Genomic DNA, 57,671 nt, shown 5'->3' with positions numbered 1-57,671 from the left:
GAGAAGCCGATCAAGGGCGAAGTCGTCGCCGTCGGCGAGGGCAAGGCGTTCGACAACGGCAACGTGCGCGCGCCGAAGGTGAAGGTCGGCGACAAGGTGCTGTTCGGCAAGTACAGCGGCACCGAAGTGAAGCTCGACGGCACCGAATACCTGGTGGTGAAGGAAGACGACATCTTCGCCGTCCTCGGCTGAAAGCCGTGATTCGTGATTCGGGATGGGTGATTCGAAAGAGCGCCACGCGCTGACGAATCCCTGCCGCATCACGAAGCCCACGGTTGTCGCTCTCACGAATCACAAATCACGAATCACGAATCCCGGAGTTAAGAACAATGGCAGCCAAGGAAATCCGTTTCGGTGAGGACGCGCGCGTCAAGATGGTGCGCGGCGTCAACATCCTCGCCAATGCCGTCAAGGCAACGCTCGGTCCGAAGGGCCGCAACGTCGTGCTCGAGAAGAGCTTCGGCGCCCCGACCATCACCAAGGACGGCGTGTCCGTCGCCAAGGAAATCGAGCTTGCCGACAAGTTCGAGAACATGGGCGCGCAGATGGTGAAGGAAGTCGCTTCCAAGACCTCCGACAACGCCGGTGACGGCACCACCACCGCGACCGTCCTGGCGCAGGCGCTGATCCGCGAAGGCATGAAGGCCGTCGCCGCCGGCATGAACCCGATGGACCTCAAGCGCGGCATCGACAAGGCCGTGACCGAGGCCGTTGGCGAGTTGAAGAAGATCAGCAAGCCGTCGTCGACCTCGAAGGAAATCGCCCAGGTCGGCGCGATCTCGGCCAACAGCGACACCAACATCGGCGACCTCATCGCGCAGGCGATGGACAAGGTCGGCAAGGAAGGCGTGATCACCGTCGAAGACGGTTCGGGCCTGGAGAACGAACTCGACGTCGTCGAGGGCATGCAGTTCGACCGCGGCTACCTGTCGCCGTACTTCATCAACAACCAGCAGTCGATGCAGGCCGAACTGGACGATCCGTTCATCCTGCTGCACGACAAGAAGATCTCCAACGTGCGTGACCTGCTGCCGGTGCTGGAAGGCGTCGCCAAGGCCGGCAAGCCGCTGCTGATCATCGCCGAGGAAGTCGAAGGCGAGGCGCTGGCCACGCTGGTGGTCAACACCATCCGCGGCATCGTGAAGGTCTGCGCCGTGAAGGCCCCGGGCTTCGGCGACCGTCGCAAGGCGATGCTGGAAGACATGGCCATCCTGACCGGCGGCACCGTGATCTCCGAAGAGGTCGGCCTGCAGCTGGACAAGGCGACCATCAAGGACCTCGGCCGCGCGAAGAAGGTGCAGGTCTCCAAGGAGAACACCACCATCATCGACGGCGCGGGCGAAGGCTCGGGCATCGAAGGCCGCATCAAGCAGATCAAGGCGCAGATCGAGGAAACCTCCTCCGACTACGACCGCGAGAAGCTGCAGGAGCGCGTGGCCAAGCTGGCCGGCGGCGTGGCGGTGATCAAGGTCGGTGCCTCGACCGAGATCGAGATGAAGGAAAAGAAGGCGCGCGTTGAAGACGCGCTGCACGCCACCCGCGCTGCCGTGGAAGAAGGCATCGTCCCGGGCGGCGGCGTCGCCCTGCTGCGTGCGAAGGCGGCGATTGCCGGCCTGAAGGGCGCCAACGAAGACCAGAACCACGGCATCCAGATCGCCCTGCGCGCGATGGAAGCGCCGCTGCGCGAGATCGTGACCAACGCCGGCGAAGAGCCGTCGGTCATCCTCAACAAGGTCATCGAAGGCAAGGGCGCGTTCGGCTACAACGCCGCCAACGGCGAGTACGTCGACATGCTCGAAGCCGGCATCCTGGATCCGACCAAGGTCACCCGCACCGCGCTGCAGAACGCGGCGTCGATCGCCGGTCTGATGATCACGACCGAAGCGATGGTCGCCGAGCTGCCGAAGAAGGACGAGCCGGCGATGCCGGGCGGCGGCGGCATGGGCGGCATGGGCGGCATGGACTTCTAAGTCCCGCTTCCTTACGTCACTGGCAGTACGAAGAACCCCGCAGCGATGCGGGGTTCTTTTTTGCGCGCTCGCCGCCATCACCGCCGCGTCCGCGTGACCGGGAAGCGGCACCCCGATAAGCTCGCCCGCATGCCGACCTCATTGATCATCGTCGACGACTTCCTCAGCACGCGCGATGCGCAGTCGCTGCGCGAGGTCGGACTGCAACTCACCTATCCCGAACAGCAGGGCGCGTTTCCCGGGCGCAACTCGCTCGAACGCATCGACATGCAGGGACTCGACCGCACCGTGTCGTCGATCGTCGGCGAACGCGTGAAGCCGATCTCGCCGTTGCAGTCGCACGCGAAGTTCCGCATGACACTGGCCGCCGACAAGGGCCGCGCGAAGGTGCACATCGACCAGGCGTACTGGTCCGGGATCCTCTACCTCAGCCGGCCCGAAGACTGTCGCGGCGGCACGGAATTCTTCCGCCACCGGCCGACCAACAGCGAGCGCGCGCCGTGGAGCCAGGAAGAGGCGCAGTCGATGGGCTACGACTCGCTGGAGCACATGCACCGCGAGATCATCGAGAAGGACACCAACGACGACGCGAAGTGGGAGCACACGATGACCGCGCCCATGCGGTTCAACCGGCTCGTGCTGCTGCGCCCGTGGCTGTGGCACACGGCCGGGCCGGCGTTCGGCGACCGCATGGAAAACGGCCGGCTGGTGTACCTGATGTTCTTCGCGGCGGCCTGAAAACGCGGCCGCGTCGGCAGCCTCCAAACCTGAACAGGGGACGCGATACAAGTCGTTTGTGCCGCTATTTGAACCGCTGAGTTCTATTTTGCAGTGCAGCGTGCAATGCATGTAACGCTTCCTTCACGATCAACGCGCATCCCGACGTGGGGGAGGGAGCAGGCCCGCAACCGGTTCGACCGGGGCGGGCTTTTTATTTGCCCGTCTTCCACGCACGGGCACGCCTCTTGCCGCCGCGCGCTGACGAGGTCGCGAAGGCGCATGACAGAATCGCCGCGATGAGTCCGTCCGCGTCCGCTTCGCCCCCCGACCGATTCCACCCGCTGCTCGCCCGCGTGCTTGCGCGCCTGCGCGCCGCACTGCCCGATCAGGCCGAGCCGCTGTCGCGACCCGACGCGATCGCGCGCCTGGAGCGCGTGGCCATCGCCAGCGACTTCGCGATCGATACGCTTGCGCGCCAACCCGAATTGCTCGAACGCCTGCTGCGCGACGACGGCGAGGAGCCGATCGACGAGCCCGTGCTCGACGCGAACAATCGCGCCGACTGGCCCGCGCTGCTGCGGCGCTATCGTGCGGCCGGTTCCACGCGGCTGATCTGGCGCGACGTGCTCGGGCTCGACGACGTCGATGCGACGCTAGCCGGCAGCACGCACCTGGCCGAACGCTGCCTGCAGATCGCACTGGACGCGCTGGAAGGCGAGTTCGCCCAGCGCCATGGCGTGGTGCGCGATCGCGACGGCAACGTGCAGCGGCTGGTCGTGTTCGGCCTCGGCAAGCTCGGCGGCGGCGAGCTCAACTTCAGTTCCGACGTGGATCTGGTCTACACGTACGAACACGACGGCGAGTCCGATGGCGCGCGCCCGCTGGATGCCGAGCACTACTTCGCGCGCCTGGGCCAGCAGCTGGCGAAGCTGCTCGACGAGCCGACGGTCGACGGTTTCTGCCATCGCGTCGACCTGCGGCTTCGTCCGTACGGGAACGCCGGACGCGTGGCGTGGTCGTTCAACGCGATGGAGCAGTACTTCCAGCGCGAAGGCCGCGACTGGGAGCGTTACGCCTGGCAGAAGGCCCGGCCCGTTGCGGGCGATGCGGAGGCGGGCGAGCGCTTCCTCGACAGCCTGCGTCCGTTCGTCTATCGCCGTTACCTCGACTTCGGCGCGCTCGATGGCCTGCGCGGCATGAAGGCCGCGATCACCGCCGAAGTCGCGCGCAAGGAACTGGCCGACGACATCAAGCGCGGGCCCGGCGGCATTCGCGAGATCGAATTCCTCGTGCAGGCGCTGCAGCTGATCTACGGCGGTCGCGAACCCGAGCTGCGCGACCGCCGGCTGCTGCCGTCCCTGCGCGCGCTCGTGCAGGCGCGGCAGATGGGCGCGGACGCCGGCGACATGCTCGCCGACGCCTACCGCTTCCTGCGTCGGCTCGAAAACCGCCTGCAGATGCTGCGTGACGCGCAGACGCACGCGCTGCCGGAGCGCGACGACGATCGCGACCGCATCGCGTTCGCGCTGGGCTACGACGGCTGGCCGGCATTGCGCGAGGCGCTCGATGTCCAGCGTGCGCGCGTGGCCAACGAATTCGATGCGTTGCTCGCGCCGCGGCGCCGTCGCAATGCGCCCGACGCGTTGACGACTTACTGGCGCGCGCTGCCCGACGGCGGCGAAAGCGAAGCGCTGGCCGACGCCGGTTTCATCGAAGCCGGCAACGCGGACGGCGCGCTGCGCGATTTCGCGCGCAGTCCCGGCGTGCGCGGTTTGTCCGACAGCGCGCGTGGCCGACTCGATCGCGTGATGCCGTCGCTGCTGCAGGCCGCGGCGGCCTCGAGCGAGCCGATGCTCGCGTTGCGTCGCCTGCTCGCGCTGCTGCACAACGTGCTGCGTCGAAGCGCGTACCTGGCGCTGCTCGACGAACAGCCGGTCGCGCTCGCGCGCCTGGTCGAAGTCGTCACGCACAGCGCATTGCTCGCCGAACGGCTGGCCTCGTACCCGCTGCTGCTCGACGAACTGCTCGATGCGCGCGTGGCCGGCCCGCTTCCGGGTCGCGACGAACTGCACGCCGCCTGCGCCGACGTCGCGCCGGATGCCGACGATGACGCCGAAGCCGTGTTGCAGGCGTTGAACGAAGTGCGGCAGGCGCTGAGTTTCCGCATTGCGATGGCGGTGCGCGACGGGCGCCTGTCCGCGGTCGATGGCGCGCGGCAACTCGCGTGGCTCGCCGACGGCGTGGTGATCCGCGTGCTGCGCCTGGCCGAGCACGAAGTCGCCAGCGCACACGGCCGCGTTCCCGGCGCGCGCTTCGCGGTGATCGGCTACGGCAGCCTGGGCGGCGAGGAACTGGGTTTTGGTTCCGACCTCGACCTGGTCTTCATCTACGACGCGCCCGGTGGCGAACACGCGCATTCCGACGGCGCGCGGCCTCTCGAAGTCACGCGCTGGTTCGCGCGCGTCGCGCAGAAGGTCGTCGCCCTGCTGGGCGCGGTGACGGGCGCGGGGCGCCTGTACGACGTCGATGTGCGCCTTCGTCCGGACGGCGCGAAAGGCCTGCTCGTTTCGAGCCTAGCCAGCTATCGCGACTACCAGCGCGAACGCGCGTGGACGTGGGAACACCAGGCGCTGGTGCGCGCGCGGTTCGTCGCCGGCGATGAATCACTCGGCGCCGACGTCGAGGACGTCCGCCGCCAGACGCTATCGCGCGCGCGTGACGTGCAACGCGTGTGCGAAGACGTGGTCTCGATGCGACGACGCATGCGCGCCGAACTCGATCGCACCGACGCGGCCGCGTTCGACCTGAAGCAGGGCGAGGGCGGGCTGGTCGATCTTGAATTCCTGTTGCAGTACGCGGTGCTCGCGCACTCGGCGACGCACGCGCAATGGCTGTCGTCGCGCAACACGCGCGCGCTGATCGAAGCGACCGGCGATGCCGGCTGGCTCGACGAAAGCGAAGTCGCCGCGTTGACGCAGGCCCACGCGACGCTCGTCGACGCGGGCCTCGCATGCACGCTGGACCGCCGTCCTCGGCGATTGCCGATCAACGATGCGATCGCCGCCGCGCGCGAGGCCATCTCAGGCGCGGCGAAGCGCCATGGGCTGGTGTTCGATCAGGACGCGAACCGCTGACGCACTTCGTTGGCCACGCGCGAGGTCTCGCGTAGCGGCGTGACCGCGTGGGCGCCGACGCCCTCGCCGAACGGGCGCACACGGCCGGCGTGCAGCAGCGCATCCACGAAGCGCCGCGGCCTGCCTTTCACCTGGTCGTCCCCGGCGACGAACACCGGCGCCCACGTCGCGCAGGCCTCGGACAGCATGTTCACCGAGTCGGCGGTGCAGACGACGCGGTCCGCCCACGCGAGCAGTCCTGCGTAGGGATTCGGGCCGTCCGCGCCGTCGGTCCAGATCAGGCCGGGAATTCCGCGCAGGCGGTCGCGCAATGCGGCGCCGACGTGCGGCGGCGTCCGTCGCGACGTGGTGGCCAGGACGCTGCCGCCTTCCTCGCGCGCGGTGCGTTCGACGTCGCGCAGCAGCGTGTCGTACATCGCATCGTCGAAATGCGCGTGCGCGCTCGCGCCGCCGACCAGCAGCGCGGTGCGTGGGCCGGGCAGGGCGCCGAGGTCGGGGAATGCATGCCGGCCAGCGGCCAGCCACAGGTCGTCGACCGGGTTCAGGCTGCCGGTCATCGTAATGACGTTGTCGCCCCGCAGGCCATCGTGTTCCGGCGCGATCACGAGGTCCCAATGCCGCGTGTCGATGCGGGGATCGAGGATCTGCACGGTGCGTGCGCCGCGCGATCGCAGCAGGCGCGTCGCCAGGCCCGATTGCCGCCCGCAGCCGATGGCGAGCGACGGCGGCGTGCGCGCGGCGAGCTTGAACGTCGGGCCGAACGCATTTGCGCAGCCCAGCATCGTGCGCGGCGCGAACCAGCGCCACGGCGTGCGCGGCGCCAGCGTCCAGGCGCGAAAGGGCTCGCCGAGTGCGGTCGCGAGCGCCTGCGCCTGGCGCACGTTGCCGGCGTGGCCGTCGGTGAGGGTCCAGGTCGAGGGCCCGCGTGAAGGTGCGGAATCGGGTCTCGTTCGTTGCACGTTTGTGAGTAATCCGTTCCGGATCAGTCGGCTGTTGCGAACGTGCCAGACTCTACACTCTCGAACCTGCGCCGCGGCGAATGTCGCGGCTATCCACGGAGCACACGATGTCGCACACCACCTCGCCGCTGCCTGCGTCCGCACTGGACCAGCTCTTCCGCACCGCCCGCACGCACAACGAGCTCACGGGCGAGGTGAGCGACGAGACGCTGCGCGAACTCTACGACCTGGCCAAGTGGGGCCCGACCAGCGCCAACATGTCGCCGCTGCGCCTGGTCTTCGTGAAGTCGCCCGAAGCAAAGGCCAAGCTCGGCCCGGCGCTGGACGAAGGCAATTACGCCAAGACCTTGGCCGCGCCGGTCACCGCGATCGTCGCCTACGACCTTGCCTTCTACGAGAAGCTGCCGTACCTGTTCCCGCACACCGATGCGCGCGGCTGGTTCGACGGCAAGCCCGAGCCCGACCTCACGACCATCGCGCTGCGCAACGGCAGCCTGCAGGGCGCCTATGTGCTGATGGCCGCGCGCGCGCTCGGGCTCGATACGGGCCCGATGTCCGGCTTCAACAACGCGCTGGTCGACGAAACCTTCTTCGCCGGCACCAAGATCAAGTCCAATTTCCTGATCAACCTTGGCCATGGCGACACGGCCAAGCTGTTCCCCCGTTCGCCGCGACTGTCCTTCGACGAGGCGGCGCGGATCCTGTAACGCCGTCATTCCTGTTCGCCCTGCCACCCTCACGGAGCCTCACGCATGTTCAAGCGCATCGCCCTCACCGCGGCGCTGGTCGCCGCCAGCACCGCCGCCTTCGCCGCACCCGTTACCTACAAGATCGACCCGAACCACACCGACGTGGTCGCAAGCTGGAGCCACTTCGGCTTCTCCAACCCGATCGCGCATTTCGGTCAGGTCGACGGCAGCATCACCTACGATCCGAAGAACGTCGGCACCTCGAAGGTCGAGGTGACCATCCCGCTGGCGGGCCTGGACTCGCACGTGGAGAAGTTCGACGAGCACCTGCGCAGCGCCGATTTCTTCGACGCGGAGAAGTACCCGAACATCACCTTCAAGAGCACGAAGGTCGAAGCCGCGGGCGAGAAGAAGCTGCGCGTGTTCGGCGACCTCACCATCAAGGGCGTGACCAAGCCGGTCGTGCTCGACACCACGATCAACAAGATCGGCGAGCAGCCGATGGCCAAGCGCGCCGCGGCCGGCTTCGATGCGACCACGACGATCAAGCGCAGCGACTTCGGCGTGGACAAGTACGCCCCGAACGTCAGCGACAACGTCACCATCCGCATCACGACCGAAGCGGTCGTGCCGGCGGCGAAGTAAGCGGCCGTGGCTTCAGCCCCTCTCCTGCGGGAGAGGGGTCACGGCACGCGCGCTGCCCGCACGCGCTCGGGCGAGCGCAGGCCCACGCGGAACGGGCAAAATGTCGCCAGCCTTCGCTGGAATGACCAAGTAGAACGATGATCGTCCACCGTCCCGCCGACTCCCGCGGCCACTCCACGGCCGAAGGCCGCGACAGCCACCACGCGTTTTCGTTCGGCTCCCACTACGCCCCGGCGTGGATGGGCTTGGGCGCGCTGCGCGTGCTCAACGACGATCGACTCGCGCCCGGCGCCGGTTTCGACACGGCGCGTCACGCGAACATGGAGCTGCTGGCGCTCGTCGTCTCCGGCGAACTCGCCCATGAGGACGCCATCGGCGGCAGCGGCGTCCTGCGCACGGGCGAGCTGCAATGGCTCAGCGCGGGCCACGGCGTCCAGCACGCCGAACGCAATGCGTCCTCGTCGGAACCCCTCCGCCTGCTGCAGCTGTGGATCCAGCCTTCGCGCCTGAACCACGAGCCGGCGTACGCGCGTCGCGCGGCGGCACCGGCCGATGCGCGCGGATGGACGCTACTCGCATCGGGCGATGGCGCCGACGGAAGCCTGGCGATCCGGCAGGATGCGCGGCTTCTGCAACTGCGACTCGAGCCGGGCAAAGCGGCGGACTTCGTGCCCGATGGTTCGCGGCTCTACTGGTTGCAGGTCGTCTCCGGCGCGGCAACGGCCAACGGCGGGATCGCGCTCCGGCCCGGCGACGCGCTCGCGCTTCGCGACGAGTCCGGCACGCTGCGGTTCCAGGGCGCCGGCGACGAGCCCGCGCTGCTCGTGCTGCTGGATCTGCCGGAATAGCCGGAAATCCCGGCCTTCGCGCCGGTCTTCGCGTCGGGGCTGGTAAACTTGCGGCCCCGCGTCGCCACAGCCGTTCCGACCCATGACCGCAGCCAACGCCCATCCGACCCAGGCCAACGCCGAGCAGCGCTACGTCGTGCACCGCGCCGACCTGCCGCTGAGCTGCCCGCTGCCCTCGATGGCGCTGTGGAACTCGCATCCGCGCGTGTACCTGCCCATCGAAGCCGAAAACGGCGAGGTGCAGTGCCCGTACTGCGGTTCGCACTTCGTCCTCCAGGACTGACCTCCACGCAACGCCGGTGCCGCGAAACTCCGCCGCGGAGCCGCGCATGCGCCGGCTGACCGTCGTCCAGTTGTTGCCGGCCCTGGAATCGGGCGGCGTCGAACGTTCCACCCTCGAGATCGCGCAGGCGCTGGTCGATGCCGGCCATCGCGCGATCGTCGTCTCCAAAGGCGGCCGGCTGGTGCCGCGTTTGCAGGCGCTCGGCGCCGAGCACGTCGCGCTCGACATCGGGCGCAAGTCGCCGCTGACCTTCCGACACGTTTTCGCCCTGCGCGCGCTGTTCGAACGCGAACGCGTCGACCTCGTGCATGCACGCTCGCGCCTGCCGGCGTGGGTCGGCGAATTCGCGTTGCGCAGCCTGCCGGCCTCGAAGCGTCCGCACTGGGTCACGACCGTGCACGGGCTCAATTCGCCGTCGCGCTACAGCGCGGTGATGACCCATGGCGAGCGCGTGATCTGCGTGTCCGACACCGTGCGCGCGTTCGTGCTGCGTCATTACCCCGAGGTCGATGCCTCGAAGCTGCGCGTGATCCCGCGTGGCATCGACCCGCGCACGTTCCCGCGTGCGCCCAGTCCCGACGCCGAAGCGCGCGCGTGGGCCGCGGCGTCGCATCCCGCACTCGGCGGCGACGGCCCGCTGCTGCTGCTGCCGGGGCGCGGCACGCGGTTGAAGGGACACGCCGACGCGCTCGCGCTGCTCTCTCGGCTTCGCGCCGACGGACTCGACGCGCGCCTGTGGTTGCCCGGCGCGCGCGAAGCCGGACGCGAGGCGTACATCGCCGAACTCGAAGGCGAAGCGGCGACGCGCGGCATCGCGGACGCCGTCGCCTTCACCGAACCGACCGACGCGATCGCGCGCGCGTATGCCGCGAGCGACGTCGTACTGCAGCTTTCGCGCAAGCCCGAGGCATTCGGCCGCACGGTGCTCGAAGCCTGGTCGGTGGGGCGTCCCGTGCTCGGTTGGGCGCATGGTGGCGTGGGCGAACTGCTGGCGACGTGGCAGCCGAAGGGCGCGGTGGCGCCGTTCGACCTCGACGCGCTGCATCGCAGCGGCTACGAACTTCTTACGCACCCGGTCTCGCCGCCGGCTACGATTCCGCTTTCACTTCACGCGATGCAGGAGGCCACGCTTGACGTCTACGCCGAGCTCATCGATGCACCCCGCTGACGCCGCGCCGCCCGCGCCGCGCGTCCGCGGCTGGCGCTGGGCGCCGGCGTGGATCCTCGCGTACGTCGCGCTGTGGCCGGCGCCGGGCTATGCGGAAGGCATCCTGGTGCTGGGCGCGCTGGCGGCGATCGTGCACCTGGCGTTGTCGCGCTTCCGCGGCGGCGACAAGCTGCTGAGCAATCCCGCGTGGGCGCTGACCAGCGTGCTGTTCTTCGCGTACTGGACGCCGGAGCTGGTGTCGGCGATCGACGCCATCGACCCCGCCCGCGCGCTGCGCGAAGCGGCGGTGGACCTTCGCTACCTGCCGTTCCTGTGGCTGGTCGCGTCGGCGGTGGCCGATCCGCGCGGCCGGCGGATCACCTTCGGCGGACTGGCGATCATCGTCGGCATCTGGACGCTCGATGCGCTCGCGCAGGCGGCGACCGGCGCGAGCCCGCTTTTCTCCGGCATCGACGGCATCAAGCACGCCATCAGCGGCCACGGCATGTGCACGCCGCAGGAAGTGGCCGGTGTCGATCGCCTCAGCGGCGTGCTCGGTCCGTGCAATCTCAAGCTGGGCCCGGTACTGGCGAGCCTATCGCCGTTCCTGCTGTTCGCGTGCGGGCGCCGCATGGGGACGACCGGCTGGCTGCTCGCCGCGGCGGCCATCGGCATCGTGCTGGTGCTGGCCGGTTCGCGCGCCTCGTGGATCACCTACGCCGTCGCGCTCGTGCTGTCCGGCTGGCGCCTGGTCGGGTGGAAGAAGCTGATCGGCGTGTTCGCCGTGGGCGCCATCGCGATCTCCGTGCTCAGCATGACCGTCCCGCAGGTGCGCGAACGACTGGCACGCACCACGCACGCGGTGTCGGCGGACGTCGAAGGCGTGGACAGCGCGCTGTCCGGTCGCGCACGCATCTGGAGCGCCGCGCTGTGCATGGCGCGCGAGCATCCGATCAACGGCATTGGCGCGCGCGGTTTCCGCGAAGCGTTCCCGGCCTGCGACCCCGCACCGGGCGAACGGGCGGCGTGGGGCACGGGCCCGGCGCTGCACGCGCACCAGATCTTCCTGGAAGTGCTCAGCGAAACCGGCGCCTTCGGCGTGCTGCTGTGGTTGGCCGGCCTTGCGATGGCGTGGCGCGCGTGGCGTTTCGCCGACGAGGCGGCCCGCGAACGCGCGCGCCCGGCGATGTGGGCGCTGGCGGTGACGGTGTTCCCGATCAACACGCACCTGGCGTTCTATTCGACGTTCTGGGGCGGGCTCACCCTGCTGCTCGCCGCGCTCTACGCGGGAAGCCTGCTCGCGCGCGAGTGACGCTCAGCGTTTGCCGTACGGGGACGTCATCCCCGGCGGCCGGCGCTTGAAGCGACGGTGGATCCACAGGTACTGCGTCGGCGCCTCGCGCACCATCGCTTCGATCGCCGCGTTGACGCGGGTGGAATCGGCGGCCGCATCGTTCGACGGGAAATCCGCCAGCGGCGCGCCGACGCGAAGCACGTAATGGGCGCCTTCGCGACGATGGAAGAACGGCACCACCGCGCAGCCACTGAGCCGCGCGAACTGGTGCGTCGCGGTGATCGTCGCCGCCGGCACGCCGAAGAACGGCGCGAACACGGTGTCCTTGCCGCGCATGTCCTGGTCCGGCGCGTACCACAGGAAACCGCCCTGCTTGAGATGGCGGATCGCCGGACGGATCTCGTCGTTGGTGAACATCGCCTTGGCGTAGCGCAGGCGGCCACGCTTCACGGCCCACTCCATCACCGGGCTGCGATGCCGGCGGTACATGCCGGTGAGCGGCAGGTGGTCGCACATCAGGCGCCCGCACATTTCCAGCGTCATGAAGTGGCCCGACACCATCAGCACGCCGCGACCCTGCGCGCGGATGTCGTCCAGCAGTTCGAGGCCTTCGATGCGCACCGTGCGGCGCATCGGCGTGGCCGAACCCCACCACGCACGCGCGAATTCGAAGAAGCCGATGCCCAGGTCGCGGAAACTGTCGCGCAGCAGGCGTTCGCGCTGGTCGGGCGACATTTCGGGAAAGCACAGGCCCAGGTTGATCCGCGCCGCCCGGCGTCGCGCCGTACCGACACGGAACGCGAGCGCGCCGATGACGCGGCCCAGCCCACGCTGCACGGACCACGGCAGGCGTGCGCCCAGGCACATGACGCCGAGGGCGAACCACATCGGCCAATGGCGTGGACCGAACGGCGGAGACGGCGGGGACGTGGGGGATTCGACTGCCCTGGGCATGCGGCGATTCTACGGGGACGGTGCCGGCATGCAGTAGACGCGATGGACATGGCGCGCATCGGGCGATACGCGAGGCGATGTTCTTCGCCCGCTCGTCACCGGCTTCGTTATCCTTATGCCGATGCCGACGGACCCCATCGAGCGCCTCCTGCGCGGCCTGTATTCGGTCGCCCTGTATCTGTTGGCGCCCATCACGGTCTACCACCTGATCTGGCGCGGCCTGCGCCAGCCCGCGTATTTCCTGCGTTGGCAGGAGCGTTACGCGCATTACGGCGATGCAGCGCCGATGCGCACGCTGTGGGTGCATGCGGTCTCGGTGGGCGAGGTCAACGCCGCCGTGCCGCTGGTCAATGCGTTGCGCCGCGCGCGGCCCGACCTGCGCCTGCTGGTCACCACGATCACCCCGACCGGTTCCGAACGCGTGCACGCGCTGTGGGGCGACGCGGTCGAACACGTGTACCTGCCGTACGACCTCCCCGGCGCGGTCGGGCGCTTCCTCGCGCATTACCGTCCTTACGCGGCGCTGATCATGGAAACCGAACTGTGGCCCAGCCTGTTGTTCGGCTGCCGCGACGCGGGCATTCCGGTGGTCATCCTCAACGCGCGCCTGTCGGAGCGATCGCTGCGCGGCTACCGCGTGCTCGCGCCGCTGGTCGCGCGTGCGCTGCGCACGGTGCGCACGGTCGCGGCCCAGTCGCATGCGGACGGCGAACGCTTCGTGCGGCTGGGCGCGCGCCCGGAGCAGGTCGCCGAAGTGGGCAACCTGAAGTTCGACGTCGCCGTGCCGGAAGACCTGGCCGGTTTCGCCGCGCGATGCCGCACGCAGTGCGGCGAGCGTCCGGTGTGGATCGCCGCCAGCACGCACGAGGACGAGGAGATGGCGGTCATCGCCATCCACCGCCAGCTGCGCGCCCGGTTCCCCGACCTGCTGATGCTGTGGGCGCCGCGCCATCCCGAACGCTTCCGCACCGTCGCCGACACCGCGCGCGCCGCCGGCTGGACCGTGTCCACGCGCTCGCGCCAGCAGTGGCCGCAGGCGGACGACGCGGTGTTCGTGATCGACACGCTCGGCGAGTTGATGAGCTTCTACGCCTGCGCCGATGTCGCCTTCGTCGGCGGCAGCCTGCAGGCGATCGGCGGCCACAACCTGCTCGAACCCGCGGCGACCGGCACCGCCATCGTCACCGGGCCGCACCTGCACAACTTCGTCGAGATCGCGCAGCGCCTGGAAGACGCCGGTGCGTTGTGCGTGGCGACGGACGCCGAGCACGTCGAACGCGCGCTCGCCGAACTGCTGGGCGACCCGCAACGCCGCGAGCGGATGACCGCGGCCGGTCGCGCGCTGGTCGAAACCGGACGCGGCGCGCTCGCACGCACGCTCGAGTTGCTGCAACCGCTCCTGCCGCCTGCGGCCTGATACGCGGATTCCTCCGATGGTGCGGCGCCCGCGCGCGCCGGCAGACTTCACGGCCCGTGAACGCCCAGTAATGCATCTGGCGACGGACATCACCTGAAGGAGCAAGTGACGTGAACAAGTCGCCCGGAAAGGCCTGCCCGCACGGCACCGCGTCGCTCGCCAGGCCGCTGATCATCGCGGCGACCCTCGCGCTCTCCGCGTGCGCCACGCAGCCTGCGACGCAGCCGGCCGCCTCGCCGATGCTGCCCGCCGCGACGACACCCGCCGCCGCCGAAGCCGTGCCGGAAATCCGCCCCGGCGTGCTGGCCGGTTATCTCGGCCGCGACCTGCCCAACAGCCTCGCGTTGCTGCCCGCGCCACCGAAGGACGGCTCGGCGGCGTTCAAGCAGGACCAGGCGGTGAGCCGTGCCTCGCAGAAACTTCGGGGCACGGCCCGCGACACGCAGGCGACCTCCGACGCGGATCTCGCGTTCCCGCACGTCGCCGGCGCGTTCGCATGCGCGCTCGGCGTGCCGGTCTCGCAGGAAGACTCGCCCCGGCTCTATCAGCTGCTGCGTCGCTCGATGACCGACGCCGGCCTCGCCACGTATGCGGCGAAGGATCACTACAGGCGCACGCGGCCGTTCGTCTTCTACAAGGAAGGCACGTGCGCCCCGAAGGACGAAGCCGCGCTGCGCGACGACGGTTCGTATCCGTCCGGCCACACGTCGATCGGCTGGATGTGGGCGCTGGTGCTCACGCAGGTCGCGCCCGATCACGCGGATGCGCTGCTCGTGCGCGGACGCTCGTTCGGCGAAAGCCGGCTGGTCTGCAACGCGCACTGGCAGAGCGACATCCTGGCCGGTCGCACGATCGCATCGGGCACGTTCGCCAGGCTCCAGTCGAACGCGACGTACCAGGCCGACGTCGCGGCCGCGACCCGGGAAGTGCAGTCCTTGCGTGCCGGCGGGAAAGCGCCGGGTGTCGATTGCGCAGCCGAGGCGGCGGCGCTGGCCATTCCGATCGAAGGCGTGCTGTAAGCGCGCTTGGTGTTAGCACGCGTGTTGCAGGCGAGCCTGAAAAGCAGCAGGCCGGACGTTTCCGTCCGGCCTTCGTCGTCTCGACGTGTGGCGCCGATCAGCCCGGCACGTCGCCGGCGGGCAGCTGCGATGCCGTGTCGACGGTCAGCAGGCGGTTCACGTCCTGCACGTCGGCGATGTCGAGCGTGCCGGCGGCCTGTTCCAGCAGCAGGCGGCTCTGCAGGTGGTTGTAGCGCGCACGGGCGAACTCGAGCTGCGCGGTGAACAGGTTGTTCTGGTTCTGCAGGACGTCCAGCACGGTGCGCGTACCGACTTCCAGGCCGACCTGCGACGCGTCGTACGCGGCCTGCGCGGAGACCAGCGCGAGGCGGCGCGCCTCGACTTCGCTGATGCTCGCCACCAGCGTCTGGTAGGCGTTGCGCGTGTTGCGCACGAGCAGGCGCTTCTGCTGCTCCAGCTCGTCCTGTGCGACGTCGCGACGCGCCAGCGCCTGGCGCACGCCGGACTGCGTGGCGCCGCCGGAGAAGATCGGCACCGACAGCGTCAGGCCGACCGACGGGCCGAAGGTGCGGCTGTCGATGTCGCGCGTGGCGTCCAGGATCTGGCGCTCGCCCCAGGTCGTGCTGTCGCCGTAGGAGCCGCTCAGGTACAGGCGCGGCCAGTGGCCGGCACGCGCGGTCTCGACGTCGGCCTCGGTGGAGGAGACCTGCAGTTCCTTGGCGCGCAGGGCCGGGTTGTTCTCGATGGCGGTGGCGACCCAGCCGTCGGCGTCGCGCGCTTCGGTCAGCGACGGCTGGTAGTCCTTCGGAAGGCCCTTGATGTTGCGGACCTGCTGGCCGGTGATTTCGGCCAGCGCCTGGTACGAGTCCTCGACGGCATTGCGCGCCAGGATCGTGTTGGCGCGCGCGCTGTCGTACTGGGCGCGCGCTTCGTGCACGTCGGTGATCGGCGCCAGGCCGACTTCCAGGCGCTTGGAGGCGTAGTCGAACTGCTTCTTCAGCGCGGTTTCGGCCGCTTCGGCGGCAGCCAGCGATTCCAGCGCGATCAGCACGTTGAAGTAGGCGGCCGAGGTGCGCGTGACCAGGTCGTTGCCCGACGCGGCCAGCTGGAAGTCCGCGGCCTGCGCCAGCGCCTTCGCGCTCTTGTGGCGGGTGAAGTTGCCGCGGTCGTAGACCATCTGGCTGAGGTTCACGCCCGTGCTGCGCGTGGTGCTCTCGGTGTCGCTGTCGCCGGGGTTGATGGTGCCGTCGGCGTTGATCGAGTTGTTGCCGCGCGAGTAGCTGCGGCCCTTGGTGATCGAGGCCGAGCCGTCCAGCTGCGGCAGCATCGCCGCGCGCGTCTGCACCGCGCCTTCCCGGATGGCCAGGCGGTTGGACTCGGCCGCCGCGAGTTGCGGGTCGGCCTGGCGTGCCAGCTCGTAGGTCTGCAGGAGGTCTTCGGCGGAGGCCGTGGCCGGCAACAGGGCCGACAGGCTCACGGCTGCGGCGAGAGCGATGACGAGCGGGCGGCGAATCATGCGAGGTCCTTGTCCGGTTTTACGTTCTTATCAAGCCGCCCGCGTGGCTGCAGGCGTGTGGGGGTATCGCGTCAGAACTTGAACACCGGGGCGGGGGCCGCACCGGCGAGATAGGGAACATCGGTTTCGAACAACGATTGGATGCGCGGCGCGTTGACTTCGTTGCGCACCAGCACCGCTTCCATCACCGGCGAGCGGCCGCGCACGATGAACATGCGCCCGTTCGGCTCCAGCCAGTCGATGAAACGCTGCGGGATGGTGTCCACCGCACCGGCGACCAGGATCGCCGTGAAGCGGCGGTCGGTCGTCCACGTGAGGGCGTCGCCGACCACGACCTGGGCGTTGTCGATCGACTGCTCCGACAGCGCGGCGGTCACGGCCTGCGCGTGCTCGGCGTGGCGCTCCAGCGCGAGGACGTCGCGGGCCAGGCGGCCGGCGCAGGCGGCGAGGTACCCGGTGCCGTCGCCGATCACCAGCACGTCGTCGGACGGATCCAGCGCCAGCGCCTGCAGGGCGCGGCCCTGGAGGACCGGCTTCATGGCGGACTCGCCATGGGATAGCGGCAGCGCGAGGTCCGCGTAGGCGAGGTTGCGATGCGCCACGGGCAGGAACGCCTCGCGCGGCAGCGTCGCCATCACATCGAGCACGCGGCCATCAAGCACGTCCCACGGACGTACCTGCTGTTCGACCATCAGTTCGCGTGCCTTGCTGTAATCCATGGGGGTGCTCATTACGTGACTCTCGCGCGGAAGACCGCGAATTGTACCGGGAATGCCGGTTCCGGCCTTTGCGGGCGCGGCGCACAGGATGGCCGCGGCCCCAAGTCAGACTGAGTGCCAGAAGTAACCAAGACGGATGTCATCGACGCGACCGTCCGCTTGCGGCGGGCTTTCCGGACGCAGGTTCGCGCACCTGATAGGCGCGCAGGAACAGGTCCACCGCCGAGGCCAGGTGCGACTGGATTTCCTCCTCCGTCGGCCCCGGTCCGCCGAACACCAGGCACGCGTGCGGCTCGCCCTTGAGCAGGCTGAAGAACTGGCCGGCGGCGCGCGCGACATCGGGGATTTCCAGCTCGCCGGCCGCGATGCGCCGCTCGAGCAGGGCGGCGAAATCGCTCTGCACGCGCATCGGACCGGCGTCCCAGAACAGCTTGGGCAGGCCGGAATTGGACATCTGCGGCGAGCAGAGCATGCGATGGCCGGCGATCGCCTCCGGGGCGGTCACCATCGAATAGAAGGCGTTGGCGATGTCGAGCAGGCGCTCGCGCAGCGGCGTGTCGGGCGAGGGCTCGAACAGCGACGAGGGCAGCGACAGGTCGCAGTGGGATTCGACCGCGGCGAGGAACAACGCGTCCTTGTCGCCGAAGTGGCTATACACGGTCAGCTTGGAGACCCCGGCCTCGGCGGCGATCTGGTCCATGCTCGCGCCGTCGAATCCATGCTGAGTAAACATTCTTTTCGCCGCCTCCAGGATGGCGGCGCGCTTGCCCATGTCCTTTGGACGACCCGGGCCGGCCGGCTTGGTGGCGCCGGGGGGCGGCGGGGTGTTCGAGGGGCGGCGCGAGGCGATCATGCTGGAATACTAGACTAACCGGTTTGATATTTATACAGTACCCACAAGTACATTAATTAACCGCAGGGACCCCCGCAATGCGCAGTTCTTCCGCCGCTGCGTTCCGCCTCTGGGCATGGACGCTGGTCGCCGCCTCCACCTTGGTATTGAGCGCCTGCGGGCGCGACGACGCGGTCGAAGAAGCGCCGCGTCCGGTCCTGGTCATCCATCCCACCGCCTCCGACCACACCGCCAGCGCGTTCGCCGGCGACGTCCGGGCGCGCGAGGAAAGTCCGCTGTCGTTCCGCGTCGGCGGCAAGCTCGTGCAGCGCAATGTCGATGTCGGCGACCACGTGCGCGCCGGACAGGTGCTGGCGACGCTCGACCCCGGCGATCTCCAGGCGCAGGCGCGCGCCGCGCAGGCGCAGCTCGCCGCGGCCGAGGCCGAGCTGGGTCGCGCACGCGCCGACCAGGCCCGCTTCGCCAAGCTCGCGGGCGAGCAGCTCGTCAGCCGTTCCACCCTCGACGCGCAGAACGCCGCCGCCACCGCCGCGCAGGGCCAGGTGAACGCCGCACGCGCCGACGTCGAAGTCGCCCGCAACCAGGCGGCTTACTCGCAGTTGCGCGCGACCCGCGACGGCGTCATCGCCGCACGCCAGGCCGAAGCCGGGCAGGTGGTCGCGGCCGGGCAGTCGGTGTTCACGCTGGCCGCCGACGGCGTGCGCGAAGTCGCCTTCGCCGTGCCGGAAACCATGGCCGGCAAGGTGAAGGCCGGGCAGGCGGTGCAGGTCGAAGCGTGGTCGCGTCCGGGCCAGCGCTGGAACGGCCGCATCCGCGAGATCTCGCCCGCCGCCGATCCGGCGTCGCGCACGTTCGCCGCGCGCGTCACCGTCGATGCGCCGGCGGGTGCGATCGACCTCGGCCAGAGTGCGCGCGTCTACCTGCCGACACAGACCAGCGAAGGCTTGAGCGTGCCGATCGCCGCGCTCCAGCGCGAGAACGGCAAGGCCTCCGTATTCGTCGTCGACACGAAGACCTCGACGGTGAAACTGCGTCCGGTGCAGATCGGTGCCTTCGGCGAGGATCGCGTCCCGGTGCAGGGCGGCGTGCAGGCGGACGACTGGGTGGTCGCCGCGGGCGGGCACCTGTTGCGCGATGGCCAGAAGGTGCAGCCGGTGGATCGCGACAACCGTCCCGTCGTGACCCCGACCGCGACCTCCGCGCGCTGAGGCCGCCATGCGTTTCAATCTCTCCGAATGGGCGCTGCGCCATCGCAGCCTGATCATCTACGCGATGCTGGTCATGGCCATCGCCGGCACGTTCTCGTACCTGCGGCTGGGGCGCAGCGAGGATCCGGCCTTCACCTTCAAGGTGATGGTGATCCGCACGCTGTGGCCGGGCGCGACCGCCGAGGAAACCTCGCGGCAGGTCACCGAACGCATCGAAAAGAAGCTGATGGAAACCGGCCAGTACGAGTTCATCCGCTCGTACTCGCGCGCCGGCGAATCGCAGGTGATCTTCGTCGCGCGCGATTCGCTGCGCTCGAAGGACATTCCGCCGCTGTGGTACCAGGTGCGCAAGAAGATCGGCGACATCCGCCCGACCTTGCCGAGCGATGTCGTCGGGCCGTTCTTCAACGATGAATTCGGCGACACCTTCGGCAACATCTACGCGCTGACCGGCAAGGGGTTCGACTACGCCGTGCTCAAGGACTATGCCGAGCGCGTGCAGCTGCAACTGCAGAAGCAGCCCGACGTGGGCAAGATCGAGCTGTTCGGCGTGCAGGACGAGAAGGTCTGGGTCGAGCTGTCGAACGTGAAGCTCGCCACGCTCGGCGTGCCGGCCGCGGCCGTGCAGCAGGCACTGGACGAACAGAACGCGATGGTGCCCGCGGGCTTCTTCGAGACGGGCAGCACCCGCGTCGCGCTGCGTGTGGGCGGGAAGTTCAAGTCGGTCGAGGAGATCCGCGAGTTCCCGATCCGCGTCGGCGATCGCACGTTCCGCCTGGCCGACGTCGCCGACGTGAAGCGCGGCTTCTCCGATCCGCCGGCGCCGCGCATGCGCTTCATGGGCGAGGACGCCATCGGCCTGGGCGTCGCGATGAAGGACGGCGGCGACATCCTCAAGCTCGGCAAGACGCTGGAGACGCAGTTCGCGCAACTGCAGAAGACGCTGCCGGCCGGCATGCAGCTGCGCAAGGTCGCCGACCAGCCCGCCGCCGTCACCGAATCGGTCGGCGAATTCGTGCGCGTGCTGTCGGAAGCCGTCGCGATCGTCTTGCTGGTGAGCTTCTTCTCGCTCGGCCTGCGCACCGGCTTCGTCGTCGCGCTGTCGATTCCGCTCGTCCTGGCGATGACTTTCGCCGTGATGGACCTGTTCGGCGTCGGCCTGCACAAGATCTCGCTCGGCGCGCTCGTGCTCGCGCTCGGCCTGCTCGTCGACGACGCGATCATCGCGGTGGAGATGATGGCCATCAAGATGGAGCAGGGCTTCAGCCGACTGAAGGCCGCGGCGTTCGCGTGGGATTCCACGGCGTTCCCGATGCTCACCGGCACGCTGATCACGGCGGCGGGCTTCCTGCCGATCGCCACCGCCAAGTCGAGCACCGGCGAGTACACGCGCTCGCTGTTCGAAGTGGTGACCATCGCGCTGCTGGTGTCGTGGATCGCGGCGGTCGCGTTCATCCCCTACCTGGGCGACAAGCTGCTGCCGGAATACGGGCACGCGGCCAAGCCGCTCAAGCCGGGGTCGATTCCGTACCGCTGGCACGCGTTGCGCGAACGCATCGCCAGCCGCTTCCCGAAGCTGCACGACTACATCGCGCCGAAGGCGCCGATCGACGGCCACGCACACGACCCGTACGCATCGAAGTTCTACGTGCGGTTCCGCGAGTGGGTGACGTTCTGCGTGCGCCATCGCTGGCTGGTGATCGCCGTGACCGCGGGCGCGTTCGCGCTGTCGATCGTGATGTTCCGCTTCGTGCCGCAGCAGTTCTTCCCCGACTCCACGCGACCGGAACTCATGGTCGACATGGAGCTGGCCGAAGGCAGCTCGCTGCGCGCGACGACCGAACAGGCGCAGCGCTTCGAGCAGATCCTGAAGCAGAACAAGCAGCTGGCGAACTTCGTCGCCTACGTTGGCACCGGTTCGCCGCGCTATTACCTGCCGCTGGACCAGCAGCTCCCCGCGGCGAATTTCGCCCAGTTCGTGCTGACGCCCAAGAGCCTGGAAGCGCGCGAGGAAATCCGCACGTGGCTGATCAATGACGTCTTCCAGCGCTTCCCCGAGTTGCAGATGCGCGTGACGCGTCTTGAGAACGGACCGCCAGTGGGTTATCCGGTGCAGTTCCGCGTGTCGGGCGAGCACATCGACCAGGTGCGGAAGATCGCCTACCAGGTGCGCGATAAGATCCGCGAGAACCCGCACGTGGTGAACGTGAACCTCGACTGGGACGAGCCGAACAAGGTCGTGCGCCTGGTCGTCGACCAGGAGCGCGCCCGCGCGCTGGGCGTGAGTTCGGCGCGACTGTCGCAGTTCCTTTCCAGCTCGCTGTCGGGATCGCACATCAGCACGTACCGCGAAGGCAACGAGCTGATCGAGATGCTGCTGCGCGGCCCGGCCGAGGAGCGCCTGCGCCTGGACATGCTCGGCAGCCTGATGGTGCCGACCGAAAGCGGAAAGAGCGTGCCGCTCACGCAGATCGCCACGCTCGACTACGGCTTCGAGGAAGGCATCATCTGGCATCGCGACCGCCAGCCGACGATGACCGTGCGCGCCGACATCTACGACGGCACGCAGCCGGCGACGGTGACGGCGCAGATCTCGCCCACGCTGGATGGGCTGCGTTCGAAGCTGCCGTACGGCTACTCGATCGACATCGGCGGCAGCGTGGAGGATTCCGCGCGCGGCCAGAAGTCCATCGCCGCCGGCATGCCGCTGTTCGTGTTCGTCGTGTTCACCCTGCTGATGCTGCAGCTGCGCAGCTTCTCGCGCAGCTTCATGGTGCTGCTCACTGCGCCGCTGGGCTTGATCGGCGTGACGCTGTTCCTGCTGGTGTTCCGCGTGCCGTTCGGCTTCGTGGCGATGCTCGGCACGATCGCACTGGCCGGCATGATCATGCGCAACTCGGTGATCCTGGTGGACCAGATCGAACACGACATCGGCGAAGGCGCGCAGCCGTGGCAGGCGATCGTCGAAGCCACCGTGCGCCGCTTCCGCCCGATCGTGCTGACCGCGCTTGCTGCAATCCTCGCGATGATCCCGCTGTCGCGCAGCGCGTTCTTCGGCCCGATGGCCGTAGCGATCATGGGCGGCCTGACGGTCGCGACCTTCCTGACGCTGCTGTTCCTGCCGGCGCTGTATGCGGCGTGGTTCCGGGTGAGGGCGCCCGCGTAGCGGAAGCGACAGGGCTGTTCTTGCGGAACTGAAAGGGCGCCGTTGAGGTGCCCTTTCCGTCCATTGCCTGAGGCTCAGGAATATCGCCTTATCCAAGGTTCAAGTTCGGCGTTCAACCGCACAACCGCGAGCGAATCTACGGATGCTTCAGAAGCACATCAGATAATCACGACCATCTCAGCTTCGTTCTTCGTTGGGTAGTAACATTTCCTATTGGAAAGCTCGAAGAAGAGCGTCCCGTGTATGCCAACCACGCTCTTCTTGTCTTTCCGTTGCGCCCAGATGGCCTCAAGCACCTCGGTGGCCCGCCGCTCCCCGACGCGGGCAACAAGGTCCTCAACGAACTCAATGTCCTGCCCTTCCTCAGGAAAGATGATCGCGAAGCTCTCCTTGTCAGTGGTGAAGATGTCGAATGTGCAGTTGTCAGCGCCGTCGATGACTTGAATGTTCCTATTGATCACTTCCCACCTCTTGCTCGCCCGCCTGGGTAAACATTGACATATCCGCCCCCAGGCTTCTGTACATCCCAATGAGGTCCGCCGTGTGCGCCTGAGCCCGGGCCTGTGGGCCCCACACGTTACCCTTGCTGTCAGGCCAGCCATATCCGCGACCGTTTGGACTGCGCACTTCGTCCCCGTTCCACCTCTTCGGAGGCGTGAACCCGTCAGCTCCGGTCGGTTATCCAGGTGCATCCGCAGACACAGGGCACGAGTCGCCGCCTGAGGCATCGTCATTGAGAGCGTCGATAGCCTCATTGGCAACCCACAGCCCTATGCCGAATCCGACGGCGGCGCCGACAGCGCCGCATATGCGCAGCCCGACACACGCCTTACAAGGCTAGAATTGCCCCTGCTCTTGCGATCAAAGACTCTGAAAGCGCGCCGTGCCGCAGCGCATACTTCAACTTCTTGCTGAAGAACGCCATATCCTCGGCCGATCGATTCGAGTATGGGAGGAGCTCGATGATGTAGACGAGTGCATCCAGTTCCCCGAACGAGTATGCGCGCATCATCAGGTCGAGAGCGCGTGCCGGCTCTCCAAATTCGACTTCGTTAAGTCCAAGGTTGAAGAGGGCCGAGGAGCTATCTTGCTCGGCTGCCTGCTGGTACCAGTAGAGCGCGTCGGCTTTGCTGAGCCAAGAGAACTCGCCCGTCTCAATGTGATAGGCAATGGCTACTTGAGCATCTGCATCTCCGGCGGCCGCAGCCTGCAGGAACAGTTTGTACGCTCGCCGTGTATCGCCAAGTTCCATGGCGCTCCATCCTTCGCGCCAAGGGCTATGTCCTTCAGTTGTCATAAGTAGAGCTCTTTTGTTCGGGGCGCGAATCAGCGATCGGTTGGGTGACGTTCTTTGCGACCTCGCTACACTCGGGTGGATTGATCACGCACCAGTTTTCACACGCAAGCGTGTCCCCGGCCGCACACCGCTCTTTAAACAGGCGTTCGAGCATGAGGATAGGTAGCACCCCACCTGATCGTGGCGGGAATCCAGGTGGCCTCGATTTAACAATCCTTCTTCCCTGTCTGCGGGTTCGTGTAGACCACTTTGCTCGGGTCTGTCGGGCGCGGGCGATAGTACTTGTCCGGAATCCAGTTCCAATACTCCATGAGATCTTCGTCTCGCGTTGCGAGAAACAGTGCGATCTCGCGGGCGGCAACTGGCGGGCCTTGTAGGGCTCCGGCTTCGAGAAGAGCCTTCTTGTCCCTGGCTATCGATGGGCCCGCGGAGTGCTCCTGCGCGGGTCCGGTGCCGTGCTGGCTCATCATTGCGGCGCACGTCAGGAATGAAGCAGCCCCGCTCATCCGGTTCGCTCCAGCCTTCTTGCTATCCAATCCGCCGAGAATGCAGCGATCACTCCGGTACAGTACTGGCACATCATTGCGGCGCACAACAGGAAAGCGGCGGCCGTTCTCATCGCGCACCTCTCGGAAAGAAAATTATGTTTCCATCGTAGCCATGGTCCCAGCCATTTCTACTCGCGCCACCAATTGCGCCACCGATGAAGAAGGAGCCGTTCGGCCTTCGCCAGTTCCACTGCTGTGGCGCATAAGTTGGCTTTCGAGCCGAATCCGCAAAATCCTGCGCAGCGTTGTAACCATCATCATCTGACTTTCCAGCACGGCAGGAGTTTAGTTGCACGGCATCAGCCTGAGCGAGTTGCTCTAGGAACTTCGGGTCCTTACTTAGCAGGGCGAACAACTCTTGGCCACTGATGAGGTTTGCTATGCCATCCATAGCCGAAGATTCCGTCTCCATCCCCGGCGCCCCAAGTGCGGCCCAACGAGAGGCCCATCTCTCCAGGAAGTGATGGGATGTCGCTCTCCACCTCGAACTTTCGTCCGGTGCCGATAACAACGGGGTTTCCCGCCCTCGGGCAGGTGACCGACGTGTCCTCCAATGTGGCGTCGGTGCGGGCGAGGGCAAACGCTGGTAGGTCGAAACGCGACCGACGCGGAATGTCAGGTGTACCGAAGGGGCCGGTAACAGCGCCGTCGTATCGTCTTGTTTCCGAGCTCGTTACGGTGGTTCCGGAATCAGACCATGTGTTGATTGCCCTGCTTAGCGTCGGGGCAAGCAGCGCGACAACGCCAAGTGTCAGGGGCGAATAGCGCCTGATGGTTGCAATTATGGCGCCACAGCTAGCGCTCTTCCCTTTATCGTGCTTCATGCACTCTTCTCCGTCTGGGAGAGATGCTCGTCCGCACTTGAGCGGATGCTCTCTCCGTGAGTCCTGGCCCGTGCGGATGATCTCGCTGGGCTGTTCACGTGCGGCGGAAAATCACGCCGCGTGAACGGACGCTCCTTCATCACGGCGCGTCAGACAATGCGAAGAGTTCGTGGGTGCTGTTGAAACGTGCCTTGCGCGCGCGGCTGCGAAATGCACGTTGTGCATGCGCTTCGACGGGGGCAGCGTCAACGAACGAGGGTGCGTTCTTAAAGGCCGAGGCTACGCAGTTCGTTCGGTATGACTTCCGCCTCGGCGAACGGAAGTGGTATGCAACATTTAGTTGCGTCGCGAGTTGAAGGGATGCCCGCTGCAGACGTCTCCGGATTGCACGTGGCATCCAGCTGCAGAAGGATCGCCCTTACCGCTTCGGCGCCACGCTCCACGGCGGAGGCGGCGCCGGGATCGGATGCTCCAGGTCGAACTCGATGCGCACTTCGCGGCCGGGGCGGGTGAGTTCGTAGACGAAGCGCTCGTGCGGTTCGATTTCCATCGCCCACACGTTGGAGATGGACGTCCCGCGATCCTCGCGCGCGAACAGCGCTTTGGACGCCGCGTCGGCGGGAAACTCCTGGCGCTCCGGCGTGCCCATGTCGAGCGTGTCGCCGCCGTACTGGCTCAGCGTCGCTTCGGTGCCGTCTTCATGGCGATGATCGTGCTTGAGGCGAAGCCCCGACGCGGTGCGCGTGAGCACCCACGTGCGCGAGCGGTCGCTGCCGACGAAGAACGGGATGCGGATCGTGTCGCGGCTGCATTCGCGCACGTGCATCACCAGCGCCTTGCCCGCCAGCGGATTGTCCTGCGTGGGCGTGGGCGGGCGATCGACGGTGATGCGCCCGGCGAATGCCTGCCCGCACAGCGACGCCACGTTCTGGAAGAACACGTCCTGCGACGCCGCGCCCGGGGCATCGGGCGTGGAACCGCAGGCGGTCAGGCAGCAGGCAAGGGCGAAAGCGAGGGCGGTGCGTGGGCTCATGGGCGCCCACGCTAGCCCGAAGGACGTGAAGCCGGCAATGCGACCCTGGCCCAGTGCGCCCGAAACGCGCCGGGCGTCTCAGTCGCGCATCACCACCGGCTGGCATTCCAGCTCCAGTTGCTCCAGCACCGCCACCATCGCCGCCTGCGTGGAGACGCCCCGGCCCGCGGGTGAAAGGTCCGCCGTGAACACGCCCGCGGCCAGCGCGCCGTCCACCGCCTTCTCGACGCAGCGCGCTTCCGGTTCCAGGCCCAGCGAATGCCGCAAGAGCATCGCCGCGCTGAGGATCGTCGCGTACGGATTGGCGACGTCGCGCCCCGCGATGTCGGGCGCGGAGCCGTGGATCGGTTCGTACAGGCCGACGCGTCCCTCGCCGAGCGACGCCGACGGCAGCAGGCCCAGCGAACCGGCCAGCATCGACGCCTCATCGGTGAGGATGTCGCCGAACATGTTCTCGGTCACGATGACGTCGTACTCGCGCGGCCGCGACAGCAAGTGCATCGCCATCGAATCGACGAGCTGGTGCTCCAGCGTGATGTCCGGGAACTCCTCGCGCACCACGCGCGTGGTGACTTCGCGCCACAGGCGCGAGGTTTCCAACACGTTCGCCTTGTCCACCGACGTGACGTGGCCGCGTCGGCTGCGCGCGAGCGTGCACGCGCGGCGCACGACGCGTTCGATCTCCTCGACGCTGTATTCGCACAGGTCGCTCGCGCTGGTCGCGGTACGCGTCTTCTGGCCGAAATACACGCCGCCGGTGAGTTCGCGCACGACGACGAGGTCCACGCCGGTGAGCAGGTGCGGCTTGATCGGCGAGGCGCCGAGCGCCGCCGCATGCGGCTTCACAGGGCGCAGGTTCGCGTAGAGGCCCAGCGCCTTGCGGATCGCGAGCAGGCCCTGTTCGGGCCGCACCTTCGCGCCGGGGTCGGACCATTTCGGCCCGCCCACCGCGCCGAGCAGCACGGCGTCGGCGCGCTTGGCGGCCTCTAGCGTGCGGGCCGGCAGCGGTTCGCCGGTGGCGTCGATCGCCGCGCCGCCGATCAGTTCATGCGTGAAGTGGAACTCGTGCCCGTAACGTTGGCCGACGGCACGCAGCACCTGCATCGCGCTCGCAGTGACTTCCGGGCCGATGCCGTCGCCCGGCAGAACGACGATCTCAGCTTGCATGGCGGAACTCCTGGGTCTGGCGTTGTTGTTCGAATTGCGAAATGGCAGGCGATTGCTTGAGCAGGTAACCGAGCTGGTCGACGCCTTCCAGCAGACAGGTCTGCGCGAAGGCGTCCAGCGGAAACCGCACGATGCGGCCATCGGGCAAGGTCACGCTGCGCTGCGCGACATCGATGCGGAGCTCGACGCCGGGCTGGTCCAGCAGTTCATCGACGATGCCTTCGTCCAGCACGATGGGAAGCAGGCCGTTCTTCAGCGCGTTGCTGCGGAAGATGTCGGCGATCTGTGCGCTGATCACCGCGCGCAAGCCGAGGTCGGTCAACGCCCACGGCGCGTGTTCGCGCGAGGAACCGCAGCCGAAGTTGCGACCCGCCACGAGGATGCGAGCCCCGATGTTCTCGACGCGGTTGAATGCGAACTCCGGGTTCGGCGAACCGTCGGGAAGCGTGCGCCAGTCGTTGAACGCGTGCTTGCCCAGGCCTCTCCGCTGCGTGGTGGTGAGGAAGCGCGCGGGAATGATCTGGTCGGTATCGATGTTGCGTTCGCGCAGCACGACGGTGCGCGAGACGACTTCGGTCAAGGGCTGCATCAGACGGCCTCCAGTTCGACGGCCGCGTGCGGCGCGGGCTCGGTGGTGAGATACGGGCGCGGGTCGGTGATCTCGCCCGCGACCGCGCATGCGGCGGCGGTGGCGGGCGAGGCGAGGACGGTGCGGGCGCCCTTGCCCTGGCGCCCTTCGAAATTGCGGTTGCTGGTGGAAACGGCGAGCTGCCCGGGTCCGACGATGTCGCCGTTCATGGCGATGCACATCGAGCAGCCGGGCTCGCGCCACTCCGCGCCGGCCTCGCGCACCACGCGATCGATGCCTTCGCGTTCGGCATCGCGCTTGACCTGTTCGGAGCCCGGCACGACGAGCATGCGCACGCGCGGATGCACGCGACGACCGCGCAGAACGTGCGCGGCCTCGCGCAGGTCGGACAGGCGCGAATTGGTGCAGCTGCCGACGAACACCACGTCCACCGCGCGGCCGGCGATGGCGGCGTTCGCGTCCCAGCCCATGTAGTCGCGCGCCTTCGCCTCATCGGCGTCGCTGCCGCCCGGCACGTGCGCCGACACCGCGGCGACCTGGCCTGGATGCGTGCCCCACGTGACGGTCGGCTGGATGTCGCGCGCGTCGATGCGCACTTCGCGATCGAAGCGTGCGCCCTCGTCGGTGCGCAGCGTCTTCCACTGTGCGACTGCCGCATCGAACGCCTCGCCCTGTGGCGCGCGCGCACGGCCGCGCAGGTAATCGAAGGTGACCTCGTCCGGCGCGATGATTCCCGCGCGTGCACCGGCCTCGATAGACATGTTGCACACCGTCATGCGCTGCTCCATCGACAGCGAGCGCACGGCCGGGCCGCGGTACTCGATGACATGCCCCGTGCCGCCGTTGACGCCGATCACGCCGATCACGTGCAGGATCAGGTCCTTCGCGCCGACACCGGGCGCGAGCTCGCCATCGACGGTGATCGACAACGTCTTCGGCTTGCGCTGCAGCAGGCATTGCGTGGCCAGCACGTGGCCGACTTCGCTGGTCCCGATGCCGAACGCGAGCGCGCCGAACGCGCCGTGCGTGGCGGTGTGGCTGTCGCCGCACACGATGGTCTGGCCGGGCTGCGTGAGGCCGAGTTCCGGCCCCATCACGTGCACGATGCCGCGCTGCGGGCTGTCGTAGTCGAACAGTTCCACGCCGAAACGCGCGCAGTTCGCGCGCAAGGTATCGACCTGCGCGCGCGCTTCGTCGTTCACGTACGGGCGCTGCCCGGACGCGTTCGCCGGCAGCGTCGGCGTGGAGTGGTCGAGCGTGCCCTTGGTGCGATCCGGGCAACGCACCGGCAGGCCGCGCGCGTCGAGTTCGGCGAAGGCCTGCGGCGAGGTGACTTCGTGGACCAGGTGCAGGTCGATGTAGAGGATCGCCGGCGCCGCCTCGGTCTCGGGCGTGACGACATGCGCGTCCCACAGTTTGTCGAACAGGGTTTTGGGTTGGCTCGTCATGGACTTGGCTGGATGGAATGCGGTGGGTCAGGCGATCGCGGCGGCGCGCGTGTCGGCGGCCTGCGCACGCGTGCGCTGCAGGCGGTTGGCGATGTCGAGCCACGCGAGCGCGCTGGCTTCGAGGATGTCGGTGCTGGTGCCCGAGCCGGTGAACTCGCGTCCGTCGACGCGCGCGATGACCTGCGCCTGGCCCTGCGCGTCATCGCCGGTGGTGACGCTGGAAACCTGGTAGCTGTCGATCTCCAGCGTGATCCCCGTGCCGCGCGCGAGCGCGGCGAACAGCGCGTGCACCGGGCCGTCGCCGACGGCGGCTTCGCTGACCGACGCGCCATCGGCATCGACCAGTTGCACGCTCGCCGTCGGCAGGCTGTCCTGCGCGACGCCCGTGCTCACGTGGAAGCGTGCGAGGCGATGCCCGCGCGCGGCGCGCGCGTCGGCGCCAAGGACCAGCGCTTCCAGGTCCGCATCGAACACTTCGCGCTTCTTTTCCGCCAGCGACTTGAAGCCGGCGAACACCGCGTTGAGCTGCGCTTCCGGCAGCGTGAAGCCCAGCGCCTGCAGCCGGTCGCTCAGCGCGGCGCGGCCACTGTGCCGGCCCATCACCATCTGCGACTGCGCCCAACCGACGTCCTCCGGCCGCATGATCTCGTACGTGCCGCGATGCTTGAGCATGCCGTGCTGGTGGATGCCGGATTCGTGCGCGAACGCGTTCTGTCCGACGACGGCCTTGTTGCGCTGCACGGCCATGCCGGTGATGCGCGAGAGCAGGCGCGAAGTCGGCACCAGGCGGCGCGTGTCGATGCGCGTGTGCGCGCCGTAGTATTCGCCGCGCACGCGCAGGGCCATCACCAGCTCTTCCAGCGCGCAGTTGCCCGCACGCTCGCCGATGCCGTTGATCGTGCATTCGACCTGGCGCGCGCCGCCTTCGATCGCCGCGAGCGAGTTCGCGACCGCGAGCCCGAGGTCGTTGTGGCAGTGTGCGCTGAACACGGCGTCCTTCGCGCCCGGCACACCGGATTCGACGACGGATGCGCGCAGGAACTCGAACAGCGTGCGGATCTCGCTCGGCGTGGTGTAACCGACGGTGTCGGGAATGTTGAGCGTGCGCGCGCCGGCATTCACCGCCGCGATGCACACCTGCGCGAGGAAATCGGGTTCCGTGCGCAGCGCGTCTTCGGCGGAGAACTCGACGTCGTCGACGTGGCGCTTCGCCAGTTCCACCGCCATCACGGCGCGTTCCAGCACCTGCTCGCGGCTCAGGCCGAGCTTGTGCTCACGATGCAGCGGGCTGGTGGAAATGAACACGTGGATGCGCGGATGCACGCTGCCTTCCAGCGCACGCGCGCAGGCTTCGATGTCGCCGACGTGGCAGCGCGCCAGGGTCGCCACCGTCGCGCCACGCACTTCGCGCGCAATCGCGCGCACTGCGTCCATGTCGGCTTCCGAACTCGCCGGAAAGCCCGCTTCGATCACGTCGACGCCCAGCTCGGCCAGCGCGTGCGCGAAGCGGAGCTTCTGCGGCGCGGTCATGCTGCAACCGGGCGATTGCTCGCCGTCCCGCAGGCTGGTGTCGAAGATCCGTACTCGGGCGGCGGGGTCGTTCATGCGGTCAGCTCCTCGTGGTCGCGCGCGGCAGCCAAGGCGCGCGGCTTGGGTGGGAAAGCGGGGATCAGCGTCGTGATGGCCGGCTCCAGCGCGGGCGCGGGGGTGGCATCGCGATGACGACGACGCGGGCGACGCGGCGCGCGCGGGCGCACATCGGAAAGCAGTTGCGCCAGCACGACGGCATCGACGTTGCCGCCCGACACCACCGCGCATTTGCGTTTGCCGGCGATGCGACGACCGGCGGCGAGCGCCAGCGCACCGGCGCCCTCCGCGATCACGTGTTCTTCCAGTGCCAGGCGCACCAGCGTTTCGCGCAGTTCGGCTTCGCGCACGACGACCACGTCGTCGAGCAGTTCCGCGAGCAGCCGCTGCGTCAGAAGGCCCGGCTCCCTCACGCGCACGCCGTCGGCGAGCGTCGCCGCCGGGTCGCGCGGCGTGCGGTCGCCGCGCAATGCACGCAGCATCGAATCGACGCCTTCGACCTGCGCGCCGATCACGCGCACGCCCTGCGACTTGAGCGCGAGAGCCACGCCCGAGGCGAGACCGCCGCCGCCGATCGGCACCAGCACGACGTCGGGTGCGAGCGCGGCCAGTTCCAGTCCGACGGTGCCCTGGCCGGCGATCACGTCGGGATCGTCGAACGCCGAGAGCACGCGATAGCCGTTCTGCGAAGCGAGTTCGGCGGCGAACGCCTTGGCCTCGTCGTAGGTGTCGCCGTGCAGGCGCACGGTGGCGCCCCAGTGCGAGACGCCGGCGATCTTCGTCTGTGGCGCGCCGCGCGGCATGACGGTGATCGCGTTGACGCCCAGTCGATACGCCGCCCACGCCAGGCCCTGCGCGTGATTGCCGGCGGAGGCGGCGATCACCGGGCGATGGTCGCCGCGTTCGCGCGCCGCCAGCAGCGCGTTCAACGCGCCACGCACCTTGTACGAGCCCGTGCGCTGCAGGTTTTCCAGCTTCAGCCAGCAGCCGAAGCGTTCGGCGTGATGCAGCGGCGTCGCCGGCAGGTAGCGGCGCAAGCGGGCCTGCGCCGCCAGTACGTCGGCTGCGGTGACACGCGCGGTGCTGGCTACGTCGCCGTCCACGGTCAGACGGCCGTCAGCCAGTGCGCGTACGCGGCTTCCTCGCCACGCACCACGCGCGCGTACAGCGCCTGCAGCTCGCGCGTCACGGGGTTGTCGCCGAACTCCCGGCGATCCAGTGCGCTGATCGGCGCGATCTCGGCCGCCGTGCCGCAGACGAAGACCTCGTCCGCATCCAGCAGCTCGTGATGCGTGACCGGCCGCGACTGCGCGCCGCTGAGTGCGATCACGCTGTCGCGCGTGATGCCGGGCAGCGCGTCGCGATGCTCGACGGCCGTCACTTCGCCGCCGCGCACCATGAACACGTTCGCGCCCGTGCATTCCACGACAAGGCCCGCCTCGTCGACGAACAGCGCCTCGTCGAAGCCGCGCAGGCGCGATTCGCGCTTGGCGAGGATCGAGTTGATGTAGGCGCCGCACAGCTTCAGCGGCGGCAGCGACGACGCGGGATTGCGCTTCCACGGCGACACGGTCAGGCGCGAACGCTTGCCGTTTAGGTGGACCACCGTCGGCAAGGTCAGCACCATGAAATGCTGGCTCAGCCCGGGCACGTCGAGGCCGACGGTCACGCCGTCCGCGCCGTTGCCGAGCCACGTCAGCGGGCGGATATAGGCGTCGCGATGGCCGTTCGCGCGCAGGGTCTGCAGCGTCGCATCGAAGGCGGTATCGACGTCGAAGTCGATGCCGAGCAAGTCGGCGCCGCGGCGCATGCGTTGCAGGTGTTCGGGCAGGCGGAACACGGCCGCGCCGTCGCGCGTGGCGTAGCTGCGGATGCCTTCGAACACGCCGGTGCCGTAATGCATCGCATGCGTGGTGAGCGGCGCGTGCGGCGTGTCGGCGCGGGTGAGCTCGCCGTCGAACCACACCACCGGCATGCCCGGACGACGTGCCTCGTCGCGCACTTCGATCGGCGGCGCGATAGGTTGTCGCGCGGCCGGAGCGGGGGCGGCGATCACCGACATGGCGACACCTCCACCGCGAGGCAGTCGTACAGCTTCTCGAGCTGGTGCTGCAGGTTGACTTCGTCGCGTTCGCCCTCGACGGTCAGGCGCAGGTGCCAGCGGTCGCCGTCGGACTGCGCTTCGCCATCGACGGCGAGCGGACGGAAACCGCGGCGTTCGGCGGCGCCCAGTACCCGCGACAGCGCGCCTTCGGCCTGACGGAGCGTGAGATCAAGCTGGTATCGCATGGCGGGGATCCTCGGTGGGGGTGGGTTCGTTCGACGCGCCGGCTTCGCGCTCCGGATCGAGCATCTGCGCGTTGTTGTGGTTGGGCGGCACCAGCGGCCACACGTTCGCGGCCTGGTCGATGGCGACGTGCAGCAGCGCCGGGCCTTCGACGGCGAGCAGCGCCTGCAGGGCGTCTTCCAGCGCATCGGCGCGATCGACATGCAGCGCCTGCACGCCGAACGCCGCCGCGATCGCGACGAAATCCGGGTTGTCGGACAGGTCGATCTCGGAATAGCGGCGATCGAAGAACAGCTCCTGCCACTGGCGCACCATGCCGAGCGCCTGGTTGTCGAGCAGCACGATCTTCACCGGCAGGCCGTATCGGCGCAGCGTCGCCAGCTCCTGCACGTTCATCAGGAACGAGCCATCGCCGCTCACGCACACGACCTGCGCATCCATCGATTGCATCTGCGCGCCGATCGCCGCCGGCAGGCCGAAGCCCATCGCGCCGAGCGCGCCGCTGGTGAGGTGCTGGCGCGGCGTAGCGAAGCGCCAGTGCTGCGCGACCCACATCTGGTGCTGGCCGACATCGCACGCCACGACCGCGTTCGGGGCGAGTTCGGACAGGCGCTTCAGCAGCGCGGGCGCATACACCGTTTCGCCCGGTGCGTCGTAACGCGCGGCGAACTCGTGCATGCGTTGCTTGCAGGTCGCGCGCCACTCGCGCCGCGCCGCGCCGTTGCGGCCGTGCAGGTGCGCGGCGCAGGGCAGGGTGAGCGCGGTCAGCGTGCGGCGGATGTCGCCGCACACGGCCGCGTCGGCGTGGCGCAGCTTGCCGATCTCGCACGCGTCCAGGTCCATGTGGACGATGCGCGCGTGCGGCGCGAACTCCGCCAGCTTGCCAGTGGCGCGATCGTCGAAACGCGCGCCGACGACGATGAGCAGGTCGCTTTCCTGCACCGCCATGTTCGCCGCGCGGCTGCCGTGCATGCCGAGCATGCCCAGGTTCAGCGCGTGGTTCGACGGCAGCGCGCCGAGGCCTTTCAGCGTCAGCACCGTCGGGATCTGCGTCGCGTCGACAAAGGTACGGAACGCCTGAACCGCATCGCCCAGCGCGATGCCGCCGCCCCCGTAGACCACCGGCTTCTTTGATTGCGAGATCAATGCCAGCGCCGCGTGCAGCGAGGCGTCCTTCGGCGCCGGCACGGCGTCGATTTCCGCGGGTACGTGCAGCGGAAGATGCGAGGCATCGCCGACCTGCACGTCCTTCGGCAGGTCGATCAGCACCGGACCCGGGCGGCCCGAGCGCGCGATGCGGAAGGCCTCGGCGACGACGTTCGGCAGGTCCTCCACGCGGCGCAGCAGGAAGCTGTGCTTCACGATCGGCATGGTCATGCCGAACACGTCCAGTTCCTGGAACGCGTCCGTGCCCATCAACGGCGTGGCGACCTGCCCGGTGATGACGACCATCGGCACCGAGTCGAGCATCGCATCGGCGATGCCGGTGACCAGGTTCGACGCACCGGGACCGGACGTCGCCACGCATACACCGACGCGCCCGCTGGCCCGCGCATACCCGTTCGCCGCGAAGGCCGCCCCCTGTTCGTGGCGGACCAGCACGTGCTTGAGCTGCGATCCGTGCAGCGCATCGTAGAAGGGCATGATCGCGCCGCCCGGGTAGCCGAAGAGCGTGTGCACGCCTTCGGCCGCCAGGGCCTGCACCAGCCAGCGGGCGCCGTTCATCACGCCGCCTCGGTCTGCGCCTGCCGCGTTTCGCTCGCGGCGGGCGCCGGCTGCGGCGCGGTGGACAGCCACTTCATGTTGGCGCGCAGCTTGCGGCCGACGGCCTCGATCGGATGCGTCAGGTCGCCTTCCTTGAGCGCCTTGTAATTCGCGTTGCCGGCGGCGTACTCGGCGATCCACTGGCGCGCGAACGTGCCGTCCTGGATCTCGGTCAGGATCTTCCTCATCTGCGCGCGCGTGTTGTCGTCGACGACGTAGGTACCGCGCGTGAGCGCGCCGTACTGCGCGGTCTCGCTGATGAACTCGTGCATGCGCGTGATGCCGCCCTCGTAGAACAGGTCGACGATCAGCTTGAGTTCGTGCAGGCACTCGTAATACGCGACTTCCGGCTGGTAACCGGCTTCGACCAGCGTTTCCCAGCCGGCCTGCACCAGCTTGGTCGCACCGCCGCACAGCACGGCCTGTTCGCCGAACAGGTCGGTTTCGGTTTCCTCCTTGAACGTGGTGCGGATCGCGTGCTGGCGCGCGCCGCCGATGCCGGCGCAGTAGGTCAGCGCGAGCTGCTCGGCGTTGCCGCTCCTGTCCTGGTACACCGCGTAGACCGACGGCACGCCGCGGCCGATCTCGTATTCGCGACGCACCAGCGCGCCCGGCCCCTTTGGGGCGACGAGCACGACGTCGAGATCCTCGCGCGGCGTGATCTGCCCGTAATGCACGTTGAAACCGTGCGCGAACAGCAGGCACGCACCGGGCGCGATGTTCGGCTCGATCACCTCGCCATACAGCTGCGGCTGCACCATGTCGGGCGTGAGGACCGCAACGAGTTCGGCGTCCTTCACCGCTTCGGCCGGCGTCTTCACGGTGAAGCCGTCGGCCTTGGCCTTGATCTCGGTCGGGCCGCCGGGACGCAGGCCGACGGTCACGTCGAAGCCGGAATCGCGCAGGTTCAGCGCATGCGCGCGGCCCTGGCTGCCGTAACCAAGGATGGCGACGCGGGGTTTGTGCTGGGTGGTCATGGTGGTGTCCGTGAGGTGGGATGGAGGGCGGTGCGGAGGGTCAAGCGAGGAACAATTCCTTCGTGTCTTCGGGCGTCACCGGCGTTTCCTCGACGACCTGCACGGGGATGTCGCGCGACTTCGCGCGTGCCGCGTCGAGCGGGCCCGGCGCCGTGACCGCGCCGCGCGATGCCGAACTCACCTGCGCGGCGTACTTGGCGAGCACGCCGGTCGCGACGCGCGGCGCGATGCGCGCGACGGGGCGCGTGCGCAGGTCGGCGCCGACGTCGATGCGGCGCGTGGTCACGTCGATGCGCACGCGATCGCCATCGCGCAGTTTCGCGATGGGACCGCCGCGTGCGGCTTCCGGCGCGATGTGCCCGACCATGAAGCCGTGCGTGGCGCCGCTGAAACGGCCGTCGGTGATCAGCGCGACGTCGTTGCCCAGCCCCTGTCCGACCAGCGCCGCGGTGACGGCGAGCATCTCGCGCATGCCGGGGCCGCCGGCCGGGCCTTCGAAGCGGATGACCACGACATCGCCCGCGCGGATCTGCCGCGCCTGCACGGCGTTGAACGCGGCTTCCTCGGAATCGAAAACCCGCGCGGTGCCTTCGAAGTGTTCGATGCCGTGGCCGGCGAGCTTGAGGATGCAGCCTTCCGGCGCCAGATCGCCGTAGAGGATCGAGTAGCCGCCGCGCGGCTTGAAGGGGTTCGACACCGGGCGCACCACGTCCTGCGCACCGGGCAGGGGAACCTCGTCGAGTTCGGCGAAGAAGCTGCGGCCGGTGACGGTCGGGATGTCCTGGATGAGCCCCGCCGCGCGCAGTTCGCGCGCGACGAGCGCCGCGCCGCCGAACTCGAACATTTCCGCCGCGGTGTAGCGCCCGCCGGGCTTGAGGTCGGCGATGACCGGCGTGCGCGCGGCGGCTTCGAATTCTTCCAGGTCGAACGCGACGCCGGCCTCGTGCGCGATGGCGAGCAGGTGCAGCGCGGCGTTCGTCGAACCCGCGGTGGCCGAGACCGCGCACGCAGCGTTGCGCAGCGCGGCGGGAGAGAGGATCTCGCGCGGTCCCGGACCACCGTTGCGCAAACGCTGCATCGCCAGCGCGCCGCAGGCCCGCGCGGCGGCGGGCTTGTCGGCATGCACGGCGGGAATGTCGTTGAACTGGAGCGGCGACAGGCCCAGGAACGTCAGCACCATCGCCATCGTATTGGCGGTGAACTGTCCGCCGCAGGCGCCCGCGCCCGGGCAGGCGTGCGACTCGATGCGGTGCAGTTCGGCATCGTCGATGCGCCCGGCCGAATGCGCGCCGACGGCTTCGAACACGTCCTGCACGGTGAGCGCCTTGTCGCCTTCATCCTTGCGGCAATGGCCCGGCATGATCGTGCCGCCGTAGAGGATCACCGTCGGAATATCCAGCCGCGCCGCGGCCATCGCGGCCGCCGGGATCGTCTTGTCGCAGCCGACCAGCAGCACCATCGCGTCGAGGCAATGGCCGTTCACGGCGAGCTCGATCGAATCGGCGATGGTCTCGCGCGAGGGCAGCGAGGCGCGCATGCCGTCGGACCCCATGGCGATGCCGTCGGTCACCGCGATGGTATTGAACTCGATGGGCGTGCCGCCGTGCTCGATCACGCCTTCGCGCACGTGCTGCGCCAGGTCGCGCAGCGTGAAGTTGCACGGCGAGACGTCCGACCAGGTGTGCACGACGGCGACGAGCGGCTTCGCGATCGCCGCGTCGTCCAGCCCGGTGGCGCGCAGCATCGCGCGTGCCGGGGCGCGTGCGGGGCCTTGCTTGATGGCGTTGCTTCTCACGGAGGGGTTTCCTGTTGTGCAAAACAAAAACCCCGCGCCGTTTCGGGCGCGGGGTCTTGGGTATCGACCTGGGTGTGTGGTGCTACTTACACAAACCCGTACTCCGCGCTGGCAAGCCCGGTAATAAGTACGAGTACAAGAATGAGCGAGGCCGCGATGGGCGCGGCCTTGGTCAGGAGTGCGATGGCGATGCGACGCGCGTCGGCGTGCGACGCGGCAGCGGCGGAGCGTTGGCTCCGGCCCGGTGCGGTCTGCAGGTGGTTGCTGCGCTGCGTCATGGGATCGAGAGAAACACGGCCGGAACGGGCGTGTCAACAGTTTCTTTCGTAACTGCGGCGAAGTGTGGCGCGTTCCTCACCCAGGCCGTCCGATGGTTTCGGATGTAACCGCGTCATGCACGAAGCGCATGACGCAACGCCTCGTAATCCGCGCTCAACGCCTGCGCGGACGCGGGGCGCGACAGGCATTGCGCAAGCGCGGGCGGCACGTCGATCGCGTGCCCGACGAGCGGTTCGACGATGGTGTCGAACTTCGCCGGATGCGCGGTGGCCACCACGGCCCATCGGCGCGTATCGCCGGCTGCGCGAAGTCCTTCGAGCACGTGCAGCCCTGCGGCGGTGTGCGGGTCGGCGACGATGCCGTGCCGTGCGGGCGCATCGCGGACGACCTGCGTGATCGTCGCATCGTCGACCGTGAAGGCGCGCAGCGACGCGCGCAACGCGTCGTCGCTTGCATGCCAGAAGCGCAGTCGCTCGAAGTTGCTCGGCGCGCCGACGTCCATCGCGTTGGCGAGCGTCGCCTTCGTTTCGCGCGGCTCATAGACGGCGCCTGCGAAATAGCGCGGCAGGACGTCGTTCGCGTTGCACGCGAGTACGAGATCGCCGACCGGCAGCCCCATGCGCCTTGCGAGGAAGGCCGCGCACGCGTTGCCGAGGTTGCCCGTCGGCACGATGAGGTTGAGCGGCTGTCCGTGGTCGCGATGGAAGTGCAATGCGGCGTGCGCGTAATACGCGACCTGCGGCAACAGGCGTCCGAGGCTGATGCTGTTGGCGGAACTGAGCGACACCTCGCGGCGCAGCGCTTCGTCGGACAGCGCCTGCTTCGCCATGCGCTGGCAATCGTCGAACGTGCCGCGCACGCGGAACGTGCGCACGTTGTCGCCCCAGCATTCCAGCCCGTGCGCCTGGCGCGGCGAGACGCGACCTTCGGGGTAGAGGATCACCACGTTGAAACCGTCGCGACGATGGAACGCCGACGCGACCGCTGCGCCCGTGTCGCCCGAGGTCGCGACCACGATCGTCGTCGGCGCGGCACCCTGGGGGCGCAGGCGCGACAAGGCTTCGGCGAGGAAGCGCGCCGCGTAATCCTTGAAGGCGGCGGTCGGGCCGTGGAAGAGTTCGAGCAGGCGATCGTTCTTGCCGGCCATCGCGCGCAGCGGGGCGTCGAACGCGTAGGCGTGCGCGCAGATGTCGGGCAACGCATCACGCAACGACGACTGCGTGAAGAACGGCGCGAGCACGTCGTGGGCCGTGCGGGCCAACGTGTCGCCGGGTTCGACGTCGACCTCGGGAATGCGCTGCGGAACGAACAGGCCGCCATCGGGCGCGAGGCCGGCGACGAGCGCGGCGTCGATGCCGGTGGCCGGCGTGCCGCCGCGCGTGCTGATGAAGTTCATGCGTGCGCTCCGGCGGCGATCACTTCGGCGTGCGGGCCGGCGACCGGCGTGATGTAGGCGCGCGATCCGAAACCCGCCGCCGCGAACGCGGCCTGCATCGCCGGCGCGGCGGCTTCGGCCTGCGCGCGGGAGGCGAACCACGCGAACGTGCTCGGGCCCGCGCCGGAAATGCTCGCGCCGAGTGCGTCGTGATCGAGCGCCGCAGCCTTCGCTTCGGCGAAGCCTGGAATCAGTGGTGCGCGGCGCGGCTCGACCAGCAGGTCGCGAAGCCCTTCGCGCAGCAGCGTCGCATCGCCGCGCTGCAATCCGGTCAGGAACAGCGCCAGATGCGCGCTTTGTTCGACGATGACGTGCAACGGGTACGGATCGGCGAGCACCGCGCGTGCGCGGCGCGTCTCCAGCACCTGGTCCGGATGCACGACGACCGCATGCAACCATGCGGGCACGTCGAGCTGGATCATGCGCGTGGCCGTGGCCATCACCACGCCGCCGAGCAGCATCGGCGCCACGTTGTCGCCGTGCCGGCTGCCGCTGGACACCGACTCGCCGTCGAGCGCGAACTCGTACAGCGCGGCGCGCGGAAGCGGCGCGTCGAGCAGCGCGTTCGCGGCGACGAGCGCCGCAACGCACGAGGCGGCTGAACCGCCGAGCCCGGAGCCGAGCGGGATGCCCTTTTCCAGTTCGAGTTCGAACCCGTGCGCGAGCCCGACCTTGGCGCGCAACGCGATCAACGCCTGCCCGGCGGTGTTGCGCGCGGCGTCGAGTGGCAGCGTGTCCGCGCCTTCGACGTTGCCGCGGATCGCCGCGATGCGCACGAGCGGTTCGTCGATGCGTCGGACGACGGCGACGTCGCGCACGCCGTCGATGGAATGGCCGAGCAGGTCGAAGCCCACGCCGATGTTGCCGACGCTGCCCGGCGCGAACGCGCGGACGACGCGGGGCGGGGCAGCACGATGTTGTGCGTCGATGTCGCCGCTCATGCGTGGACCTGCGCGCGGACGTCGATCGCGGGCGACGACCACGACGCCGCTGCGCCAAGCGATTGCGCGATCGCCAGCACGTCGCCGAACACGCCGGCGGCGGTGACGTCGGGGCCGGCGCCGGGGCCCTGTACGACGAGGGGATTGTCGGAGTAGCGGCGCGTGCGGAACTGCACGAGGTTGTCGGTCAGTCGCGTGTGGCAACAGGCGTGTTCGGCGGGCAACGCGACCACGCCCACGCGCGCGAGGCCATCGCGATCGAGCTGCGCGAGGTGCCGCAGCGAACGGCCTTCGCGCGCCGCGTCGCGTTGTCGCGCGAGCATCGGCTCGTCCATTTCGGACAGTCGCGCGAGGAATTCCTCGCGGTCCACGTCGCGCAGTGCCGGCGGCACCAGGTTTTCCACGTCCACATCCTCCAACGACAGCGCACGACCGGCTTCGCGCGCCAGGATCACGAGTTTTCGCGCGACGTCGAGGCCGGACAGATCGTCGCGCGGGTCCGGTTCGGTGTAGCCCAGCGCCTGCGCCTCGCGGACGAGCTGCGAGAACGGCACCGAGCCGTCGAACCGGTTGAACAGCCAGGCCAGCGTGCCCGAGAGCATGCCGTCGATGCCGTGCAGCTCGTCGCCCGTGTCGAGCAGGTTGCGCAGCGTCAGCATCACCGGGAGGCCGGCGCCGACGGTCGCCTCGTAGCGGAAGCGCCCACCGCCGCGACGGCTCGCGTCCTGGATGGCGGCGTAATGATCCCACGCGCCGCTGCCGGCCTGCTTGTTCGGCGTGACCACGTGGATGCCGCGCGCGAGCCAGCGCGGATACTCCGCCGCCACGCGGGGGCTCGCGCTGCAATCGACGATGAGCGCATGCGGAAGATGCTCGCCGCGTACGTGGTCGGCGAAGCGGTCCAGGTCGAGCGGTTGCGCCGCCCCGCCGTGCAGGCGCGCGACGGCATCGACCGGCTCCACGCCGCGTTCGTCCAGCACCATCGCGCGGCTGTTGGCGATGGCGCGCAGGCGCAGGTCCAGCCCGGACCGCTCGCGCAGCTGCGGCAATGCCGCCGACATCTGGACCAGCAACGCGCTGCCGACCTGGCCGGGCCCGATCACGCCGACCGACAACGTCTGCGGCGACAACCAGAACGCCGCGTGCGCGGCGCGCAATGCGCGGGTGGCGTCGTTCGCGCCGATGGCGACTGAGATGTTGCGTTCGCCCGCACCCTGCGCGATCGCCCGGGCATTCACGCGCGCCTGTGCGAGTCCGCCGAGCAGTCGCGCCGCGACGCCCGGTGTGCCGACCATGCCGTCGCCGACGGCTGCGAGCACCGCGATGTCGCGTGTGAGCGTCACGCCCTGCGCCTGGCCGTCGGCGATGGCGTCGGCGAACGCGGCAGCGGCCGCGTCGCGCGCGCGTTCGGCCTGGTCGGCGCGCAGCACGCAGCAGATCGAATGTTCGGACGAGCCCTGCGAGATCATCGTCACCGAGACGCCCGCGCCGCGCAGTGCGCCGAACAGGCGCTCGGCCGCGCCGGGCACGCCGACCATGCCGTTGCCGACGAGTTCGACGATGGCGAGGTCGCGCACCAGGCTCAAGCCTTTCACCGGCGCGCCATCGCGGCCGCTGTCGGGCGCGATCAGCGTGCCGGGCGCTTCGGGCCGCTTCGTGTTGCGGATCCACAGCGGGATGCCGCGTTCCTGCACCGGCGCCATGGTCTGCGGATGCAGCACCTTCGCGCCGAAGTAGGCCAGCTCGCAGGCTTCGGCGTAGGACATCGACGGCAGGCACACGGCTTCCGGTACCAGGCGCGGGTCCGCCGACAGCACGCCGTCCACGTCGGTCCAGATCGTGAGCGCGGCGGCATCGAACAGGTTGGCGAAGATCGCGGCGGAGTAGTCGCTGCCGTTGCGGCCCAGCGTCGTCGCGCGGCCGTGCGTGTCGCGCGCGACGAAGCCGGTGATCACCACGTTGCCATCGCCCTGCGCCGCCCGCCATTGCGCGAGGCGCGCGCGGCTTTGCGGCCAGTCGACGGCCATGCCCATCTCGCCTTCGTGCACGACCAGGACGTCGCGCGCATCGAGCCGGCGCCACGACGCGGCGTCGCCGCCGAGCGCGGCGTGCATCAGGAAGGACGAGAACACTTCGCCGAAACCGGGCAGCCCGGGCGCGAGCTGCGCGGCGTCGGGCTCGCCCCCGGCAATCGCCTGGAGTTGGTGGCGAAGCGTCGCGAATTCCTCTTCCAGCCGGGCGCGCAGATCGAAGTGGCCGTCGGGATCGAGCGCTTCGGCCGCCACGAGATGGCGTTCGCGCAAGGCATCGAAGGCGGGCTGCCAGGCGTCGCCTCGCTGCGCGGTGTCCAGCAGGGCGATCAGCGCATCGGTGACGCCCTGCATCGCCGATACGACGACGACGCGCGTTCGGGACGGGTCATCGACCAGCGCCGCGGCGGCGCGATAGAGCGGGGCATCGGCGAGGCTGCTGCCGCCGAACTTGTGCACGTGGCACGGCGGAGCGGAAGGGTGGGACGCATCGGCGGGCGGCATTGGGGCGGGCTCCTGTGGGGGCTTCCGCGAACCGGCCGGGTGCCATGCCTGCGCACCCGGTCGGGGTGCGGAGGCGTGGTCTTCAGATCACCTGGACACGCCCGTCCGCACCCGCAAGCGAGTGGTACCGGTACCGGTGGTAATCGCAACGACGCCCGCGTGCGCCGTGCTGGACAGCGCGGTGCGTACGGTCTGCGGCGGCGTGTTGCGATGCGTCATGAGCCGAGAAGATCACGCGGTTTCGGGGGCTGTCAACAGTTACATACGCAACCGGGCGGCGCATCGGGCCGCACGCATGAACGGGCGGGCCGTGCCTGGCGTTGGACCCGCGGGGCGCCGCATGGTGAAATGCGCGCCGAAGCGGGGGTACCGGCGTCGTCGCCGGTTGAGAAAGACCCTTCGAACCTGACGCGGTTGAGACCGCCGTAGGGAAGCTTCGCCGGGTGCGACCCGTTCGCGTCCGTCGCTGCCCGCTTCGTCCCGGCTCGCAAGAGCGCACCACAGGACGAATCCAATGAACGCAGTCCCCAGCCAACTGATCCAGCAGGCCGAACAGCTTTCGGCCGACGTCACGCGTCCGATTCCCGGCTCGCACAAGATCCACGTCGAAGGCTCGCGCCCCGATATCCGCGTTCCGATGCGCGAGATCGCGCTGGCGAAGACGCCGACGATGTTCGGCGGCGAGGACAACGCGCCGCTCGCGGTGTACGACACGTCCGGCGCGTACACCAATGCGAACGCGCAGATCGACCTGGCGCGTGGGCTCTCGCCGCTGCGTGCGCAGTGGATCGCCGAACGCGGCGACACGGAAGTGCTGTCGGCGCTGTCGTCGGAGTTCGGCCGCAAGCGCGAGCACGATCCGAAGCTCGATGCCGTGCGTTTCCGCAATCGTCCGCTGCCGCGTCGTGCGCTGCCCGGGGCTAACGTCACGCAGATGCATTACGCGCGCCGCGGCATCGTCACGCCGGAGATGGAGTTCATCGCCATCCGCGAGAACCAGCGGCTGGAGCAGATCCGCGAAGCGCACCTGCTGCGCCAGCACGCGGGCGAAGCCTTCGGCGCGAACATCCAGAAGATCATCACGCCGGAGTTCGTGCGCGACGAAGTGGCGCGCGGCCGGGCCATCATTCCGAACAACATCAACCATCCGGAAAGCGAGCCGATGATCATCGGCCGCAACTTCCTCACCAAGGTCAACGCGAACATCGGCAATTCCGCGGTGTCCTCGGGCATCGCCGAGGAAGTGGAGAAGCTGGTGTGGTCGATCCGTTGGGGCGCCGACACGGTGATGGACCTGTCCACCGGCAAGCACATCCATGAAACGCGCGAGTGGATCATCCGCAACTCGCCGGTGCCGATCGGCACGGTGCCGATCTACCAGGCGCTGGAGAAGGTCGACGGCCGCGCGGAAGAGCTCAACTGGGAGATCTTCCGCGACACGCTGATCGAGCAGGCCGAGCAGGGCGTGGATTACTTCACCATCCACGCCGGCGTGCTGCTGCGCTACGTGCCGCTCACCGCCGGCCGCGTGACGGGCATCGTCTCCCGCGGCGGTTCGATCCTCGCGAAGTGGTGCCTGGCGCATCACAAGGAGAATTTCCTCTACACGCATTTCGAGGAAATCTGCGAAATCATGAAGGCCTACGACGTGGCCTTCTCGCTGGGCGACGGCCTGCGTCCGGGCTCGATCGCCGACGCGAACGACGCGGCGCAGTTCGGCGAGCTCGAAACCCTTGGCGAGCTGACCAAGATCGCGTGGAAGCACGACGTCCAGACCATGATCGAAGGCCCCGGCCACGTGCCGATGCAGCTGATCAAGGAAAACATGGACAAGCAGCTGCGCGAGTGCGGCGAGGCGCCGTTCTACACGCTCGGGCCGCTGACCACCGACATCGCGCCGGGTTACGACCACATCACCAGCGCCATCGGTGCGGCGATGATCGGCTGGTTCGGCACGGCGATGCTGTGCTACGTCACGCCCAAGGAACACCTGGGCCTGCCGAACAAGCACGACGTGCGCGAAGGCCTGATGGCCTACAAGATCGCAGCGCATGCGGCGGACCTGGCGAAGGGGCATCCCGGTGCGCAGGCGCGCGACAACGCGATGAGCAAGGCGCGTTTCGAGTTCCGCTGGGAAGACCAGTTCAACCTCGGCCTCGATCCCGAGCGCGCACGCGAATACCACGACGAAACGCTGCCGAAGGACGCGCACAAGGTCGCGCACTTCTGCTCGATGTGCGGCCCGCATTTCTGCTCGATGAAGATCACCCAGGACGTGCGCGACTACGCGAAGGAGCACGGCGTCGACGAGCAGGCCGCGCTGGCCGAAGGCATGGCGGAGAAGTCGGCGGAGTTCCGCGCCCAGGGCGCGCAGGTCTACCGCAAGGCATAGCAACGGGAGCGGCGGAACGGGGAGCGGCGGGCGTTCGCTCCTTGTTTCCCGTTCCCGCTCACTCGCTCCCCGCCATCGGCTAGGCTTTGCGCGACCTACCCGAAGGATCGCGACCATGGCGGAAAACCGTGTCGGCCAGCTGCGCTGGCGCGTGCAGGTGCGGCGCCATCCTTCGGCGTTCCTGCTGGCGGTGCAGCTGCTGAGCCTCATCCTGTATCCGCTGTTCGACGAAATGCGCAGCGGACGCGTGCTGTTCGGCGCGCTCGGCGTGATCGCGCTGATGCTCGCGGTGTGGGTGGTGAACCGCAGCCCGGCGAAGGTGTGGGTGGCCTGGCTGCTGGTCGGGCCGGCGCTCGCGTTGGCCGTGCTGTCGGTCGTGCTGGGCAACGACACGCTGCTGGTCGTGTCCTCCGCACTGGAAGCGCTGCTGTATCTGTATGCCGCGTCGAGCCTGATCGCCTACATGCTCGGCGACCACCGCGTGACCACCGACGAACTGTTCGCCGCCGGCGCGACCTTCACCCTGCTCGCGTGGGGCTTCGCCTATGCGTACTTCGTCTGCCAGGCGTGGTATCCGGGGAGTTTCACCGGCGCATTGCGACCGGGCGAGCCGCGCACCTGGCTGGAACTGCTGTTCCTGAGCTTCACCACGTTGTCGGCCACCGGCTTGGGCGACATCCTGCCGCTGTCCTCGCCCGCGCGCGTGCTGGTCATGCTCCAGCAGTTCGCCGGCGTCGCGTACATCGCGGTGGTGGTGTCGCGCCTGGTCGGCCTGACGATGCTCCGCGCGACGAAATAGCGCTCCCGGGGCCCCAGCGGCGCCCGCGGCATCGGCCTTAATACGACTGTGCTAAGAAGCACGCAGCGTTTTCCGCCGTCAGGGTGGCGCTGGACTCGCGAAGTGGTGGGGCGCCGGGGAAAAAGATTCGCGCCGGAAGGCGCGAATGCTGGAACGGTACGTTCTGTAATACGTCGGCGAGAGAGGGCCTGAAGCCACCCCCGTGTAAACGGGAGTAAGCCTGCGGACGTTAGAATGTTCGGGCGAGCATTGCTTTCCCCGTCGGGTCTGGCCTCTTTGCCGGGTTTGCCGAGTAGTTGTGTCCGAACCGTTTGGCACATGACGGCCGTTCAGCTTGCCGCTCACCATCCCTGATTCATGCAAAGACCCTCCGAACCCTCCACCTCGCCCCTGCCGTCCGAACGACTGCGCGTGGGCGAATGCGTGGTCGACGTGCCCCTGCGCGAGATCCGCGCACCGGGCAAGCGTCGCCCATTGCGCATCACGCCCAAATCCATGGGCGTGCTGCTGGTGCTGGTGGAGCAGGCCGGCCGCGTGGTCAGCCGCGATGCGCTGATGACCGAGGTCTGGCCGGACACGCTGCCGACCAACGACGTGGTGACCCAGGCGATCACCCAGCTGCGCAAGGCCTTCGACGACGAGCGCGGCAATCCGCGCTACATCGAGACGATCGCCAAGAACGGCTACCGCCTGCTCGCGCCGATCGAATGGGTGCATTCCGGCGGGCCGTCCGCGAGCGCGGAAGTGGTCGCCACCGACGAGCGCTGGTCCGATCCGACCCGTACGACCGCGAAATACCCCGCGATCGCCGGCGCCGACCCGACCGAGCCGCTGGCGCCGGTGCCGTTCCCGACGACGTCCTCGCCCCGCGGGACGTGGATGTCGATCGCGATGGTGATCGCCGCCGTCGCGCTGCTGGTCGCCGGCCTGCTCGCCTGGGCGCTGGTGCGCGCCCCGGAGGAATCCGAGGCGGCGCCCGTCGCGGTATCGGGCATGCAGGGCCTGCGCAGCGATCGACCGTATCGCCTGATCACCTCGGCGCCGGGCTTCGAACTCTCGCCGGCGCTGTCGCCCGACGCCGGGCTGGTGGCGTACGTCGCCATTCCCGAAGGCCAGCGCGGCACCGCCATCCTGGTGCAGACGACCGAACAGACGCAGCCGCGCCAGCTCACGCGACCGCCGGAGGGCTCCGACGACACCTCGCCGTCGTGGTCGCCCGATGGGCGCTGGATCGCGTTCATGCGGTTGTCCGAGGACAGCTGCAGCATCCGCCTGGTCACGCCGAACGCGCGCGCCGAGCATGAAGTGGGCGCCTGCGATCGCCGCAGCCCGCCGACGTTCGACTGGACCCCCGATAGCAACGGGCTGATCTTCGGCAGCATGAGCACCGGGGAAGGCGCCGTCGGCCTGCGCGTCCTGGACCTCGACAGCGGCCAGTGGCGCCCGATCGAATACCCGCACGATCCCGATGAGCTGGACACCGACCCGCGCTATTCGCCGGACGGGCGCTGGATCGTGTTCGTGCGCAACGCGCCGCTGGGCGATTTCTGGCGCATCCCGGCGCAGGGCGGCAACGCCGAGCGCCTGAGCCGCCTGCGCGCCGACCTGCGCGGCTGGGACTGGTCGCCGAGCGGCCGCGGGCTGCTGTTCAGCGCGATGGTCGACGGCGAGTACCGCCTGTTCAAGCTCGACACCAGCACCGGCGAGGCGCGCCCGGTCGGCGTAGAAGACGGCCAGGCGCCGGTGGCGGCACGTTCGCGCCGCGCGATCGCCTTCGTCCAGCGCCGGCCGTACTTCGGCCTGTACCGGGTGCAGCTCGCCAGCGGCGACGGCCCGGGCCGGGTGCACGTGGTCGAGCCGCTGTTCGCGTCGTCCTCCCGCGACCTGCTGCCGTCGATCGCGCCGGACGGCCGCCAGCTGGCGTTCGTCTCCGATCGCTCCGGCAGCAACGGGCTGTGGGTCGGCGACGTCACCCAGCCGGACACCCTGCGCATGATGGGCGGCGTCCGTCCGGGCACGCGCTACGCACCGGCCTGGTCGCCGGACTCGCGCCGGCTGCTGGCCACCGGCACCGATGCCCACGGCCGCGGGGTCGTCCAGGAACTGATGGCGGCCAGCGGGCAGGTCGCCACGCTGCCGGTTCCCGACGCCGACCCGCTGCAGGCCCAGTACTCGACCTCTGAGAACCGGCTGTTCGTGCTGGCCGCGAGCGAAGACGGCGCGCCGCAGCTGCGCCTGTACGACCGTTCGAGCCGGCCTTGGCGTTCGCTCGGCCGGATCGACGGCGTGTCGCACTTCGAGGTCGACGGCCCGCGCAACCGCATCCTGTTCACCCGCCTGACCGAGGCCGGGCTGTGGGAGGTGTCGCTCGACCTCACCACCGCGACGATCCGCCGCGTCAGCGCCAGCGAGCCCACCGCCGACCGCTATCGCATGTGGCGGGTCGCGCCCGACGGCGAGATCCGCTACCTGGAGCGCCTGCAGGATTGCGCCGCCAGCCTGCGCCGGATCGTGCCCGCCAATGCCGGTTCGCCGCGCTGCCTGGACCAGCTCCGACGCTCCGCGGTGAACGGATTCAGCCTCGGCGGGCCGCGCGGTGACGTCGCGTATCTGGCTCTCGTGGACTGGGACGGGGCCGACATCGGCTACATGGAGCTTCCGAAAGAAACTGCCGAGGTGGTACCCGGCTGGATCAAGTGATTGATCCATTTGGGAAAAGTGCTATCGGAAATCCTTCGGTTTTGCATTCGTTGCGATTTCGGATAAGTCTCCACCAACTTTCCTGAAGCGAAGTGGGTGTGTACGGCAAATCCATTGACCATTCTCGGCACATGAGGTGGACCAATGGAGCAAGTGCAATGGGCGGACCGCGGGCAGCTACTGCAGCTCGAGACCCCTGAGGGCGCGGTTCAGGGCGGTTGCATCGGCGTCTCGCGACTGGGCAGCGTCCAGGTTTCGGGGACGTTCTCTTTCTGGCTCCAGCTGCACGGCAGCTCCTGGGTCGAGGCGAAGGAAGGCAAGTTCCGGCTGCGTAGCGGCGACTGGATCGCCTTCGAGAAGGACTCCAAGCCGACCATCCAGGCCGACCGTTTCGGCGTCTGCGTCGGTCTCACGCTGACCGGCGACGCGCTGCGGGAGATGACCCGCTTCGCCGATCGCGGCCTGTATGCCGGCCGTGGCCAGATGACCCGCCACGACGCCCGCATCGGCCTGCGCCTGTGGCGCGAGGCGGCGGCCCGTCTTTCGGAGAACCCCGGCACGGCGTTCGACGCCTCGCTGCTGCGCCCAATCCTGCTGCACCTGGCCGGCGTCCAGCGCGACCTGGCCGCACGCATCCCGCGCTGCCCGGGCCGTTCGCGCAGCCGCAAGCGCCAGGTCTTCGGCCGCCTCCAGCGCGCCCGCCTGTACCTGGAAGGCAACTGCGACCGCGTCGTGCGCATCAGCGAACTGGCCGAGCTGACCAGCTTCTCCAGCTGGTACTTCTCCAAGACCTTCCACAGTCTCTACGAGGAAAGTCCGCAGGCGGCGTCGGCGCGGATGCGCCTGGAGCACGCGGCGGACCTGCTCACCAGCACCTCGATGATGATCGGCGAGGTCGCCGCGGCCAGCGGGTTCGACAACTGCTGCAGCTTCGCGCGCGCCTTCCGTGCCCGCTTCGGCGTGTCGGCGACGCGTTACCGCGCCGCCGCGAACCGCGGCGAGACGGGCAAGGCCCAGGCCGCCGCCCGCAAGTCGCTGGAACGCAAGTCGCTCGCCACGAACGGCTGACCGCATCGGCCGATCGCCTTCGATGGACGCAAAGCAAACGGCCGGCGAGCGATCGCCGGCCGTTTTCGTTGGCGCGCCAATCTGAGAACGGCGTCGCGGCTTGACCGGTTGCGCATTTTCAATGTGCGTCAACCACCGACGCGAACGTGAAGGGCGTGTCCTCGCGGGCAGATTTCGCAAAGTCTCTCAACGCTAGCCGCAAAGCAGTGGACCTCCCCAGAACTTAAGTTTGGTGGGCGTTTAACACGCCCATAACAGATATCTGGAGAGAGATAGATGAACCAACGGAATTTGCGCACCGCGTTGCGCGTCGGCATGTTGCCGGCCGGTATCGCGATCGCACTGACGCCGGCGTTTGCCAGCGCTCAGGAGCAGAACGCGACCACCCTTGACCGCATCGAAGTCACCGGTTCGCGCATTCGCCAGGCCAGCATCGAGACCGCGAACCCGGTCATCATGATGACCCGCGATCAGATCCAGAAGCAGGGTTTCACCAGCGTCGGCGACATCCTGCAGAACATCACGACCACCGGTTCGCCGGCGATCAGCCGCGCCAACGCGCTCTCCTCGGGCGAGGAAGTCGGCGGCCAGTACGTCGACCTGCGCAACCTGGGTCCGCAGCGCACGCTCGTCCTGCTGGACGGCAAGCGTCTGGGCATCAGCTCCAATGGTTACTCCGACCTGGCTTCGATCCCGACCGGCGTGGTCGAGCGCATCGAAATCCTGACCGACGGCGCTTCGGCGATCTACGGTTCGGACGCCATCGCGGGCGTGATCAACATCATCACCCGCAAGAACTTCGACGGCCTGGAAGCTTCGGGCTACGTCGGCCAGTACAGCCAGGGCGACGGTGAAGTCCAGCAGTACAACTTCCTGCTCGGCTCCACCAGCGATCGCAGCTCGATCACGCTGGGCGTGGAGTACTCGAAGGAAGAGCCGGTCTACGCACGCGACCGCGGCTTCTCGCGCTACCCGTCGGGCCCGTTCCATCCGTTCCCGAACGATGACGAAGGCGCCAACGGCTGGAGCGGCAACACCGACAAGGGCCGCATCATCACCTCGACCGGCCAGTGGGTGCTGAACCCGGGCGCCGACCCGAGCAACACCGCCAACTACCATCCGTACGGCGAAGGCGAGAACTTCGACCTGGTCAACCCGAACGCGCAGATGTTCCTGCGTACGGGCATCGAGCGTCGTTCGGTGTTCGCCAACGGCAGCTTCGACTTCACCGACAACGTTCGCCTGAACGTCGACGGCCTGTACACGCACCGCGACACGCTGCAGCAGATCGCCGGCTATCCGTTCGGCTCGACCAGCAGCAACGACGGCGTCCGCAACATCTGGACGGCCGACAACGTGTACAACCCGTTCGGTGAGGATGCGCAGTTCATCCGCCGTACCTCGGAAGTGCCGCGTCAGACCCGTAACGAGCTGACCACCTACCGCTTCAGCAGCACGCTGGAAGGCGCGTTCGACATCGGCGACAAGCCGTGGAACTGGGACGCCGGCTACGTCTACAACCAGAACAAGGGTGTGCAGACCGGTACCGGTAACCTGTTCATCCCGAACGCACGCAACGCGCTGGGCGCCAGCTTCATCGACGCCGATGGCGTGGCCCGCTGCGGCACCGCCGGTGCGGTGATCGACGGCTGCGTGCCGTGGAATCCGGCGCTTGGCTTCGGCCAGGTGGGCCCGGGCGGCCTGACGGGCAACCAGGCGCTGGCGGACTACCTGTTCCTGCCGACGCACGACACGTCCGAAACCACCACGCACATCTACAGCCTGAACCTCAGCGGCACCGTGGCCAGCCTGCCGGCCGGCGACCTGAACATGGCCGTGGGTTACGAGCACCGCAAGGAAGACGCGCGCTTCGAGCCGGACGCGCTGAAGCAGTCGGGCCTGAGCACCGACCTCGCGGGCGGCGTCACCTCCGGCGGCTACTCGCTGGACGAGGTCTACCTCGAGTTCAACGTGCCGATCCTCGCCGACATGCCCTTCGCGAAGGAACTGTCGATCGACGTGGCCGGCCGCTACTCGGACTACGACACCTTCGGTGACACGGTCAACGGCAAGTTCGGCCTCAAGTGGCGTCCGATCGACGACCTGCTGGTCCGCGGCACCTACGCGACGGGCTTCCGCGCCCCGACCCTGGGCGACCTGTACGGCGGCAGCTCGCAGACGTTCGCGTTCTACACCGACCCGTGCGACACCAGCTTCGGCGCCGCTGCCGGCAACCCGGACGTGGCCGCCCGCTGCCAGGCCGCTGGCGTTCCGGCGGACTTCCGCCAGATCGCTTCGGGTGGCACCGTCGCCGCCGGTCCGAACCAGCAGGCCGACTGGCCGTTCCTGGTGACCTCCAACCCCGACCTGCAGCCGGAAACCTCGAAGTCGACCACGTTCGGCTTCGTGTACAGCCCGAGCTCCGTGGAAGGCCTGGACGTCAGCCTGGACTGGTGGAAGATCAAGATCGAGGACGTCATCGCCGCCGAGACGATGACCGCCATCCTCAACCGCTGCTACGTGCTGAACATCGCCTCCTCGTGCGGCAGCTTCACGCGTGACCTGACCGGCAACATCGGTACGGCCGCGGGCGAGATCTACGACGCGACGGTGACGCTGGTCAACGGCGGCTACCAGGAAACGGCCGGTTACGACCTCAACGTCCGCTACCGCCTGCCGGAAACCTCGATCGGCCAGTTCGCGATCGACTGGAAGACCTCGTACATCGACTACTGGGAATACAAGCGCGACAACGAGGCCGTCACCCCGGTCGAGCAGAAGAACGGCTGGTCGGTCGACGGCAGCGCGTACTTCCGTACCCGCTCCAACGTCAGCCTCGACTGGAGCCTGGGCGACTTCGGCGCGACCTGGAGCACGCGTTACTACTCGGGTCTGAAGGAAGCGTGCGCGTACGAGAACGAGTGCTCCGATCCGGAGTTCACCTCGCCGTACACGCTGCAGCAGCCGACGAACTCGACGGGTGCGAACACCTTCCACGACGTGCAGTTCCGTTACAGCACCCCGTGGAACGCCACCGTCTCGGTCGGCGCGAACAACGTGTTCGACCACCAGGGTACGTACCTGTACACCAGCCCGAACTCGGACTTCGGCATGTACGGCGGCTTCGACATCGGCCGCTTCTACTACCTGAAGTACGCCCAGCGCTTCTGATCGGCTGAAGCAACACGCAACACGCAGTACCACTACGGCCCCGAAAGGGGCCGTAGTTTTTTGCGGCGCGTGGCACCGCATGCGCAATGCAGGCCTGACCGGAAAGGCCCGGCGGCTCCTCCCATCGCCGCGTTCCCGGCTGCGCGCGGCGACTTTGCGGAATCGGGCGCCGCCGACGTTACGATGGGCGCATTCCCGTCGCCGGATCCGCAATGAAACTGCAGGTGCCCTTCATCCAGTTGCCGCTTGCCTTCGACGCCGCCGCGCTGGCCGCCGAGATCGACGCGTTGGGCGAGGGGCCCTGGAAGCCGCATCCGCAGGGGTTCGCCGGCAATTCGATGCTGCCGCTGGTGGCCGTGGAAGGCAACGCGGACAACGAGGCCTTCGCCGGCCCGATGCGCCCGACGCCCGAGCTGCTGCGCTGCCCGTACCTCACGCAGGTGTTCGCCAGCCTGGGCGCGACGGTGGGCCGGAGCCGGCTGATGCGCCTGTCGGGCCACGCCGAAGTCACGCGCCACGCCGACCAGGGCTACTACTGGACCGAGCGCGTGCGCGTGCACATTCCCGTCGTCACGCAACCGACGGTGCAGTTCGAGTGCGACAAGGCGGTGATCAACATGGCCGCCGGCGAATGCTGGATCTTCGACACCTGGCGCCAGCACCGCGTGCTCAACGATGCCGTGCAATCGCGCGTGCACCTGGTGGTGGATACCGTCGGCGGCGGGCGGTTCTGGGACCTGGTCAATCGCGGGCGCCCGCACGATGCGCCGCGCGCCGGCTGGCAGAGCGTGCACATCGCGCCCCAGGCGGGCGACATCGCCGCCTTCCCGTGCGAGACCGTCAACGTGCCGACCGTCATGACGCCGTGGGAGCTCAACGATCACCTCGGATTGCTGTTCGCCGACGCGGTGCCGCATCCGAACCTGTCGCAGGTGCGGCAGATCGCCATGCGTTTCGCGCGCACGTGGCAGGGACTGTGGTTCGAACTGGGCGACCGGCCGGAAGGTCGGGCGCGCTACAGCGCCGCGCTGCAACGCTTCATCGAGGACGTCCGCGGTCCCGCGCAGCCGCTCGTACTCAGGAACGACCTGCGCTGGTTCAACGCGCTGATGACCATCGTGTGCAAGTTCGCGGTCGGCACCGACGACGCCGCGTTCGCCACCGCCGCGCAGCGCCGCGCAACGGGCGACAACGCATGAAGCTCGCAATGCCGCCCAACGCGATCCCACGCGGCAGCCTGTACCTGACGTTCGCCTTCCTGGCATACGGCACGCTCGTCGTGCGGAACGGGCTCGTGGCCGGCCCGTGGGCATCCGGGACCGCGCTCGGCATCGGGTTTTCCCTCTGCATCGCCGGCACGCTGCTCACGATGTTCATCGCCGCGCGGCGGGCGTACCGCGCGGGACGTCTTCTCTGGATGCTCGCGACACTTCTGGTGTGGCCGCTGGCGTACATCTACGCGCTGTACGTCGACCGCGGGCGCTGAAACGAAACAGGCCGCCTGGAGGCGGCCTGTTTCATCGCGATGCGGAGCCGATCAGAACTTCGGCTTGTCTTCTTCCGACGTCGCGTTGTAGCGGGCGATGGCGTCGTTGAGGATCGCCTTGGCTTCGGCGGCGCCGCCCCAGCCTTCGATCTTCACCCACTTTCCCTTCTCCAGGTCCTTGTAGTGCTCGAAGAAGTGGCCGATGCGCTCGAGCCAGTGCTTGGACACCTGCTCGATGTCGGTGATGTGCGAGTAGCCGCCGAAGATCTTCGGCACCGGCACGGCGATGAGCTTCTCGTCCGAACCGGCCTCGTCGCTCATCTTGAGCACGCCGACCGGCACGGCGCGGATCACCGAACCCGGCACCAGCGGCAGCGGCAGGATCACCAGCACGTCGGCCGGGTCGCCGTCGCCGCACAGCGTGTGCGGGACGTAGCCGTAGTTGCACGGATAGCGCATCGGCGTGGACAGGATGCGGTCGACGAAGATCGCGCCCGAAGCCTTGTCGACCTCGTACTTGACCGGCTCGGCGTCCTTGGGGATTTCGATGATGACGTTGATCTCATCCGGCGGGTTCTTGCCGGTGGGGACGAGGTCCAGGCCCATGCGTTGCTCCGACTGCTGAAGGCCGCGCCGGGACGGCGGGGCGGGGGATTGGGATAGCGGGCCGGTATTTTACGTGTCTGGCTGCTGCGGCGCAGCAGTGGCGTTGGGCGCGGCGGTCGACATTCACGCCGGGCGGAACGAAGCCCCTCTCCCGCGTTCGGGAGAGGGGCTGGGGTGAGGGCGAGGGTGGTCGACTTCGACCAGGCGCCGGGCCGCCTCCCTCACCCCGGCCCCCTCCCGCACGCGGGAGAAGGGGAAGTTCGCCTTACAGCAACGGCACCAGCAGCAGCGCCACGATGTTGATGATCTTGATCAGCGGATTGATCGCCGGGCCCGCGGTGTCCTTGTACGGATCGCCGACGGTGTCGCCGGTCACCGCCGCCTTGTGCGCGTCGGACCCCTTGCCGCCGAAGTTGCCGTCCTCGATGTACTTCTTCGCGTTGTCCCACGCGCCGCCGCCGGTGGTCATCGAGATCGCGACGAACAGGCCGGTCACGATGGTGCCGATGAGCAGGCCGCCGAGCGCGGTCGGGCCGAGCAGCAGGCCGACGATGATCGGCACGATCACCGGCAACAGCGAGGGCACGATCATTTCCTTGATGGCCGAGCGCGTGAGCATGTCGACCGCCTTGTCGTACTCCGGCTTGCCCGTGCCTTCCATGATCCCGGGGATCTGGCGGAACTGGCGGCGCACTTCCTCGACCACCGCGCCCGCGGCGCGGCCGACCGCTTCCATCGCCATCGCGCCGAACAGGTACGGGATCAGGCCGCCGATCAGCAGGCCGATGATCACGTAGTGGTCGGACAGGTCGAACGCGAAGCTGCGGCCGGGATTGGCCGCCGACAGGTTGTGCGTGTAGTCGGCGAACAGCACCAGCGCGGCGAGCGCCGCCGAACCGATCGCGTAGCCCTTGGTCACCGCCTTCGTGGTGTTGCCGACGGCGTCGAGCGGGTCGGTGACGTTGCGCACTTCCGGCGGCAGTTCCGCCATTTCGGCGATGCCGCCGGCGTTGTCGGTGATCGGGCCGTACGCATCGAGCGCGACGATCATGCCCGCCATCGACAGCATGGCCGTGGCGGCGATGGCGATGCCGTACAGACCGCCGAGATGGAACGCCAGCCAGATCGCCAGGCACACCGCGATGACCGGCAGCGCGGTCGACTTCATCGACACGCCCAGGCCCGCGATGATGTTGGTGCCGTGGCCCGTGGTGGAGGCGGCCGCGACGTGGCGCACCGGCTTGTACTGCGTACCGGTGTAGTACTCGGTGATCCACACGATCGCGCCGGTGAGCGCCAGCCCGATCAGCGCGCAACCGTAGAGGTTCATCGCGCCGTGCGAGTTGTCGCCCATCAGCTGCGTGGTGATCGGATAGAACGCGATGGCCGCGAGCACCGCCGACACGATCACGCCCTTGTACAGCGCGCCCATGATCGAGCCGCCAGCTTTAACCTTGACGAAGAACGCGCCGATGATCGAGGCGATGATCGACACGCCGCCCAGCACCAGCGGATACAGCACCGCGTTGCGGCCGGCTTCGGCGAGCATCAGGCCGCCGAGCAGCATCGTCGCGATCACCGTCACCGCGTAGGTTTCGAACAGGTCCGCCGCCATGCCCGCGCAGTCGCCGACGTTGTCGCCGACGTTGTCGGCGATGACCGCCGGGTTGCGCGGATCGTCTTCGGGAATGCCCGCTTCGACCTTGCCGACCAGATCGGCGCCGACGTCCGCACCCTTGGTGAAGATGCCGCCGCCCAGGCGCGCGAAGATCGAGATCAGCGAGGAACCGAACGCCAGGCCCACCAGTGCGTGCAGGGCGTGTTCGGTGGTGTAGCCCATGCGTTGCAGCACGAGGTAATACCCCGCGACACCCAGCAGGCCGAGGCCGACGACGAGCATGCCGGTGATCGCGCCGCCGCGGAACGCGACGTCCATCGCCTTGCCCATGCCGCTGCGCGCGGCTTCGGCGGTGCGTACGTTCGCGCGCACCGACACGTTCATGCCGATGTAGCCCGCCGCGCCGGAGAGCACCGCGCCGAGCAGGAAGCCCACCGCCGTCGCCCAGCCGAGGAAGAAACCGATGAGGATGAAGAGCACGACGCCTGCGATGGCGATGGTCGTGTATTGCCGGTTGAGGTAGGCGCGCGCGCCTTCCTGGATCGCGCCGGCGATCTGCTGCATTCGTTCGTTGCCGGCAGGTTGTGCGCCGATCCAGCGCGCGGAGATGATCCCGTAGAGGATCGCGATGACGGCGCAGACCAGCGCCAGAACCAGACCGTACTGCTCCAGCATGAATCCCTCCCCAAAGAAGTGGAAACACCAGGAAACCGAGTACTGCTTTTTCGGATTTGTGAGCTGCGCGGGTCGTGGGCCACCGCGACAACGTCCCGACTATCGCACAG

At 68.5% G+C, this 57,671-nt stretch carries 47 protein-coding genes, 1 pseudogene and 1 riboswitch (1 of these 49 only partly in view); of the genes and pseudogenes, 21 read left to right on the top strand and 27 right to left on the bottom strand.

Annotated features, from left to right (window positions below; all coding sequences use genetic code 11):
• The 4 genes from groES to glnE all read left to right on the top strand — a co-directional run.
• On the top strand, nucleotides 1-192 hold the 3' portion of the coding sequence (groES, locus tag LA521A_RS16450) for a co-chaperone GroES (RefSeq protein ID WP_115844288.1). It extends 96 nt beyond the left edge of the window; 192 of the gene's 288 nt are visible here — the last part of the coding sequence; its start codon lies beyond the left edge, outside the window; it ends in the stop codon at nucleotides 190-192.
• Nucleotides 193-329: 137 nt separating this feature from the next.
• Nucleotides 330-1,970: a chaperonin GroEL gene (groL, locus tag LA521A_RS16445; RefSeq protein WP_281779922.1), complete on the top strand. Its 1,641-nt coding sequence runs from the start codon at nucleotides 330-332 to the stop codon at nucleotides 1,968-1,970.
• Between the two features lie 129 nt (nucleotides 1,971-2,099).
• Nucleotides 2,100-2,708, top strand: coding sequence for a DUF6445 family protein (locus tag LA521A_RS16440; protein WP_281779921.1), 609 nt, complete (start codon nucleotides 2,100-2,102; stop codon nucleotides 2,706-2,708).
• 278 nt (nucleotides 2,709-2,986) lie between these two features.
• Nucleotides 2,987-5,824, top strand: a complete 2,838-nt coding sequence (gene glnE / locus LA521A_RS16435; protein ID WP_281779920.1) for a bifunctional [glutamate--ammonia ligase]-adenylyl-L-tyrosine phosphorylase/[glutamate--ammonia-ligase] adenylyltransferase — start codon at nucleotides 2,987-2,989, stop codon at nucleotides 5,822-5,824.
• Here glnE and LA521A_RS16430 read toward each other — a convergent pair.
• Nucleotides 5,806-6,783: a mitochondrial fission ELM1 family protein gene (locus LA521A_RS16430; protein WP_281779919.1), complete on the bottom strand. Its 978-nt coding sequence runs from the start codon at nucleotides 6,781-6,783 to the stop codon at nucleotides 5,806-5,808. The two genes, glnE and LA521A_RS16430, sit on opposite strands and share 19 nt — an antisense overlap.
• 107 nt (nucleotides 6,784-6,890) lie before the next feature.
• Here LA521A_RS16430 and LA521A_RS16425 point away from each other — a divergent pair, with 107 nt between their 5' ends.
• The 6 genes from LA521A_RS16425 (at nucleotide 6,891) to LA521A_RS16400 (ending at nucleotide 11,707) form a co-directional block, all read left to right on the top strand.
• Nucleotides 6,891-7,490: a malonic semialdehyde reductase gene (locus tag LA521A_RS16425; RefSeq protein ID WP_281779918.1), complete on the top strand. Its 600-nt coding sequence runs from the start codon at nucleotides 6,891-6,893 to the stop codon at nucleotides 7,488-7,490.
• Nucleotides 7,491-7,535: 45 nt separating this feature from the next.
• Entirely contained in the window at nucleotides 7,536-8,117 is a 582-nt protein-coding gene (locus LA521A_RS16420; protein ID WP_281779917.1) for a YceI family protein, read from the top strand.
• A 137-nt stretch (nucleotides 8,118-8,254) separates the two neighbouring features.
• The gene (locus tag LA521A_RS16415; RefSeq protein WP_281779916.1) at nucleotides 8,255-8,965 is read left to right on the top strand and encodes a pirin family protein; all 711 of its coding nucleotides are present in this window, start codon (nucleotides 8,255-8,257) and stop codon (nucleotides 8,963-8,965) included.
• Between the two features lie 82 nt (nucleotides 8,966-9,047).
• A complete protein-coding gene (locus LA521A_RS16410) occupies nucleotides 9,048-9,248 on the top strand; it encodes a zinc-finger domain-containing protein (RefSeq protein ID WP_281779915.1) in 201 nt (66 codons plus the stop codon).
• Between the two features lie 46 nt (nucleotides 9,249-9,294).
• The gene (locus tag LA521A_RS16405) at nucleotides 9,295-10,416 is read left to right on the top strand and encodes a glycosyltransferase (RefSeq protein WP_281779914.1); all 1,122 of its coding nucleotides are present in this window, start codon (nucleotides 9,295-9,297) and stop codon (nucleotides 10,414-10,416) included.
• Nucleotides 10,403-11,707: an O-antigen ligase family protein gene (locus LA521A_RS16400; protein WP_281779913.1), complete on the top strand. Its 1,305-nt coding sequence runs from the start codon at nucleotides 10,403-10,405 to the stop codon at nucleotides 11,705-11,707. The genes LA521A_RS16405 and LA521A_RS16400 overlap by 14 nt, the downstream gene beginning before the upstream one ends.
• A 3-nt stretch (nucleotides 11,708-11,710) precedes the next feature.
• Here the strand turns inward: LA521A_RS16400 and lpxL are convergent, their stop codons facing one another.
• A complete protein-coding gene (gene lpxL / locus LA521A_RS16395; protein WP_281779912.1) occupies nucleotides 11,711-12,643 on the bottom strand; it encodes an LpxL/LpxP family Kdo(2)-lipid IV(A) lauroyl/palmitoleoyl acyltransferase in 933 nt (310 codons plus the stop codon).
• A gap of 121 nt (nucleotides 12,644-12,764) precedes the next feature.
• Here lpxL and waaA point away from each other — a divergent pair, with 121 nt between their 5' ends.
• Nucleotides 12,765-14,060 carry a lipid IV(A) 3-deoxy-D-manno-octulosonic acid transferase gene (waaA, locus tag LA521A_RS16390; protein ID WP_281779911.1) on the top strand — a complete coding sequence of 432 codons (1,296 nt, stop codon included), beginning with the start codon at nucleotides 12,765-12,767 and terminating at the stop codon, nucleotides 14,058-14,060.
• Between the two features lie 110 nt (nucleotides 14,061-14,170).
• Nucleotides 14,171-15,079, top strand: a complete 909-nt coding sequence (locus LA521A_RS16385) for an acid phosphatase (RefSeq protein ID WP_281779910.1) — start codon at nucleotides 14,171-14,173, stop codon at nucleotides 15,077-15,079.
• A 97-nt stretch (nucleotides 15,080-15,176) separates the two neighbouring features.
• Here the strand turns inward: LA521A_RS16385 and LA521A_RS16380 are convergent, their stop codons facing one another.
• The 3 genes from LA521A_RS16380 to LA521A_RS16370 all read right to left on the bottom strand — a co-directional run bounded on the left by LA521A_RS16380 (nucleotide 15,177) and on the right by LA521A_RS16370 (nucleotide 18,167).
• Nucleotides 15,177-16,595: a TolC family outer membrane protein gene (locus LA521A_RS16380; protein ID WP_281779909.1), complete on the bottom strand. Its 1,419-nt coding sequence runs from the start codon at nucleotides 16,593-16,595 to the stop codon at nucleotides 15,177-15,179.
• Between the two features lie 71 nt (nucleotides 16,596-16,666).
• The gene (locus LA521A_RS16375) at nucleotides 16,667-17,326 is read right to left on the bottom strand and encodes a protein-L-isoaspartate O-methyltransferase family protein (RefSeq protein WP_281779908.1); all 660 of its coding nucleotides are present in this window, start codon (nucleotides 17,324-17,326) and stop codon (nucleotides 16,667-16,669) included.
• A gap of 127 nt (nucleotides 17,327-17,453) precedes the next feature.
• Entirely contained in the window at nucleotides 17,454-18,167 is a 714-nt protein-coding gene (locus LA521A_RS16370; protein ID WP_281779907.1) for a TetR/AcrR family transcriptional regulator, read from the bottom strand.
• Nucleotides 18,168-18,244: 77 nt separating this feature from the next.
• Between LA521A_RS16370 and LA521A_RS16365 the strand changes: the two genes are divergently transcribed.
• The gene (locus tag LA521A_RS16365; protein ID WP_281779906.1) at nucleotides 18,245-19,375 is read left to right on the top strand and encodes an efflux RND transporter periplasmic adaptor subunit; all 1,131 of its coding nucleotides are present in this window, start codon (nucleotides 18,245-18,247) and stop codon (nucleotides 19,373-19,375) included.
• Nucleotides 19,376-19,382: 7 nt separating this feature from the next.
• On the top strand, nucleotides 19,383-22,541 hold the full coding sequence (locus LA521A_RS16360; protein WP_281779905.1) for an efflux RND transporter permease subunit: 3,159 nt from the start codon (nucleotides 19,383-19,385) through the stop codon (nucleotides 22,539-22,541).
• Between the two features lie 158 nt (nucleotides 22,542-22,699).
• Here the strand turns inward: LA521A_RS16360 and LA521A_RS16355 are convergent, their stop codons facing one another.
• From LA521A_RS16355 to thrA, 20 genes and pseudogenes are all read right to left on the bottom strand, one after another.
• Nucleotides 22,700-23,002 (bottom strand): DUF8220 family protein, encoded by a 303-nt coding sequence (locus tag LA521A_RS16355; RefSeq protein ID WP_281779904.1) that lies wholly within the window; start codon nucleotides 23,000-23,002, stop codon nucleotides 22,700-22,702.
• Nucleotides 22,999-23,168, bottom strand: a pseudogene (locus LA521A_RS19060) (polymorphic toxin type 37 domain-containing protein). The gene LA521A_RS16355 and the pseudogene LA521A_RS19060 overlap by 4 nt, the downstream one beginning before the upstream one ends.
• A 202-nt stretch (nucleotides 23,169-23,370) precedes the next feature.
• Nucleotides 23,371-23,793: a hypothetical protein gene (locus LA521A_RS16350; protein WP_281779903.1), complete on the bottom strand. Its 423-nt coding sequence runs from the start codon at nucleotides 23,791-23,793 to the stop codon at nucleotides 23,371-23,373.
• 251 nt (nucleotides 23,794-24,044) lie between these two features.
• Complete coding sequence (locus LA521A_RS16345) at nucleotides 24,045-24,464, bottom strand: hypothetical protein (protein WP_281779902.1); 420 nt, start codon at nucleotides 24,462-24,464, stop codon at nucleotides 24,045-24,047.
• A 257-nt stretch (nucleotides 24,465-24,721) separates the two neighbouring features.
• Nucleotides 24,722-25,210, bottom strand: a complete 489-nt coding sequence (locus LA521A_RS19055) for a DUF6531 domain-containing protein (RefSeq protein WP_425494536.1) — start codon at nucleotides 25,208-25,210, stop codon at nucleotides 24,722-24,724.
• A gap of 418 nt (nucleotides 25,211-25,628) precedes the next feature.
• The gene (locus tag LA521A_RS16340) at nucleotides 25,629-26,243 is read right to left on the bottom strand and encodes a hypothetical protein (protein ID WP_281779901.1); all 615 of its coding nucleotides are present in this window, start codon (nucleotides 26,241-26,243) and stop codon (nucleotides 25,629-25,631) included.
• 78 nt (nucleotides 26,244-26,321) lie between these two features.
• On the bottom strand, nucleotides 26,322-27,410 hold the full coding sequence (gene leuB / locus LA521A_RS16335) for a 3-isopropylmalate dehydrogenase (RefSeq protein ID WP_281779900.1): 1,089 nt from the start codon (nucleotides 27,408-27,410) through the stop codon (nucleotides 26,322-26,324).
• Complete coding sequence (gene leuD, locus LA521A_RS16330; RefSeq protein WP_281779899.1) at nucleotides 27,400-27,999, bottom strand: 3-isopropylmalate dehydratase small subunit; 600 nt, start codon at nucleotides 27,997-27,999, stop codon at nucleotides 27,400-27,402. The genes leuB and leuD overlap by 11 nt, the downstream gene beginning before the upstream one ends.
• Nucleotides 27,999-29,447, bottom strand: a complete 1,449-nt coding sequence (leuC, locus tag LA521A_RS16325) for a 3-isopropylmalate dehydratase large subunit (RefSeq protein ID WP_281779898.1) — start codon at nucleotides 29,445-29,447, stop codon at nucleotides 27,999-28,001. Before leuC ends, leuD begins: the two co-directional genes overlap by 1 nt.
• 27 nt (nucleotides 29,448-29,474) lie before the next feature.
• The gene (locus tag LA521A_RS16320; protein WP_281779897.1) at nucleotides 29,475-31,052 is read right to left on the bottom strand and encodes a 2-isopropylmalate synthase; all 1,578 of its coding nucleotides are present in this window, start codon (nucleotides 31,050-31,052) and stop codon (nucleotides 29,475-29,477) included.
• Nucleotides 31,049-32,137 (bottom strand): threonine dehydratase, encoded by a 1,089-nt coding sequence (locus tag LA521A_RS16315; RefSeq protein ID WP_281779896.1) that lies wholly within the window; start codon nucleotides 32,135-32,137, stop codon nucleotides 31,049-31,051. Before LA521A_RS16315 ends, LA521A_RS16320 begins: the two co-directional genes overlap by 4 nt.
• 2 nt (nucleotides 32,138-32,139) lie before the next feature.
• A complete protein-coding gene (locus LA521A_RS16310) occupies nucleotides 32,140-33,096 on the bottom strand; it encodes an aminotransferase class IV (protein WP_281779895.1) in 957 nt (318 codons plus the stop codon).
• Nucleotides 33,087-33,323 (bottom strand): ACT domain-containing protein, encoded by a 237-nt coding sequence (locus tag LA521A_RS16305; RefSeq protein ID WP_281779894.1) that lies wholly within the window; start codon nucleotides 33,321-33,323, stop codon nucleotides 33,087-33,089. Before LA521A_RS16305 ends, LA521A_RS16310 begins: the two co-directional genes overlap by 10 nt.
• On the bottom strand, nucleotides 33,307-35,046 hold the full coding sequence (ilvG, locus tag LA521A_RS16300) for an acetolactate synthase 2 catalytic subunit (RefSeq protein ID WP_281779893.1): 1,740 nt from the start codon (nucleotides 35,044-35,046) through the stop codon (nucleotides 33,307-33,309). The genes LA521A_RS16305 and ilvG overlap by 17 nt, the downstream gene beginning before the upstream one ends.
• The gene (gene ilvC, locus LA521A_RS16295; RefSeq protein WP_281779892.1) at nucleotides 35,046-36,062 is read right to left on the bottom strand and encodes a ketol-acid reductoisomerase; all 1,017 of its coding nucleotides are present in this window, start codon (nucleotides 36,060-36,062) and stop codon (nucleotides 35,046-35,048) included. Before ilvC ends, ilvG begins: the two co-directional genes overlap by 1 nt.
• A 40-nt stretch (nucleotides 36,063-36,102) precedes the next feature.
• Nucleotides 36,103-37,857: a dihydroxy-acid dehydratase gene (gene ilvD, locus LA521A_RS16290; protein WP_281779891.1), complete on the bottom strand. Its 1,755-nt coding sequence runs from the start codon at nucleotides 37,855-37,857 to the stop codon at nucleotides 36,103-36,105.
• A gap of 86 nt (nucleotides 37,858-37,943) precedes the next feature.
• Nucleotides 37,944-38,135 (bottom strand): hypothetical protein, encoded by a 192-nt coding sequence (locus LA521A_RS16285; protein ID WP_281779890.1) that lies wholly within the window; start codon nucleotides 38,133-38,135, stop codon nucleotides 37,944-37,946.
• A 113-nt stretch (nucleotides 38,136-38,248) separates the two neighbouring features.
• On the bottom strand, nucleotides 38,249-39,532 hold the full coding sequence (gene thrC / locus LA521A_RS16280) for a threonine synthase (RefSeq protein WP_281779889.1): 1,284 nt from the start codon (nucleotides 39,530-39,532) through the stop codon (nucleotides 38,249-38,251).
• On the bottom strand, nucleotides 39,529-40,512 hold the full coding sequence (locus LA521A_RS16275; protein ID WP_281779888.1) for a homoserine kinase: 984 nt from the start codon (nucleotides 40,510-40,512) through the stop codon (nucleotides 39,529-39,531). Before LA521A_RS16275 ends, thrC begins: the two co-directional genes overlap by 4 nt.
• A complete protein-coding gene (thrA, locus tag LA521A_RS16270; protein WP_281779887.1) occupies nucleotides 40,509-43,046 on the bottom strand; it encodes a bifunctional aspartate kinase/homoserine dehydrogenase I in 2,538 nt (845 codons plus the stop codon). The genes LA521A_RS16275 and thrA overlap by 4 nt, the downstream gene beginning before the upstream one ends.
• Before the next feature lie 352 nt (nucleotides 43,047-43,398).
• Nucleotides 43,399-43,496, top strand: a riboswitch (TPP riboswitch).
• A 64-nt stretch (nucleotides 43,497-43,560) separates the two neighbouring features.
• Between thrA and thiC the strand changes: the two genes are divergently transcribed.
• The 7 genes from thiC (at nucleotide 43,561) to LA521A_RS16235 (ending at nucleotide 54,662) form a co-directional block, all read left to right on the top strand.
• Nucleotides 43,561-45,438, top strand: a complete 1,878-nt coding sequence (gene thiC / locus LA521A_RS16265) for a phosphomethylpyrimidine synthase ThiC (protein WP_281779886.1) — start codon at nucleotides 43,561-43,563, stop codon at nucleotides 45,436-45,438.
• A 115-nt stretch (nucleotides 45,439-45,553) separates the two neighbouring features.
• A complete protein-coding gene (locus tag LA521A_RS16260; RefSeq protein ID WP_281779885.1) occupies nucleotides 45,554-46,237 on the top strand; it encodes a potassium channel family protein in 684 nt (227 codons plus the stop codon).
• A gap of 357 nt (nucleotides 46,238-46,594) precedes the next feature.
• A complete protein-coding gene (locus tag LA521A_RS16255) occupies nucleotides 46,595-48,937 on the top strand; it encodes a winged helix-turn-helix domain-containing protein (protein ID WP_281779884.1) in 2,343 nt (780 codons plus the stop codon).
• A 144-nt stretch (nucleotides 48,938-49,081) separates the two neighbouring features.
• On the top strand, nucleotides 49,082-50,005 hold the full coding sequence (locus LA521A_RS16250; protein ID WP_281779883.1) for a helix-turn-helix domain-containing protein: 924 nt from the start codon (nucleotides 49,082-49,084) through the stop codon (nucleotides 50,003-50,005).
• 276 nt (nucleotides 50,006-50,281) lie between these two features.
• On the top strand, nucleotides 50,282-53,176 hold the full coding sequence (locus tag LA521A_RS16245; RefSeq protein WP_281779882.1) for a TonB-dependent receptor plug domain-containing protein: 2,895 nt from the start codon (nucleotides 50,282-50,284) through the stop codon (nucleotides 53,174-53,176).
• Nucleotides 53,177-53,388: 212 nt separating this feature from the next.
• Nucleotides 53,389-54,375, top strand: coding sequence for an aspartyl/asparaginyl beta-hydroxylase domain-containing protein (locus tag LA521A_RS16240; RefSeq protein WP_281779881.1), 987 nt, complete (start codon nucleotides 53,389-53,391; stop codon nucleotides 54,373-54,375).
• Nucleotides 54,372-54,662, top strand: a complete 291-nt coding sequence (locus LA521A_RS16235; protein ID WP_281779880.1) for a hypothetical protein — start codon at nucleotides 54,372-54,374, stop codon at nucleotides 54,660-54,662. The genes LA521A_RS16240 and LA521A_RS16235 overlap by 4 nt, the downstream gene beginning before the upstream one ends.
• 51 nt (nucleotides 54,663-54,713) lie before the next feature.
• Here LA521A_RS16235 and ppa read toward each other — a convergent pair whose 3' ends face one another.
• Together ppa and LA521A_RS16225 are read right to left on the bottom strand one after the other, a co-directional pair.
• Nucleotides 54,714-55,268: an inorganic diphosphatase gene (gene ppa, locus LA521A_RS16230; protein WP_281779879.1), complete on the bottom strand. Its 555-nt coding sequence runs from the start codon at nucleotides 55,266-55,268 to the stop codon at nucleotides 54,714-54,716.
• Between the two features lie 265 nt (nucleotides 55,269-55,533).
• Entirely contained in the window at nucleotides 55,534-57,561 is a 2,028-nt protein-coding gene (locus LA521A_RS16225; protein ID WP_281779878.1) for a sodium-translocating pyrophosphatase, read from the bottom strand.
• Between the last annotated feature and the right edge of the window lie 110 nt (nucleotides 57,562-57,671).

Origin of the sequence: Lysobacter auxotrophicus (genome assembly GCF_027924565.1) — a bacterium.
GTDB lineage: Bacteria > Pseudomonadota > Gammaproteobacteria > Xanthomonadales > Xanthomonadaceae > Lysobacter_J > Lysobacter_J auxotrophicus.
The sequence above is the reverse complement of the archived record's forward strand: the minus strand, read 5'-3'. Positions and strand labels throughout refer to the sequence as shown.

Bases quoted from the DNA above. Each gene is read 5' to 3' on its own strand.
- LA521A_RS16350 (WP_281779903.1), bottom strand. From the start codon at position 23,793: ATGGAACTTGGCGATACACGGCGAGCGTACAAACTGTTCCTGCAGGCT.
- thiC (WP_281779886.1), top strand. From the start codon at position 43,561: ATGAACGCAGTCCCCAGCCAACTGATCCAGCAGGCCGAACAGCTTTCG.
- leuB (WP_281779900.1), bottom strand. From the start codon at position 27,410: ATGCAAGCTGAGATCGTCGTTCTGCCGGGCGACGGCATCGGCCCGGAA.
- LA521A_RS16310 (WP_281779895.1), bottom strand. From the start codon at position 33,096: ATGTCGGTGATCGCCGCCCCCGCTCCGGCCGCGCGACAACCTATCGCG.
- LA521A_RS16405 (WP_281779914.1), top strand. From the start codon at position 9,295: ATGCGCCGGCTGACCGTCGTCCAGTTGTTGCCGGCCCTGGAATCGGGC.
- ilvC (WP_281779892.1), bottom strand. From the start codon at position 36,062: ATGACCACCCAGCACAAACCCCGCGTCGCCATCCTTGGTTACGGCAGC.
- thrA (WP_281779887.1), bottom strand. From the start codon at position 43,046: ATGCCGCCCGCCGATGCGTCCCACCCTTCCGCTCCGCCGTGCCACGTG.
- leuD (WP_281779899.1), bottom strand. From the start codon at position 27,999: ATGCAGCCCTTGACCGAAGTCGTCTCGCGCACCGTCGTGCTGCGCGAA.
- LA521A_RS16360 (WP_281779905.1), top strand. From the start codon at position 19,383: ATGCGTTTCAATCTCTCCGAATGGGCGCTGCGCCATCGCAGCCTGATC.
- LA521A_RS16340 (WP_281779901.1), bottom strand. From the start codon at position 26,243: ATGAGCCCACGCACCGCCCTCGCTTTCGCCCTTGCCTGCTGCCTGACC.
- LA521A_RS16425 (WP_281779918.1), top strand. From the start codon at position 6,891: ATGTCGCACACCACCTCGCCGCTGCCTGCGTCCGCACTGGACCAGCTC.
- LA521A_RS16415 (WP_281779916.1), top strand. From the start codon at position 8,255: ATGATCGTCCACCGTCCCGCCGACTCCCGCGGCCACTCCACGGCCGAA.
- LA521A_RS16305 (WP_281779894.1), bottom strand. From the start codon at position 33,323: ATGCGATACCAGCTTGATCTCACGCTCCGTCAGGCCGAAGGCGCGCTG.
- LA521A_RS16285 (WP_281779890.1), bottom strand. From the start codon at position 38,135: ATGACGCAGCGCAGCAACCACCTGCAGACCGCACCGGGCCGGAGCCAA.
- LA521A_RS16235 (WP_281779880.1), top strand. From the start codon at position 54,372: ATGAAGCTCGCAATGCCGCCCAACGCGATCCCACGCGGCAGCCTGTAC.
- ilvG (WP_281779893.1), bottom strand. From the start codon at position 35,046: ATGAACGGCGCCCGCTGGCTGGTGCAGGCCCTGGCGGCCGAAGGCGTG.
- LA521A_RS16365 (WP_281779906.1), top strand. From the start codon at position 18,245: ATGCGCAGTTCTTCCGCCGCTGCGTTCCGCCTCTGGGCATGGACGCTG.
- thrC (WP_281779889.1), bottom strand. From the start codon at position 39,532: ATGAACTTCATCAGCACGCGCGGCGGCACGCCGGCCACCGGCATCGAC.
- LA521A_RS16420 (WP_281779917.1), top strand. From the start codon at position 7,536: ATGTTCAAGCGCATCGCCCTCACCGCGGCGCTGGTCGCCGCCAGCACC.
- LA521A_RS16440 (WP_281779921.1), top strand. From the start codon at position 2,100: ATGCCGACCTCATTGATCATCGTCGACGACTTCCTCAGCACGCGCGAT.
- LA521A_RS16260 (WP_281779885.1), top strand. From the start codon at position 45,554: ATGGCGGAAAACCGTGTCGGCCAGCTGCGCTGGCGCGTGCAGGTGCGG.
- ppa (WP_281779879.1), bottom strand. From the start codon at position 55,268: ATGGGCCTGGACCTCGTCCCCACCGGCAAGAACCCGCCGGATGAGATC.
- LA521A_RS16240 (WP_281779881.1), top strand. From the start codon at position 53,389: ATGAAACTGCAGGTGCCCTTCATCCAGTTGCCGCTTGCCTTCGACGCC.
- glnE (WP_281779920.1), top strand. From the start codon at position 2,987: ATGAGTCCGTCCGCGTCCGCTTCGCCCCCCGACCGATTCCACCCGCTG.
- LA521A_RS16320 (WP_281779897.1), bottom strand. From the start codon at position 31,052: ATGAACGACCCCGCCGCCCGAGTACGGATCTTCGACACCAGCCTGCGG.
- LA521A_RS16380 (WP_281779909.1), bottom strand. From the start codon at position 16,595: ATGATTCGCCGCCCGCTCGTCATCGCTCTCGCCGCAGCCGTGAGCCTG.
- LA521A_RS16410 (WP_281779915.1), top strand. From the start codon at position 9,048: ATGACCGCAGCCAACGCCCATCCGACCCAGGCCAACGCCGAGCAGCGC.
- lpxL (WP_281779912.1), bottom strand. From the start codon at position 12,643: ATGCCCAGGGCAGTCGAATCCCCCACGTCCCCGCCGTCTCCGCCGTTC.
- LA521A_RS16275 (WP_281779888.1), bottom strand. From the start codon at position 40,512: ATGAGCGGCGACATCGACGCACAACATCGTGCTGCCCCGCCCCGCGTC.
- waaA (WP_281779911.1), top strand. From the start codon at position 12,765: ATGCCGACGGACCCCATCGAGCGCCTCCTGCGCGGCCTGTATTCGGTC.
- LA521A_RS19055 (WP_425494536.1), bottom strand. From the start codon at position 25,210: ATGAAGCACGATAAAGGGAAGAGCGCTAGCTGTGGCGCCATAATTGCA.
- groL (WP_281779922.1), top strand. From the start codon at position 330: ATGGCAGCCAAGGAAATCCGTTTCGGTGAGGACGCGCGCGTCAAGATG.
- LA521A_RS16245 (WP_281779882.1), top strand. From the start codon at position 50,282: ATGAACCAACGGAATTTGCGCACCGCGTTGCGCGTCGGCATGTTGCCG.
- LA521A_RS16370 (WP_281779907.1), bottom strand. From the start codon at position 18,167: ATGATCGCCTCGCGCCGCCCCTCGAACACCCCGCCGCCCCCCGGCGCC.
- LA521A_RS16255 (WP_281779884.1), top strand. From the start codon at position 46,595: ATGCAAAGACCCTCCGAACCCTCCACCTCGCCCCTGCCGTCCGAACGA.
- LA521A_RS16250 (WP_281779883.1), top strand. From the start codon at position 49,082: ATGGAGCAAGTGCAATGGGCGGACCGCGGGCAGCTACTGCAGCTCGAG.
- LA521A_RS16225 (WP_281779878.1), bottom strand. From the start codon at position 57,561: ATGCTGGAGCAGTACGGTCTGGTTCTGGCGCTGGTCTGCGCCGTCATC.
- LA521A_RS16375 (WP_281779908.1), bottom strand. From the start codon at position 17,326: ATGAGCACCCCCATGGATTACAGCAAGGCACGCGAACTGATGGTCGAA.
- LA521A_RS16400 (WP_281779913.1), top strand. From the start codon at position 10,403: ATGCACCCCGCTGACGCCGCGCCGCCCGCGCCGCGCGTCCGCGGCTGG.
- leuC (WP_281779898.1), bottom strand. From the start codon at position 29,447: ATGACGAGCCAACCCAAAACCCTGTTCGACAAACTGTGGGACGCGCAT.